The organism is Novosphingobium sp. TH158 (assembly GCF_002855555.1).
In the GTDB taxonomy this organism is placed as follows: domain Bacteria; phylum Pseudomonadota; class Alphaproteobacteria; order Sphingomonadales; family Sphingomonadaceae; genus Novosphingobium.
On record NZ_PKRT01000001.1, the window covers coordinates 1,556,694 to 1,612,979 of the forward strand.

56 protein-coding genes and 2 pseudogenes (1 of these 58 cut by a window edge) are annotated in these 56,286 nt (G+C 61.7%); 30 read left to right on the plus strand and 28 right to left on the minus strand.

What is annotated here, in order from left to right; genetic code table 11:
* Positions 1-76: 76 nt before the first annotated feature.
* The 6 genes from nirB to C0V78_RS07700 all read left to right on the plus strand — a co-directional run bounded on the left by nirB (position 77) and on the right by C0V78_RS07700 (position 10,114).
* Positions 77-2,575: a nitrite reductase large subunit NirB gene (nirB, locus tag C0V78_RS07675; protein WP_101798254.1), complete on the plus strand. Its 2,499-nt coding sequence runs from the start codon at positions 77-79 to the stop codon at positions 2,573-2,575.
* The gene (gene nirD / locus C0V78_RS07680; RefSeq protein WP_101797182.1) at positions 2,572-2,913 is read left to right on the plus strand and encodes a nitrite reductase small subunit NirD; all 342 of its coding nucleotides are present in this window, start codon (positions 2,572-2,574) and stop codon (positions 2,911-2,913) included. Before nirB ends, nirD begins: the two co-directional genes overlap by 4 nt.
* Entirely contained in the window at positions 2,910-5,501 is a 2,592-nt protein-coding gene (locus tag C0V78_RS07685) for a nitrate reductase (RefSeq protein ID WP_101797183.1), read from the plus strand. The genes nirD and C0V78_RS07685 overlap by 4 nt, the downstream gene beginning before the upstream one ends.
* Positions 5,485-6,273, plus strand: a complete 789-nt coding sequence (gene cobA / locus C0V78_RS07690; protein ID WP_101797184.1) for a uroporphyrinogen-III C-methyltransferase — start codon at positions 5,485-5,487, stop codon at positions 6,271-6,273. The genes C0V78_RS07685 and cobA overlap by 17 nt, the downstream gene beginning before the upstream one ends.
* Before the next feature lie 376 nt (positions 6,274-6,649).
* Positions 6,650-7,783 (plus strand): Rieske 2Fe-2S domain-containing protein, encoded by a 1,134-nt coding sequence (locus C0V78_RS07695; RefSeq protein WP_101797185.1) that lies wholly within the window; start codon positions 6,650-6,652, stop codon positions 7,781-7,783.
* 426 nt (positions 7,784-8,209) lie between these two features.
* Positions 8,210-10,114 (plus strand): potassium transporter Kup, encoded by a 1,905-nt coding sequence (locus C0V78_RS07700; RefSeq protein ID WP_173843362.1) that lies wholly within the window; start codon positions 8,210-8,212, stop codon positions 10,112-10,114.
* Positions 10,115-10,180: 66 nt separating this feature from the next.
* On the opposite strand, the pseudogene C0V78_RS07705 reads toward C0V78_RS07700, so the two are convergent.
* Positions 10,181-10,636: pseudogene (locus C0V78_RS07705) on the minus strand (IS5 family transposase); the annotation flags it as partial.
* A gap of 146 nt (positions 10,637-10,782) precedes the next feature.
* Here C0V78_RS07705 and C0V78_RS07710 point away from each other — a divergent pair.
* From C0V78_RS07710 to C0V78_RS07750, 8 genes are all read left to right on the plus strand, one after another.
* The gene (locus tag C0V78_RS07710) at positions 10,783-11,703 is read left to right on the plus strand and encodes a LysR family transcriptional regulator (RefSeq protein WP_101797187.1); all 921 of its coding nucleotides are present in this window, start codon (positions 10,783-10,785) and stop codon (positions 11,701-11,703) included.
* A gap of 215 nt (positions 11,704-11,918) precedes the next feature.
* Positions 11,919-12,224, plus strand: a complete 306-nt coding sequence (locus C0V78_RS07715; protein WP_101798255.1) for a DUF1330 domain-containing protein — start codon at positions 11,919-11,921, stop codon at positions 12,222-12,224.
* Positions 12,224-12,826, plus strand: a complete 603-nt coding sequence (locus C0V78_RS07720) for a carboxymuconolactone decarboxylase family protein (RefSeq protein ID WP_101797188.1) — start codon at positions 12,224-12,226, stop codon at positions 12,824-12,826. The genes C0V78_RS07715 and C0V78_RS07720 overlap by 1 nt, the downstream gene beginning before the upstream one ends.
* Positions 12,827-12,847: 21 nt before the next feature.
* A complete protein-coding gene (locus tag C0V78_RS07725) occupies positions 12,848-13,684 on the plus strand; it encodes a TauD/TfdA family dioxygenase (RefSeq protein WP_101797189.1) in 837 nt (278 codons plus the stop codon).
* Positions 13,685-13,715: 31 nt separating this feature from the next.
* Positions 13,716-14,573 carry a TIGR03620 family F420-dependent LLM class oxidoreductase gene (locus C0V78_RS07730; RefSeq protein WP_101797190.1) on the plus strand — a complete coding sequence of 286 codons (858 nt, stop codon included), beginning with the start codon at positions 13,716-13,718 and terminating at the stop codon, positions 14,571-14,573.
* A gap of 25 nt (positions 14,574-14,598) precedes the next feature.
* On the plus strand, positions 14,599-14,811 hold the full coding sequence (locus C0V78_RS07735; RefSeq protein ID WP_101797191.1) for a hypothetical protein: 213 nt from the start codon (positions 14,599-14,601) through the stop codon (positions 14,809-14,811).
* A 189-nt stretch (positions 14,812-15,000) separates the two neighbouring features.
* A complete protein-coding gene (locus C0V78_RS07740; RefSeq protein WP_101797192.1) occupies positions 15,001-15,618 on the plus strand; it encodes a carboxymuconolactone decarboxylase family protein in 618 nt (205 codons plus the stop codon).
* Positions 15,619-16,391: 773 nt separating this feature from the next.
* Positions 16,392-17,477, plus strand: coding sequence for an McrC family protein (locus C0V78_RS07750; RefSeq protein ID WP_254049855.1), 1,086 nt, complete (start codon positions 16,392-16,394; stop codon positions 17,475-17,477).
* A 222-nt stretch (positions 17,478-17,699) separates the two neighbouring features.
* Here the strand turns inward: C0V78_RS07750 and C0V78_RS07755 are convergent.
* The 7 genes and pseudogenes from C0V78_RS07755 to C0V78_RS07780 form a co-directional block, all read right to left on the minus strand.
* A pseudogene (locus C0V78_RS07755) lies at positions 17,700-17,852 on the minus strand (IS3 family transposase); the annotation flags it as partial.
* A gap of 580 nt (positions 17,853-18,432) precedes the next feature.
* Positions 18,433-21,582: an efflux RND transporter permease subunit gene (locus C0V78_RS07760; RefSeq protein WP_101797194.1), complete on the minus strand. Its 3,150-nt coding sequence runs from the start codon at positions 21,580-21,582 to the stop codon at positions 18,433-18,435.
* Between the two features lie 17 nt (positions 21,583-21,599).
* Positions 21,600-22,838 carry an efflux RND transporter periplasmic adaptor subunit gene (locus C0V78_RS07765; RefSeq protein ID WP_101797195.1) on the minus strand — a complete coding sequence of 413 codons (1,239 nt, stop codon included), beginning with the start codon at positions 22,836-22,838 and terminating at the stop codon, positions 21,600-21,602.
* Positions 22,835-24,070 carry a TolC family protein gene (locus tag C0V78_RS07770; RefSeq protein ID WP_101797196.1) on the minus strand — a complete coding sequence of 412 codons (1,236 nt, stop codon included), beginning with the start codon at positions 24,068-24,070 and terminating at the stop codon, positions 22,835-22,837. The genes C0V78_RS07765 and C0V78_RS07770 overlap by 4 nt, the downstream gene beginning before the upstream one ends.
* Before the next feature lie 64 nt (positions 24,071-24,134).
* Complete coding sequence (locus C0V78_RS14755; RefSeq protein ID WP_144039853.1) at positions 24,135-24,467, minus strand: hypothetical protein; 333 nt, start codon at positions 24,465-24,467, stop codon at positions 24,135-24,137.
* Positions 24,468-24,507: 40 nt separating this feature from the next.
* The gene (locus tag C0V78_RS07775; protein WP_101797197.1) at positions 24,508-24,858 is read right to left on the minus strand and encodes a DUF3703 domain-containing protein; all 351 of its coding nucleotides are present in this window, start codon (positions 24,856-24,858) and stop codon (positions 24,508-24,510) included.
* Positions 24,855-25,487, minus strand: a complete 633-nt coding sequence (locus C0V78_RS07780) for a cation transporter (protein WP_101797198.1) — start codon at positions 25,485-25,487, stop codon at positions 24,855-24,857. The genes C0V78_RS07775 and C0V78_RS07780 overlap by 4 nt, the downstream gene beginning before the upstream one ends.
* Positions 25,488-25,556: 69 nt before the next feature.
* Here C0V78_RS07780 and C0V78_RS07785 point away from each other — a divergent pair, with 69 nt between their 5' ends.
* On the plus strand, positions 25,557-25,967 hold the full coding sequence (locus C0V78_RS07785; RefSeq protein ID WP_101797199.1) for a helix-turn-helix domain-containing protein: 411 nt from the start codon (positions 25,557-25,559) through the stop codon (positions 25,965-25,967).
* Positions 25,968-26,117: 150 nt separating this feature from the next.
* On the opposite strand, the gene C0V78_RS07790 is transcribed toward C0V78_RS07785, so the two are convergent.
* From C0V78_RS07790 to copC, 3 genes are read right to left on the minus strand one after another with little or no spacing between them, the layout of a single operon-like run.
* On the minus strand, positions 26,118-26,813 hold the full coding sequence (locus tag C0V78_RS07790; protein ID WP_101797200.1) for a helix-turn-helix domain-containing protein: 696 nt from the start codon (positions 26,811-26,813) through the stop codon (positions 26,118-26,120).
* A gap of 29 nt (positions 26,814-26,842) precedes the next feature.
* Positions 26,843-27,784 (minus strand): copper homeostasis membrane protein CopD, encoded by a 942-nt coding sequence (gene copD / locus C0V78_RS07795; RefSeq protein ID WP_101797201.1) that lies wholly within the window; start codon positions 27,782-27,784, stop codon positions 26,843-26,845.
* A gap of 3 nt (positions 27,785-27,787) precedes the next feature.
* On the minus strand, positions 27,788-28,177 hold the full coding sequence (gene copC / locus C0V78_RS07800; RefSeq protein ID WP_101797202.1) for a copper homeostasis periplasmic binding protein CopC: 390 nt from the start codon (positions 28,175-28,177) through the stop codon (positions 27,788-27,790).
* A gap of 116 nt (positions 28,178-28,293) precedes the next feature.
* Between copC and C0V78_RS07805 the strand changes: the two genes are divergently transcribed.
* The 6 genes from C0V78_RS07805 (at position 28,294) to C0V78_RS07830 (ending at position 33,369) form a co-directional block, all read left to right on the plus strand.
* The gene (locus tag C0V78_RS07805) at positions 28,294-28,575 is read left to right on the plus strand and encodes a hypothetical protein (protein ID WP_123155234.1); all 282 of its coding nucleotides are present in this window, start codon (positions 28,294-28,296) and stop codon (positions 28,573-28,575) included.
* Positions 28,576-28,577: 2 nt separating this feature from the next.
* The gene (locus C0V78_RS07810; protein WP_101797204.1) at positions 28,578-29,015 is read left to right on the plus strand and encodes a periplasmic heavy metal sensor; all 438 of its coding nucleotides are present in this window, start codon (positions 28,578-28,580) and stop codon (positions 29,013-29,015) included.
* Positions 29,012-29,596, plus strand: a complete 585-nt coding sequence (locus tag C0V78_RS07815) for an RNA polymerase sigma factor (protein ID WP_101797205.1) — start codon at positions 29,012-29,014, stop codon at positions 29,594-29,596. The genes C0V78_RS07810 and C0V78_RS07815 overlap by 4 nt, the downstream gene beginning before the upstream one ends.
* Before the next feature lie 42 nt (positions 29,597-29,638).
* A complete protein-coding gene (locus C0V78_RS07820; protein WP_101797206.1) occupies positions 29,639-30,124 on the plus strand; it encodes a DUF305 domain-containing protein in 486 nt (161 codons plus the stop codon).
* Positions 30,125-30,256: 132 nt separating this feature from the next.
* Positions 30,257-32,095, plus strand: a complete 1,839-nt coding sequence (locus C0V78_RS07825) for a copper resistance system multicopper oxidase (protein WP_101797207.1) — start codon at positions 30,257-30,259, stop codon at positions 32,093-32,095.
* Positions 32,092-33,369: a copper resistance protein B gene (locus C0V78_RS07830; RefSeq protein WP_101797208.1), complete on the plus strand. Its 1,278-nt coding sequence runs from the start codon at positions 32,092-32,094 to the stop codon at positions 33,367-33,369. Before C0V78_RS07825 ends, C0V78_RS07830 begins: the two co-directional genes overlap by 4 nt.
* 254 nt (positions 33,370-33,623) lie before the next feature.
* Here C0V78_RS07830 and C0V78_RS07835 read toward each other — a convergent pair whose 3' ends face one another.
* From C0V78_RS07835 to C0V78_RS07860, 6 genes are read right to left on the minus strand one after another with little or no spacing between them, the layout of a single operon-like run.
* Positions 33,624-33,971, minus strand: a complete 348-nt coding sequence (locus C0V78_RS07835) for a carboxymuconolactone decarboxylase family protein (protein WP_101798256.1) — start codon at positions 33,969-33,971, stop codon at positions 33,624-33,626.
* 57 nt (positions 33,972-34,028) lie between these two features.
* Positions 34,029-34,424, minus strand: coding sequence for a cupin domain-containing protein (locus C0V78_RS07840; protein ID WP_101797209.1), 396 nt, complete (start codon positions 34,422-34,424; stop codon positions 34,029-34,031).
* A gap of 18 nt (positions 34,425-34,442) precedes the next feature.
* A complete protein-coding gene (locus C0V78_RS07845) occupies positions 34,443-35,018 on the minus strand; it encodes a DUF3365 domain-containing protein (protein WP_101797210.1) in 576 nt (191 codons plus the stop codon).
* On the minus strand, positions 35,018-35,128 hold the full coding sequence (gene cydX, locus C0V78_RS07850; RefSeq protein ID WP_101797211.1) for a cytochrome bd-I oxidase subunit CydX: 111 nt from the start codon (positions 35,126-35,128) through the stop codon (positions 35,018-35,020). Before cydX ends, C0V78_RS07845 begins: the two co-directional genes overlap by 1 nt.
* Before the next feature lie 12 nt (positions 35,129-35,140).
* Positions 35,141-36,289 carry a cytochrome d ubiquinol oxidase subunit II gene (gene cydB / locus C0V78_RS07855; RefSeq protein ID WP_101797212.1) on the minus strand — a complete coding sequence of 383 codons (1,149 nt, stop codon included), beginning with the start codon at positions 36,287-36,289 and terminating at the stop codon, positions 35,141-35,143.
* A gap of 14 nt (positions 36,290-36,303) precedes the next feature.
* Positions 36,304-37,872 carry a cytochrome ubiquinol oxidase subunit I gene (locus C0V78_RS07860; RefSeq protein ID WP_101797213.1) on the minus strand — a complete coding sequence of 523 codons (1,569 nt, stop codon included), beginning with the start codon at positions 37,870-37,872 and terminating at the stop codon, positions 36,304-36,306.
* Between the two features lie 120 nt (positions 37,873-37,992).
* Between C0V78_RS07860 and C0V78_RS15260 the strand changes: the two genes are divergently transcribed.
* Positions 37,993-39,618: an ABC transporter ATP-binding protein/permease gene (locus tag C0V78_RS15260; RefSeq protein ID WP_101797214.1), complete on the plus strand. Its 1,626-nt coding sequence runs from the start codon at positions 37,993-37,995 to the stop codon at positions 39,616-39,618.
* Positions 39,615-41,213, plus strand: coding sequence for an ATP-binding cassette domain-containing protein (locus C0V78_RS07870; RefSeq protein ID WP_101797215.1), 1,599 nt, complete (start codon positions 39,615-39,617; stop codon positions 41,211-41,213). Before C0V78_RS15260 ends, C0V78_RS07870 begins: the two co-directional genes overlap by 4 nt.
* Here the strand turns inward: C0V78_RS07870 and C0V78_RS07875 are convergent.
* On the minus strand, positions 41,203-41,595 hold the full coding sequence (locus tag C0V78_RS07875) for a helix-turn-helix transcriptional regulator (RefSeq protein ID WP_158241510.1): 393 nt from the start codon (positions 41,593-41,595) through the stop codon (positions 41,203-41,205). The two genes, C0V78_RS07870 and C0V78_RS07875, sit on opposite strands and share 11 nt — an antisense overlap.
* The gene (locus C0V78_RS07880; protein ID WP_101797217.1) at positions 41,592-42,242 is read right to left on the minus strand and encodes a peroxiredoxin; all 651 of its coding nucleotides are present in this window, start codon (positions 42,240-42,242) and stop codon (positions 41,592-41,594) included. The genes C0V78_RS07875 and C0V78_RS07880 overlap by 4 nt, the downstream gene beginning before the upstream one ends.
* 147 nt (positions 42,243-42,389) lie before the next feature.
* Here C0V78_RS07880 and C0V78_RS07885 point away from each other — a divergent pair, with 147 nt between their 5' ends.
* Positions 42,390-43,217, plus strand: a complete 828-nt coding sequence (locus tag C0V78_RS07885; RefSeq protein ID WP_101797218.1) for a TlpA disulfide reductase family protein — start codon at positions 42,390-42,392, stop codon at positions 43,215-43,217.
* 128 nt (positions 43,218-43,345) lie between these two features.
* Here the strand turns inward: C0V78_RS07885 and C0V78_RS07890 are convergent, their stop codons facing one another.
* From C0V78_RS07890 to C0V78_RS07930, 9 genes are read right to left on the minus strand one after another with little or no spacing between them, the layout of a single operon-like run.
* A complete protein-coding gene (locus tag C0V78_RS07890; protein WP_229822242.1) occupies positions 43,346-43,840 on the minus strand; it encodes a DUF2202 domain-containing protein in 495 nt (164 codons plus the stop codon).
* Between the two features lie 36 nt (positions 43,841-43,876).
* Positions 43,877-44,347 (minus strand): potassium channel family protein, encoded by a 471-nt coding sequence (locus C0V78_RS07895; protein WP_101797219.1) that lies wholly within the window; start codon positions 44,345-44,347, stop codon positions 43,877-43,879.
* 30 nt (positions 44,348-44,377) lie between these two features.
* Positions 44,378-45,139 (minus strand): hypothetical protein, encoded by a 762-nt coding sequence (locus C0V78_RS07900; protein WP_144039855.1) that lies wholly within the window; start codon positions 45,137-45,139, stop codon positions 44,378-44,380.
* Positions 45,132-45,998, minus strand: coding sequence for a class I SAM-dependent methyltransferase (locus C0V78_RS07905; protein ID WP_101797221.1), 867 nt, complete (start codon positions 45,996-45,998; stop codon positions 45,132-45,134). The genes C0V78_RS07900 and C0V78_RS07905 overlap by 8 nt, the downstream gene beginning before the upstream one ends.
* A gap of 40 nt (positions 45,999-46,038) precedes the next feature.
* The gene (gene trxC / locus C0V78_RS07910) at positions 46,039-46,485 is read right to left on the minus strand and encodes a thioredoxin TrxC (RefSeq protein ID WP_101797222.1); all 447 of its coding nucleotides are present in this window, start codon (positions 46,483-46,485) and stop codon (positions 46,039-46,041) included.
* A 14-nt stretch (positions 46,486-46,499) separates the two neighbouring features.
* Positions 46,500-46,811, minus strand: a complete 312-nt coding sequence (locus C0V78_RS07915) for a helix-turn-helix transcriptional regulator (protein ID WP_101797223.1) — start codon at positions 46,809-46,811, stop codon at positions 46,500-46,502.
* On the minus strand, positions 46,808-50,020 hold the full coding sequence (locus C0V78_RS07920) for an efflux RND transporter permease subunit (RefSeq protein WP_101797224.1): 3,213 nt from the start codon (positions 50,018-50,020) through the stop codon (positions 46,808-46,810). Before C0V78_RS07920 ends, C0V78_RS07915 begins: the two co-directional genes overlap by 4 nt.
* Before the next feature lie 4 nt (positions 50,021-50,024).
* A complete protein-coding gene (locus C0V78_RS07925) occupies positions 50,025-51,038 on the minus strand; it encodes an efflux RND transporter periplasmic adaptor subunit (protein ID WP_101797225.1) in 1,014 nt (337 codons plus the stop codon).
* A 26-nt stretch (positions 51,039-51,064) separates the two neighbouring features.
* A complete protein-coding gene (locus C0V78_RS07930) occupies positions 51,065-51,397 on the minus strand; it encodes a rhodanese-like domain-containing protein (protein WP_101797226.1) in 333 nt (110 codons plus the stop codon).
* 167 nt (positions 51,398-51,564) lie between these two features.
* On the opposite strand from C0V78_RS07930, the gene C0V78_RS07935 reads away from it, so the two are divergent.
* The 6 genes from C0V78_RS07935 to C0V78_RS07960 form a co-directional block, all read left to right on the plus strand.
* Positions 51,565-52,845 carry an NAD(P)/FAD-dependent oxidoreductase gene (locus tag C0V78_RS07935; RefSeq protein WP_101797227.1) on the plus strand — a complete coding sequence of 427 codons (1,281 nt, stop codon included), beginning with the start codon at positions 51,565-51,567 and terminating at the stop codon, positions 52,843-52,845.
* 12 nt (positions 52,846-52,857) lie between these two features.
* Positions 52,858-53,061: a DUF2892 domain-containing protein gene (locus tag C0V78_RS07940; RefSeq protein WP_101797228.1), complete on the plus strand. Its 204-nt coding sequence runs from the start codon at positions 52,858-52,860 to the stop codon at positions 53,059-53,061.
* A gap of 11 nt (positions 53,062-53,072) precedes the next feature.
* Positions 53,073-54,338 carry a TolC family protein gene (locus tag C0V78_RS07945; protein ID WP_101797229.1) on the plus strand — a complete coding sequence of 422 codons (1,266 nt, stop codon included), beginning with the start codon at positions 53,073-53,075 and terminating at the stop codon, positions 54,336-54,338.
* Positions 54,339-54,473: 135 nt separating this feature from the next.
* A complete protein-coding gene (locus tag C0V78_RS07950) occupies positions 54,474-55,124 on the plus strand; it encodes a peroxiredoxin (RefSeq protein WP_101797230.1) in 651 nt (216 codons plus the stop codon).
* A 62-nt stretch (positions 55,125-55,186) separates the two neighbouring features.
* Positions 55,187-56,104: an MBL fold metallo-hydrolase gene (locus C0V78_RS07955; protein WP_101797231.1), complete on the plus strand. Its 918-nt coding sequence runs from the start codon at positions 55,187-55,189 to the stop codon at positions 56,102-56,104.
* 4 nt (positions 56,105-56,108) lie between these two features.
* Positions 56,109-56,286: the 5' portion of a sulfite exporter TauE/SafE family protein gene (locus tag C0V78_RS07960; protein ID WP_101797232.1), read on the plus strand. It continues 605 nt past the right edge of the window; 178 of the gene's 783 nt are visible here — the first part of the coding sequence; it begins with the start codon at positions 56,109-56,111; its stop codon lies off the right edge, out of view.

Here is a 56,286-nt window from a genome sequence, read left to right on the forward strand (position 1 = left end):
GCCGCCTGTTTCCGTCCCTTCATCGGGCCGGTTGCAAGGCGGCTTTTTTCGTTGCGCGTATGCCAAGGAGACCAAGGTGAACGCGCCTTCGACTTTCGATCTGAACGGCAAGGGCGGGGAAACCGCCGAAAGGCTCGTCGTTATCGGCAACGGCATGGCAGGCTGTCGCGCCGTGGAGGAAATCCTTGCCCGCGATCCCGGTCGCTATGCCGTGACGATCTTCGGCGCGGAACCCCGCGTCAATTACAACCGCATCATGCTCTCCCCCGTGCTGGCGGGTGAGAAAGCCTTCGACGACATCGTCATCAATGGTGAGGATTGGTACGCCGACAACGGCATCACGCTGGTGTCCGGCGATCCGGTGGTGGCTATTGACCGCAAGGCGCAGGCCGTGGTGGCAAAATCTGGCCGGGTCGAACCCTACGACCGCCTGCTGATCGCCACGGGGTCCGATCCCTTCATTATCCCGGTGCCCGGCCACGACTTGCCCGGCGTCGTCACCTTCCGCGACCTTGACGATGTCGACCGCATGCTGGCGGCGGCGGAAAAGGGCGGCAGCGCGGTGGTGATCGGCGGGGGCCTTCTCGGCCTTGAAGCAGCCCATGGCCTTTCGCTGCGGGGCATGACCGTGACCGTCGTTCACCTTATGCCGACGCTGATGGAACGCCAGCTCGACGAGGCCGCAGGCTATCTGTTGCGGAGCGAACTCGAACGGCGCGGCCAGACCATCGTTACCGGTGGCGATACCGCCGCTATCCTCGAACAGGACGGCCACGTTACCGGCGTCCGCCTCAAGGACGGGCGCGAATTTCCCGCCGATATCGTTGTCATGGCCGTCGGCATCCGCCCCGCAACCGCGCTCGCCAAGGCGGCGGGGCTCGAGGTCGAGCGTGGAATCCTAGTCGATGACCACATGGTCACTTCCGACCCCGCGATCATGGCCGTGGGCGAATGCGTCCAGCACCGGGGCACCTGCTATGGCCTGGTCGCGCCGCTGTGGGATATGTGCCGCGCGCTGGCCGATCACGCCACCGGCACGCCGACCGGCTACGAAGGCTCGGTAACTTCGACGAAGCTCAAGGTCTCAGGCATCGACCTGTTTTCCGCCGGAGACTTTTCCGGCGGCGACGGCGCGGAAGACATCGTCATGCGCGATGCCTCGCGCGGCGTTTACAAACGTGTCATCGTCAAGGAAAACAGGCTGGTCGGTGCCGTGCTCTATGGCGATACCGCCGACGGCAACTGGTACTTCGACCTGCTCAAGAAAGGCGAAGACGTTTCCGACATCCGCGAGGCGCTGATCTTCGGGCAGGCCTTTGCTGCCGGAGGTGCCCTTGCGGACCCTAACGCCGCCGTTGCTGCCCTTTCCGACGATGCGGAGATCTGCGGCTGCAACGGCGTATCCAAGGGCAAGGTGGTCGGCTGCATCCTCGGCGGGGCGCACAGCCTCGACAAGGTGCGCTCGGCCTGCAAGGCTTCGGCAAGCTGCGGTTCGTGCACCGGCCTTGTCGAGAGCCTGCTCAGCCTGACGCTGGGTGGCGAGATCGAGAGCGGGCCGAAGACGCTGTGCAAGTGCACCAGCTTCACGCATGACGACGTGCGCCGCCTCATCCTCGAGAAGAACCTCCGCCTCATCCCGCAGGTGATGCAGGAACTGAGCTGGTCCACTCCCGATGGCTGCGCCAGTTGCCGCCCGGCGCTCAACTACTACTTGCTCTGCGCCTGGCCGGGCGAATACGTGGACGAGCAGCACAGCCGCTTCGTCAACGAACGGATGCACGCCAACATCCAGAAGGATGGCACTTATTCAGTGGTGCCGCGCATGTGGGGCGGCCTCACCAACCCCCGCGAGCTGCGCGCAATTGCCGATGTGGTGGAAAAATACAACGCGCCGATGGTGAAGGTCACCGGCGGCCAGCGGCTCGATATCTTCGGCATCAAAAAGGAAGACCTGCCCGCCGTCTGGGCCGATCTCAATGCCGCCGGGATGGTTTCGGGCCACGCCTATGGCAAGTCCTTGCGCACCGTGAAGACTTGCGTCGGCAGCGAATGGTGCCGCTTTGGCACGCAGGATTCGACCGGGCTGGGTGTCAAGATCGAGCACATGACCTGGGGATCGTGGATGCCCCACAAGTTCAAGATCGCCGTCTCCGGCTGCCCGCGCAATTGCGCTGAGGCGACGATCAAGGACTTTGGCGTGGTCTGTGTCGATAGCGGTTATGAACTGCACGTCGGCGGCAACGGCGGCATCAAGGTGCGCGCGACCGACCTGCTCTGCAAGGTCGAGACCGAGGCCGAGGCGATGGAAATGTGCGCCGCCTTCATCCAGCTTTACCGCGAACAGGCGCATTACCTCGAACGCACCGCGCCGTGGATCGAGCGGGTCGGGCTCGACCACGTGAAGGCCGCACTGTTCGATGATCCCGAGGCTGTCCCGGCACTCGCCGCCCGCTTCTACTACTCGCAGCAGTTCATGCAGGACGACCCCTGGGCCAAGCGCGCCGCGGGCGAGGATACCGAACTGCACCAGCACCTAGGCGAGGTGCGCCCCCTTGTTCTGGAGACAGCACGATGATCGGAGAATGGCTCGATATCGGCCCGGTAAGCCAGATCGCCCCCGGCAATGCCCGCACCCTGCCGGTACGCGGCGGAGAGGAGATTGCGGTCTTCCATACGCTCGACAACCAGTTCTATGCCCTCGTCAACAAGTGCCCGCACAAGCACGGACCACTCAGCCAGGGCATCGTCCACGGCAACGTCGTCACTTGCCCCCTGCACAGCTGGAATATCTCCCTCAAGACCGGCGAGGCCATGGGCGATGACAAGGGTTGTGTGCCGACGATCCCGCTCAAGGTCGATGCAGGCCGCTTGTACCTGCTGCGCGATGCGGTTGTCGGGAAAGCAGCGGCGTGAAGGCGGTCCGCACCACCTGCGCCTATTGCGGGGTCGGCTGCGGCATCCGGGCCGAAGTGACCGGCGCGCGCGCGCTCACCATCAAGGGCGATCCCGAGCATCCCGCCAACTTCGGACGGCTCTGTTCGAAGGGCACCCACCTGGGTGAGACTGTCGGGCTGGAAGGCCGCCTGCTGGCGCCGATGATCGGGAACCGGCAGGCAGGCTGGGACGAAGCGCTGGACCTTGCCGCGGCGAAAATGCGCGAATGCATCGCCGAACATGGGCCAGACAGCGTCGCCTTCTACGTCTCGGGCCAGCTGCTGACCGAGGATTACTACGTCGCCAACAAGCTGATGAAGGGCTTCATCGGCAGCGGCAACATCGACACGAACAGCCGCCTGTGCATGGCGAGCGCAGTTGCCGCGCATAACCGCGCCTTCGGCGAGGATATCGTCCCGTGCACCTATGACGACCTCGAGGAAGCGGACCTCATCCTGCTGGTCGGCTCCAACACCGCCTGGTGCCATCCGGTGATCTGGCAACGGATAGAGGCGGCGCGCGAGAAGCGCGGCAGCAAGCTGGTGGTCCTCGACCCGCGCCGCACCGAGACAGCAGAGCGGGCCGACCTGCATCTCGCCATTGCGCCCGATGGCGATATCGCCTTGTTCAACGCCCTGCTGGCGGAGATGCGCGACCGCGGTTTGGTCGACAGCGGTTATCTGGCCGCGAACTGCACGGTCCCCCAAGGCTTCTTGGAGAGCCTGGACAGCCGGAGCCCGGGCGTTGACTTCCCGTCCTTCGCTGCCCTGTGCGACCTTGTCGCTGCCCGCCCGCGCATGGTCACCCTGTTCAGCCAGGGCGCGAACCAGTCGCGAAGCGGGACTGACAAGGGCAATGCAATCATCAACCTGCACCTGGCGCTGGGGCGGATCAATTCTGCAGGCGCAGGACCGTTCTCGATCACGGGACAGCCCAATGCGATGGGCGGGCGTGAAGTTGGCGGGCTGGCCAATACGCTTGCCTGTCACCTCGGATTTTCCGCAGAGGAGCGCGCCGAGGTGGCGATGTTCTGGAATGCCCCGAACATCTGCGCGGGGCCGGGCCTGAAGGCGGTCGACCTGTTCCGCGCGGTCCATGATGGCCGGGTGAAGTTCCTCTGGGTCATGGCGACCAACCCCGCCGTGTCGATGCCCGACGCCGGATTCGTGCGCGAGGCGCTGGCGCGCTGCGAAACGCTGGTCGTGTCCGACATCATCGCCGATACCGACACCGCGCGCCTCGCGCATATCCGCCTGCCCGCGCTCGGCTGGGGGGAGAAGGACGGCACCGTTACCAATTCCGAGCGCCGCATCAGCCGCCAGCGCGCGCTGTTTGCCGCTCCCAGCCAGGCCCGCGCCGACTGGGCGATCCTGTGCGATTTCGCACAGCGCATGGGCTGGGGCCGGGCTTTCGATTTCACCTGCGCCGCCGACGTTTTCCGCGAATATGCAGCGATGACCGCGCTCGCGGCCCGGCATGGCAAGGTGCTCGATCTGTCGCACCTTTCCGCCATCGGTGATGCCGAATATGACGCGATGGAACCCTTCCTTTGGGGCGGCGCGCACCCGCTTGCAAAGCGCTTCATCCAGGCCGGCGGCAAGGCGCGGGTGGTTGCGGTGGCAGCGCCGGCACCGGTCATGGCGGACATCCACTTCCCCTTCCGCCTCAACACCGGGCGCTATCGCGACCAGTGGCACACCATGACCCGCACCGGGCTCTCCCCCACCCTCTCGCAGCACCGGCGCGAAGCGCTGCTCGAGGTTCACCCGGATGACGCTGCGGCGCAGGGTCTCGAAGACGGCGGCCTCGCCCGCGTCACCACTGCGGCGGGCACCGCACTGTTCCGCGTCGCCGTGACGAATGGTCAGCGCCGCGGTGATCTGTTCGTGCCGATGCACTGGACGGACGCGATGGCAGGCCAAGCGCGGGCCAACCGCCTGGCGCTGTCCGATACTGATCCCGTTTCCGGCCAGCCGGGCTTCAAGAACACCCCGGCGCAGGTCGAGCCGGTAACGCCTGACTGGCGCGCCTTCCTCGCCTCCCGGGAAGCCATTCAAGTCTCGGGCGTGCTATGGTGGAGCCGCTCCCGCATCGCCCAAGGCTGGCTGGTCGAACTGGCCGGCGTGGGCGACATCGATGTCGAGCCACTGCTCCCCTTTGGCGAGCGGATCGAAGCAGCAGATCTCGCACGCGGCATGCGGCGGATCATCGTGCGGGGGCCAAGTGACAGCGTAGAGGCAGCGCTTTATGTCACCCGCAGCGGTGAACTGCCCCCGCGCGACTGGGTTGCCGCGCAGGTGGGTGATGCCGGGGGCGGGCCACTGGAACTGCTCGCCGGCCGTCCCGCCACCCCGCAGCCTGATCGCGGCACCATCGTCTGCGTCTGTCACGGCATCGGTGCGAACCAGATCCGCGAGGCGGCCTGCACGGGCGCGGCAACGGTCGAAGCCATTGGCGAGGCGACCAGCGCCGGCAGCAATTGCGGATCATGTCGCCCGGCCATCGCCCGCATCCTTGAACTCTCCCTTCCCAATCCCAGGAGGCCGCCGAATGACCGATTTTCCTGACGGCATGGTCTGGCTCGTCGGGGCAGGACCGGGGGATCCGGAACTGCTGACGCGAAAGGCCGAACGCCTGATCGCCGCCGCGAGCGTGGTGTTTTACGATGCACTGGTCGGCCAGGGCGTACTCGACCTCATTCCGCGAGGGGTGCGAACCGTGTCGGTCGGCAAGCGTGCCGGCCGGCACTCGAAGGATCAGGCGACCATAGACGAACTGATCGTCCGGGCAGCACTGGCTGGTGAACGTGTGGTTCGCCTCAAAGGCGGGGATCCGTCCATATTCGGCCGTGCCGCCGAGGAGATCGATGCCTGCAGAGCAGCCGGGGTTCCGGTGGCGATCTGCCCGGGCATAACCGCCGCAATTGCCGCTGCTGCCAGCCTGTCACGTTCATTGACCCTGCGCGGACTGGCGCGGAAGCTGGTATTCGCGACGGCGCATTACCGCGCCGGCAAACCGATCGATCTTGATTGGCAGGCGCTCGCCGATCCGCAGACGACGCTCGCCATCTATATGGGCAAGGCTGCGGCCGCCGAGGTGTCGCTTGGGCTGCTTTCCCAGGGCCTGCCACCTGATACCCCAGTTGCCGTCATCGAGAACGTTAGCCTCGCAAATGAGGTTGTCATCTCTACCCGGCTCGACCTTCTTCCGCTGGCCGCGCAATCGTGTCCGGGAACGGGCCCGGCAGTCCTTCTCATCGGGACGGCAATCGCGAACCCTGTTGCGACAAATCTGCGGGAAGACGCGGCCTGGTGCAGGTTTACGGAACAGCCATCATGAGCCTGTTCAGCAAACTTCGCAAATGGCTGGACCCGGCGATCTGTCAGCTTTGCGGCACGGTGTGGTCGGGCCGTTCGGAGGATTGCGAATGGCCCTCATCCCGCCAGCGTGCCGGATGCCCCTGCTGCGGTTTTGCTTCACCTCGTCGGCTGCCCTTGCATGGGACACGCCAACGGTCTGCGAAGAAGCCAATCAGTGTCACGCGCCAGTAGTCCGGCGACGCGCATGAAGTAGGCAAGGCCACGGAGATTCGTGCAGAACATATAACAACCTGATATGTCTTCATGCCTGCTTTTATCTTGGCGGCATTACTGGCGACTCGATATCCTCTCATCTGCAAGCGGGATTTCATGTCCGCATCGGCTGATCAGGAGAGATGACCATGGCGACCTCGGCGGAATACAATCTGGGCGAATATGAATTTCCGCGGGGCTGGTTCGTGGTGGCGAACAGCAGCGATATCGTCCCCGGCAAGCCCTACAATGCCCGGTATTTCGGCCAGGATGTCGTCATCTTTCGAACCGCCGACGATGAGGTTGGCATGCTGGAAGCTTACTGTCCGCACATGGGCACGCACTTCGGCACCAGCACCACGGCCTACATCGCCAAGGCCGGGCTGAACGTGCAGGGCAACGGCATCCGCTGCCCGTTCCACGGCTGGCGCTTCGGCACCGACGGCAAGTGCAACCACATCCCCTATTATGACGGCAATATCCCGGAAGCCGCCCAGGTGAAGAGCTGGCAGACCGTTGAACGCTGGGGCGTTGTGTTCTGCTGGAACGATCCCGAAGGCGGCGCGCCCGATTTCGCTCTGCCGGAATTTCCCGAGTGGGACGATCCCGCTTATGTTCGCTGGGAGGGGCTGGATCATCTCGCCGACCTGCCGATCCACCCGATCGAGGTGTTCGACAACAATTCCGACTATGCCCACCTCAACTACCTGCACGGCGGCGATGTGCAGTATTACGAGAACGAGGTGGACGGCGTTTTTTACCGGCAGCGCCAGTCCGTACGCGGCTCCAGAACCGACACCGGACCGGAATGGGACCTCAACCCGGGCGTCACGTCATCGCTCACCGAGACGGACCACCACACTGTTTCGACAATCAACGCCTATCACGGCGTGGGCATCAATGCTGCGCGGTTCGCTGAAATCGGCGCGGCCGAATTGATCGGCGCAACGCCGATCGAGAACGGTACCTGCCGCGTCTGGCAAGGCGCGATGGTCAAGGCTCCGGGCGGCGTGGTCAACGACGAGGCCAAAGCCTTCGCGCGGCAGATCAACGACATGTTCAACGCGGGCCTGGGCGTCCATGATGGTGAAGTCTGGGCCACCAAGCGCCCGGCCACGCGGATCATGCAATTGCCCACCGATGGCCCCTTCGGTCAGGCACGCATCTGGTACAGCCAGTTCTTCAATCCCAGGAGCATGGCGGAAAAGATCGTGGCCCGCGTGGCGGGTGTCCACCGCGTCAAGGGTGTGCCCGGTGCACCAGAGGCCGTGGCCTAAGCTTCCCAGGGGCGCGGACGCACTCGGCGGCGCGCCCTCTAGCTTCCAAGTGTTGGTGCTCTTCGGACGACCGAGGGGCACCAATAGTGCTTCGTACGCGCGAGGCCAGCCCAAGCTTTCCCTTGAGTTCGCAGAGGTTCGTCGAGAGACGAGGAGATCGGGTATCTGGCGGGGGGCAGTCGACCGGCGTCGAACCTTCTCTGGGCCTTAAGTTATTGATTTAAATAATATGACAAATAAATTCGAATCCCATTAACAGAGCAATCGGCGCCTAACTTCAGTGAGGCACCTTCCTCCATTGTTCGGTTCGTCTGAAGCGCTTGATGATTAAGTTTTACGCAAATTTTATGCGTTAGCTCTGTATTCCCCATGGAGCTTTAACGACGCATTGGACCAGGACACGACCTCCAGATCTGGAGGATTGCTTTGCACGGCACACCCAATGAAGCTCGCCATTCGCTTGCAGCTCTGACCTTAGGCGCGATTGGCGTTGTATATGGTGATATCGGCACCAGCCCGCTTTATGCGTTTCGCGAGGCGCTAGCCCAATCAGCCGCCGATGGGATTAGCCGCGGCGAGATCATCGGTATCCTGTCGCTGGCGTTATGGGCGCTGATTATCGTGGTGACGCTGAAGTATGTCCTGTTCCTCAGCCGAATGGACAACAATGGCGAAGGCGGCGTGCTGTCGTTGATGGCTTTGGCCAAGCGCGCCACTGGTGGCCAATGGCTAATCGTCTTGTTGCTGGGCGCTGTCGGGGCGGCGCTGTTTTATGGCGATGCTATCATCACGCCCGCGCTATCGGTCCTTTCCGCGGTTGAGGGGCTGAAAACCATCCACGGCTTTGAGGGGATGGCTGAGCCGGTAATTCTTGGCGTCGCGATTGGCATTCTCGTGGTGCTGTTTGGCATCCAGTCCCGTGGGACGGCGGCGGTATCGGTGTTGTTTGGACCAGTTTGCGCCGTCTGGTTTTTGGTTCTGGCCGGGTTAGGCCTGTGGCATATTGCTGATGCTCCAGAAATTCTGACCGCTTTCAACCCGGGTAACGCCGTTGCCTTTATGACATCGCACGGCACGACCGGCTTGTTTGTGCTGGGCGCGGTGTTCCTGACCGTCACCGGAGCTGAAGCACTGATCGCGGACATGGGACATTTCGGGCGTCAGCCGATTCAGTTGGGCTGGGTGACTTTCGTGTGGCCAGCGCTGACCCTCAATTACCTTGGCCAGGGAGCTCTTGCGCTGAAGGGATTGGCCATTGCTCATGCAAGTGGACACACGCTTGCAAATGCCGATTGGTTTTTCCTTATGGCTCCAGATGCCCTGCGCGCACCGCTGGTCGTGCTGGCAACGCTGGCCACGATCATTGCCAGTCAGGCCGTTATCACCGGGGCCTATTCGCTAACCCATCAGGCTATCGCCTTGGGCCTGTTGCCTCGGCTAACGATCCGCCAGACGTCCGAACACCAAATCGGACAGATCTATATGCCTGGCGTGAACTGGCTCTTGCTGTTCGGTGTCCTGGTCCTCGTGCTAAACTTCCGCTCAAGTTCGGCAATGGCCGCCGCCTATGGCATTGCCGTTACAGGAACCATGGTGGTCACAACCTGCTTGTCGTTCATTATTGCGTGGCGGTTCTGGCGTTGGGAACCGATCTGGACCGGGCTATTGATCGCGCCATTCCTCTCGCTCGACTTGTTCTTTTTTGGGGCTAACATCCTGCGCGTGACCGAGGGCGGCTGGGTGCCTTTGCTGGTTGCCAGCCTGATGGGGTTGATCATCCTAACGTGGATCAAAGGGCGGCAAGCGGCGCTGGAACGGAGCAGCGAACAAGGAATTATGCTGTCCGACATGGTGCGGGCACTTGCCGCCCGCCCGCCGGTTTTAATCGAAGGGACCGCGATTTTTCTGACCCAGGACCTCGATGTTGCACCGTCTGCGCTGCTGCATAATCTAAAGCACAACAAAGCCCTGCATCGGCAAAATGTCATGCTAAAGGTCGAAACCCAGACGACCCCCTATGTTGCCTCGTGCGACCGGCTGGAAATCGACCCCGTCGCCGAGCATTTCATGCGGGCGCGTCTGCGTTATGGCTATATGGATACGATCGACGTGCCGAGCGATCTGGCACGCCAGGAAGGGCTGCTTTCGGCCCGGGGGGGCACGTCGTTTTTCGTTGGGCGCAGCGTTATCCGGCAATCCACCAAACCCATCCTGCCGCGCTGGATGACCTTTCTTTATGGCATATTGCACCGCAACGCAGCCGATCCGACCGCCTATTTTTCGATCCCCCCAAATCGCGTGATCGAACTTGGCAGCCAGATTGAGTTATAAGGCAGCCATGCGACCTGCGATCACGTCTTATATCATCACCATTGCGGGCGTCGCATGTGTGGCGTGGGCTGCCGCGCCAGCGTAATTGCTGATCTGGCTTGCCGTGATGAAGAAGCTCAAGGGGCGACCGTTGGCATCGGTGACGGCGTGAAGCTTGGTGTTCATGCCGCCCTTGGTCCATCCGATCAGGCGCCCGAGATCCCCCTTTTTACCCCAAGGCTGGAAGCCGTGCGGTCGGCCTTGAGATAGGTCGCATCGATCATGACGGTCTGGGGCTCGCCCCTCTGGGCCGAGAGGCCTTCCATCATTCTGGTGAACACGCCCATCGCGCCCCACCGTTTCCAGCGGTTGTAAAGCGTCTTGTGCGGTCCGTATTCCGTGGGCGCATCCCGCCAACGCAGGTCATTTCGATTGACGAATATGATCCCGCTCAGAACCCGCCCATCATCAACCCGTAGCTTTCCATGGCTCTTGCGACAGACGCGCCATCTGCTCGTCAGTCAGCCAGCACAGGTCACTCATGCTCAGTTTCCTCGCGGAGCCTGAATCACATCACTACCTGCCAATCAATGGACCCTTAGCCTAAGGACTAAATTCACCGGTTCCAAAAATACCAGCGCTATGATTAGGAGCCATAGAAGAAATGCAAGGCTTGGAAGGCTGACGCTGTGGACTTCAAACGTCTGGGTTACTTCGCGGTGGTTGCCGAACTCGGCTCGCTCTCAAAGACATCCGCGCAGGTAGGGATTGCCCAACCGTCGCTCAGCAGGCAGATGCGGATGCTGGAAGAAGAGCTCGGTGTTCCGCTTTTCATCCGCGGGCCGCGAGGGATGGCACTGACTCCTGCGGGTCAGTTGCTCTACACGCGTATCGTCGATCCTCTGCGAGAGATCGGACATGCAATCTACGAAGTCCGCTCCTTGCCGACACAGGGGAGAGGCGAGGTGGTCCTCGGGATGCCACCCTCTATGGTGCAGGCTATTGCCGGCGCCGTGGCCCGTCGTGTGACTACATTTGCCCCAAAGATAAGCCTTCGGCTCGTCGATGCTTATTCGGGTTATCTTCAGAAGTGGCTTCAGGAGGGCGATCTGGATGCCGCGATTCTTTATGGGCCGACGCCGACCGGTTTCAACGCGACGCTCCTCTTGGAGGATGAACTGGTCCTCGTGGGACCGGCGCACTCGCCATTTGGCAGCGAATTCATTGACGGAAAGCGCCTCGAGGACCTGCCATTTATCCTGTCGAGCCCGGCCCACGGTTTGCGCGGCATCATCGAGGAGGTGGCGGCGAAGGCCGGGATCGGCCTGAACATCACGACACAGGCGGATTCCTTTCAGTTGCTGAAGGAAATGGTGGATTCGGGCATCGGGTACACACTCCTCCCCTATTGCGGGATCGCCCGTGAGGTCTCCACCGGACGGTTTTCCGTAGCAAGGTTACGCAGACCCCAGTTCATGCGTCAGCTGTTCTTCGCGATGCGCGCCGATGCTGAAGCTCCCCGTGCCGTGTTGCAGGTGGAGGAGTACGTTCGTCAGGAGGTGGCAGCCTTGATGCAAACTCTGCGGCCATCTGGCGATGCTCGGAACTGACCCGACCAGAATGGGGTTGCCGGTCGGAGGGAAGGACTGATGCCCCAGTCTTGGCGCTAAGGCTACTCGAGTTCCATTGAGGACTTTGCGGTAGGTATAGGTATAGCTGATTGCTATACTGACGACGGCGATTGTCATGGTCATCCGATCCGTTGGCGCTAAGCTCGGGACCAACGCTGCTCCTGCTGGCAGCCTCGAACGTGCCGGAGGGATACTTGACTGCCTATCTGATTGTCTATCGCGAGACCCCTGTCACTGATCCCGAAGCCATTGCCGAATACTCCCGGCGCAATCAGGAAAACGCCCCGGCGTCCCAGGCGCAGTTCTCGGTCGTGCCGAGGGTCGTCTATGGGAAGGCCGAAGGTCTCGAAGGACCGACTCCGGACGGCGTCGTCATGCTAGAGTTCCCGACTGTCGAAGCTGCCCGCGGCTGGTACGAGAGCGAAGCCTACCAGCAGGCGATCCCATTCCGACTGAAGGCGGCAAAGTGGCGGGTGGTGCTGGTCGAAGGCCTAGGGTGATGGGAACGGGCGAACGCATACCCAATTTGCCGGCAGATGCATGGACGCCGGAAGTCCAGGCCCTCTTTCCGCTGATGCTGCCGCACGGTTCGACCGCGCGCGGGTCCGACTTCAATTCCATCCTCGTCCTGGTCCGGCATCCCGAGTTGGCGGAACCCTACCTGCGTTTCAACGCAGCACTCGCCAAGGGCGTCGACCTTTCCGCGCGTCTCAAGGAGATCGCCATCCTGCGTGTCGCTTGGCGGCGCGGCAGCGAATACGAATGGGTTCATCACGCGATCTCGGCCTTGCGCACCGGGCTTACGCCGGAACATCTTGCCGCGCTCATGCAGGCAGAGCCGGCTGCGATCTTCACGTCGGAAGAGCAGGCGGTGGTCGCCGCGACCGACGACATCTGCCTTTCGGGCGGCATAGGGGACGCAACATGGCCGGCCTTGAGCAATGCCCTAACCACGAAGCAGGCCATGGAAATGCTGTTCGTGGTTGGCTGCTACATCATGCTGGGCTCGATCCTGAAGACGGCCGGTGCGCCCGTCGAACCCCAGGTGGCGGCACATTTCGATGAACTGGGCTTGCAGCGGCTCCGGCCGGCGCTCAACTGAACCAAGCACTGGAGAGTGAACATGACGACGATGGAACAAAGCCGCCTGCGTTGCGAACTGGTCAAGTCGACGATCGGCGCGCGCGTCCTCAACACCAAGGAAGAACTTCTCAGTGGCGCCCTTGCAGAGGAGATCATGGACCTGCTCGAACAGTGCGGCGTCATCGTCTTCCCGCAGTTGAACCTCACCGACGATGAGCAGGTGGCGTTCACCAACACCCTCGGCAAGTTCGCGCACGAACTGCGCGGCGAGGCCGTCTACAAGATCAGCCTGGACCCCAGCGTGACCGCTACGGCCGATTACCTGAACGCGGCCTTCTTCTGGCACTTCGACGGTTTCATGTCGCCGATGCCGATCCGTGCCAGCGTGATGAGCGCAAAGGTCCTGTCTCCGGCTGGTACGGGCAACACCGAGTTCGCCAATACTTATGCTGCGTATGAGGCGCTGTCGGACGAGGACAAGGCGCACCTCGCTGACCTTCGCGCTGTCCATGCCCTGGCTGCCACCCAGCTGGATGTCTATCCCGAGCCGTCTTATAAACAGTGGCAGCAGTGGCGCGCCGTGGGCCGCAAGGAACTGCCCTTGGTCTGGACGCACCGGTCAGGCCGTAAATCGCTGGTCATCGGGAACTCGGCCCACAACATCCTCGACTACGACCCGCTGGATGGAGAAGAGCTGCTGGTCCGCCTGCGCGATTTCGCGACCAGCGATCAGTTCACCTACCTTCACGAATGGACCGTGGGTGACTGCGTCCTCTGGGACAACACCGGTACCTTGCACCGCGCGACCCGCTACGATCCCACCTGCGGACGCGTCCTGCACCGCACCAAGATCGAGGGCGACGAGCCGATCGTATAATTGAGACCCATAAGGACATACAGGAGAAGTCATGACGAAGCCACTGGGACGCATCGGCGTCTGGTCCCTGGAAATGCGCTTCGGCGACAAGGAGCAGGCTGCCGAGGCCGCGGCGGAACTCGATGAACTGGGGTTTGGCGCGCTCTGGGTACCCGGCGGCGTCGGCGGAGACGTCACAGGTGATCTTGATCACCTGCTTGGCGCGACAAGCCGGATGGTCATCGCGACGGGCATCCTCAACATCTGGAAACACGATCCCGCCGAGGTCGCACGGTGGTGGCTGGCTTTGCCGCAGGACCGGCAGGAGCGGGTCCTGCTCGGTCTTGGCGTGAGCCATCCGCACGCGATCGGCGATGCCTGGCAAAAGCCACTGGCAAAAATGGCTGATTACCTGTCGCAACTGGCCGATTCCGGCTTGCCAGGCGATGCCACCTGTCTCGCAGCGCTCGGGCCGAAAATGCTCCACCTCGCGCGGGAGCGTACCTCGGGCGTCCATCCTTACCTAGTGACTCCGGAGCATACGGCGCTTGCTCGTCAGGCTCTCGGTCCTGATCGCCTTGTCGCGCCGGAGCAAGGTGTCGTGCTTGAGACTGAACCGCAGCGGGCACGGGAACTGGCCCGCAAGGCGCTGTCTCAGTATCAGTCTTATCCGAACTACATCAACAGCTGGAAGCGGCTTGGCTTCTCGGACGAGGAAATCGCGACGGTCAGCGATCGCCTTGTGGACTCCCTGTTCGCATGGGGCCCCATGGAGCGCATCGAGGGCCGGATCGGCGAGCACTTCGCCGCGGGCGCCGATCACGTCTGCGTGCAGGTCATAACCGGTGCAGGGCTCGACATCGCAGCTGCGCGCGAAGGCTGGAGAGCGATCGCCAAAGCCTTGCTCTAGGAAAAACCGCCGCCGAAAGGCATCGATGGGGCTGCTCTCCCACTTCGATGACCCGCAGGTTTGGGAACTCGTCGCGCATGCCGCCAGCAGAATCCGGCCGTCCGGCAAATATCTTGCCTCGACCTTGCACCCTGGCAAGACCTGCCGCGAGATGTTCGATCAGGGTTATGGCCTTATCCTGGCCAGCAAGGATGTCGATTTCCTGCTGAACGGTGTGAAAGCAATGCGACTTAGCTGATCGGTTTTCCTTCGGTGTGTCCACCAAGGGACGAACCAACTCGGTCCTGGTCCTTGACCTGCACCCTGAATTCTGGACCGTTCTGAGCTGTAAAATTCTAGTTATGATTGGATGCCAGGATATGGAATGTGTGATGAAGAGATCGAAGTTTTCGGAGGCGCAGATACGCCCGCCGCAAGGTGAAGTGACATGACCGACGACGCAAATGCCTCCGGATCGGCCCTTCCTCAGGATCCCGCGCCAAGGCTCCCCCCGGTGCGGCCCGATGACTTCACAGATGAAATGCGCGCCTTCTTCGGCAAGTGGACGGGCGGCTTCTTCAGCAATGCGGACAAGAATCCGCCGCTAATGACCTTTGCGCATCATCCGCGTCTTGCCGATGTGTTCTCGCAGTTCAACATCCACCTTCTCACCACCAACACGCTGCCGGTGAAGCAGCGCCAGATCGCGATCATGCGCACCGCCTGGGTGACAAAAGCCACCTACATGTGGTCGAGCCACCTCAAAACCAGCAGGCTGGCCGGGCTTTCGGACGACATGTATGCACCGATCCAGAACGGAGCCGACGATCCTTACTTCACGCCCTTCGAGAGTGCGGTGATACGCGCGACGGACGAGCTGGTCTTGGATCACGAAGTCAGCGATGCAAGCTGGGAGGCACTCATGACCGAGTGGAACAAGCAGCAGATGCTCGATTTCCTGTTCACGGTGGGAGGCTATGTCCTGAGTGCCGGAGTGATGCGGTCGGCCCGCATTCAGCGCCAGCCCGACCTGCTCGCGCTGGCGGAACGCTATGGCGCCCCGTGACCGACCTCTCCACGCGCTTTGGCGACACCATTCTGATCCATCGCGGGCTGCGCTTGCGGCAAAGTACCTAGCGATAGCTGGGCAGCATCCCGACATCCGCTAGGCTATCGGCAAGAACGTCGAGCAATCACGCGTGATGCAGATCGCATTGATCGAGGAAGCACGCACGCGTGTTTCGGGAGAACGTGTTCCGTCCGCTGCTGCCATCTCGATGATGATAGCTGAGCGCGCGCGAGCCGTAACTATGGAACAGGCAGTGGGGGCGGTGTTGGGCCATGCTGAGATCATTACTGAGGTCGGTCGATTGCTGGAAGTACTCGAACCTAACGAGGGTGTCGGCGTCACACGAGCTCGCTGAGGTCATTGATCATTGGTTGAGGCGTACGAAAAGTTGTGGCGCAGAAAGCTCGAGTGCCTGCTCTTTTTGGAAGTCGCCGTTTTAAGCAACGACGAGTAACGACCGCTTCGTCCCAATGGCAGTCATTCACATTCGCCAGCAGCTGGTTGAACGAGGAGCAGCTTTCAAGTGAGGCAGTCGAAGGTCCAAACATCGGCTCTGTTTGCGGAAACTGCCATCACGCAATCCCACCAACAAACCCCACCGTTTCACCTTGATGCGGCATGGCAAGGCGCATCAAGCCTTGGCACCCCCGTTGGCGACAGCGCGCACGCAGCTCCACCTGCGCTAGCGTGAGGTGGCTGACACCCCGTCGGGCTAGGAGTTCGGTGCCGGTAAGGGCGCACGCGCCATCGACTTTGCAGGTCTCATCCGTTTGGCGCCCTCTGTCGAACTGGAAGTGGCCCCAAAATTCCTGGGACTTGAAGACGCCGATTCTGCCTGGAGAGAGGACTTTTTCTTTCTCTCCACACTCTCCAGGCATGGCCGGCTTTTGGCGACAGAGCGCTTGTTCGCTGCAAGTGGTGCACCTCGTGACCTTTCCACTTTGGTGGCCAGATCGATCACGAGCATGTACGATTCGCGGAAGCGAAGACCTCTCCGCAGTTACCGCAGGATCAAGGAGGCTGACTTCTTTATTGATGGGGATCCAGATCCATTGGACCTCATTTTTCCTTCGCCTGATGGTTTCGAACAGGAACTAACCCGCTTTGATCGGCGCAACGGATGGAACGCCGACATTGTGGCCGCCGCTAGGGAGCTATTGCCCGAGGTGAGCGACCCATCGGTTGTCAGCGCTTTGGTGCGACTGATTGAAGATTTGTCCCCGCAAAACACTCCAAGCAATCGCCGAAAGCCGATTCCAGCAAGGCACCGGGCATGGAAGCCGCTGCACGAGCTATCAGTCGATGTGCTTGGAGGCCTTGGAATTAGCTATAAGCAAGGCAACGCACATGCCCCTGGCTATCTCGTCAGCACTTGGCGTGTTTGGGAGGACCTGTTGACGCTGGCAACGCGAATGGGCTTTGGTCGTTCAGCTGTCATGCCGCAAAAGGGCTTCCAACTAGGCACTAAGACCAATTTCAGCACAGGCAAAGTGAGTAAACTGTCAGTTTATCCTGACTGTGTGCTTTTGGCTGATGGTTCTAGGCCTACCATGCTATTAGATGCCAAATATAAAGGTCACGTAGAAAAGAGTCAGCTTCGTATTAGCGAGGCTGATATCTACGAATCTCTGGCCTTCTCTCGAGCCACGGGCTGTAACCTTGTGGTGCTTGCTTATCCCGCTCAGCCAAACGAACCACCTCGCCCTGTGGGCACGTGCGTTGTTTTCGAACGGGCCCTAGTGGATGACGTGCACATTGTGGGCATAGAGATCGAAGGTAGATTTATTTCGAGAAAGGGAGCCCTACGGGACTTCTCTGCCAACTTAACGGCGGGGATTGCCGGATTATTTCAGTAGATCGGAGCATTGATCGACTTAGGGCATACCTTGCGTCGCGACGACGAACACGCCACCGCCGGAGGCGCCGTCATCCGATCCGCGCCTTGGCCGTTTTCCGAAACACCTCGCTGCCGATGCCGGTCAACGCCAGCACGACGGTCAGGACGTCGGCCTGGGTCAGCCCTTCGGGCAGAATATGTAATGGCCTGACCCCCAGCCTTCCCCCAGCTGGTATTTGGGTCTGGCGGTTGTTTTGCGCATCAGCGCAGTCGAAGCAGCGGGCTGCCAAGCGATGGCTGTAGGGCGCAGCAAAACAGGCCATTGCATACTCAGTTCAGCGGCGAACGCGGCCAGTGTCGCGTAACCAAGTGACGCCTGTGGTCTGGGGCGGCTGCATAGAGCGGAGTTGATGATGGGGCATGCTCGACAAATGAGTGCTTATCTCAAACTTTCAACCAGACTGTAAAATAAGTTCAGGATATTCAATGGGATATTATCATCCACTAAATCGGGTCTGGTCGAGAGCTTTGGAGAATATCGGGCCGAAGAGAGCATATTTGCTCCGGTGCCACAGATGTGCGGTGGAGAGCCCTTGGCCTATAACCCTTGAAATGCACGGGATTTTTCGCGCCGAACCCAAGGAATATAATGATTCCAATGGGTTAAATGGCGGTGGGGAGGCGACTCGCATCCAACCTTCTCTGCAACATAATTTATGGATTACAATCTCATCAAGGCGCGTCCGATACCGCAGCGGTCGAGCCAAATTCTTGCGACGTCTCAGCCGGGCTGAATATTACGAAGCGCGCCGAACCTGAAGGCTTCTGCATGGGGCTGCCGGGGGTGCTGTTGCGTCACTCTACTCGCCGCTTTCGCGAGCACTGCAGGGTAGCTGGACACCACATTATGATCAGCTGCTCCGGGACCACGATGCCCGCATCATCCAACCCGACACGCTGATCAGCGAGTGCTTTCATGCCCCTCGAGTGACGCCTTCGACGACTTTGATCTCCGTTCCATCCTCGCGCCCATGTATTAGCCGATAGAGCGCCGGCAGCACCAGCAATGTGAGTATCGTCGAGGAAATGATCCCGCCGATCACGACAGTCGCGAGCGGCCGCTGCACTTCGGAACCGGCACCGACGTTCAGCGCCATCGGTACGAAGCCGAGCGATGCCACCAGAGCCGTCATCATCACCGGGCGCAGGCGTGTCAGCGCGCCCTCGCGCACCGCCTCCAGTGCTCCCAAGCCGCGTTCGCGCAGGTCGCGTATGAAGGACAGCATGACGACACCGTTGAGCACCGCAACACCCGACAAGGCGATGAACCCGATCCCGGCGGAGATCGACATCGGGATCCCGCGCAATGCCAGGGCCGCCAGCCCGCCAGTCAATGCGAGCGGCACGCCCGAGAAGACGATAGCCGCATCCTTCGTCGATCCGAACAGCGTGAACAGCAGCCCGAAGATCAACAGCAGCACAAGCGGCACGACCACCTGCAGCCGGGTCTTGGCCGACTGGAGCTGTTCGAAGGTGCCGCCGTATTCAACGTAGTAGCCGGGCGGCAGTTCGACTTCGGCGCCGACCTTCTCCCGCAGTTCGGTGATGAAGGATCCCAGATCCCGGCCGCGCACGTTGGCGGTGATCACGGCGCGGCGCTTGCCGTTCTCACGGCTGATCTGATTGGGTCCGGCCGAGATTGAGATGTCAGCCAGTTGTGACAGCGGTACTGTCCCGCCGGCCGCAAGCCGAACGGGCAGATTGCCGAGTGCCGGCAAGTCCGTCCGCAGCGCTTCGGGCAGGCGCACGACGACGGCAAAGCGCCGGTCGCCCTCGAACACCTCGCCCGCCTTGCGGCCGCCAGTTGCCGTGGCCACGGCATCCTGAACCTCGGCCATGCTGATGCCATAGCGTGCGAGCATGTCACGGCGCGGTGTTACCGAGAGCATCGGCAGGCCCGTGACCTGCTCGAGCTTCACATCCTCAGCCCCGGGGATAGACGCCGCCACGTCGTTGATGGCATCGCCGCTCTTGAGCAGCTGCTCGAGGTCGTCGCCGAACAGCTTGATCGCCACATCGGCGCGCACGCCCGCGATCAACTCGTTCATGCGCATCTGCACCGGCTGGGTGAACTCGTAGTTGTTCCCGGGAATCTCAGACACCGCCTTGTTCAGTTCGGCCAGAAGCTGGTCACGCGGCTTGCGCGGGTCGGGCCATTCGCTCCTGTCCTTGAGCATGATGAAATTGTCCGCGACCGATGGTGGCATGGGGTCGGTCGCGACATCGGCCGTACCGATCTTCGCAAAGACGCGCTCCACCTCCGGGAACTGCCGGATGCGTTTCTCCAGTGACTCCTGCATCTGCACTGCCTGGCCCAGGCTGGTGCCCGGTATACGCAGCGCGTGCATCGCGATGTCGCCTTCATCGAGATTGGGAATGAACTCCGACCCAAGCCGTGTTGCTCCCGCAGCGCTGAGGGTGACAAGCAGGACGGCGAAGGCAACAGCGAGCTTCGGCCGAGCCAAGGCCTTGTCGAGGAGCGGCGCGTACCGCTCGCTCATCCAGCGCATGACACGATTTTCCTTTTCCTCCACCTTGCCGGTGACGAAGAGGGCAACGGCAGCGGGCACAAGCGTCAGCGAGAGGATCAGCGCCGCCGTCAGGGCCAGCACGACAGTGATCGCCATGGGATGGAAGGTTTTGCCTTCGATGCCTTCAAGCGCGAAGATCGGCAGATACACCGCGGTAATGATGACTATGCCGAAGATCGAGGGTCGGATGACTTCCGCGCTCGCCTTAGCCACGAGGCCGAACCGCTCGTCGCGATCGAGCAAGCGGCCCATCCGGTGCTGGGCTTCGCCCAATCGTCGCAGGCAGTTCTCGACGATGATGACCGCTCCGTCGACGATCAGTCCGAAGTCAAGCGCGCCTAGGCTCATCAGGTTCGCGGAGGTTCGGGTCGCCAGCATGCCGGTCAGCGTCATGAGCATGGCGATCGGGATCACCGCAGCCGTGATCAGAGCCGCCCGGAAATTGCCGAGCAGCAGGAACAGGACCACAATCACGAGCAATGCACCCTCGGCGAGGTTCTTCTCGACAGTGGCGATCGTGCGATCGACCAGTTCGGTACGGTCATAAAGCGGGTGCGCCACCACGCCCGCGGGAAGCGATGCCGTCGCCTGTTTGAGCTTCTCCGCAGCAGCCTGGGCAACAAGCCGGGGGTTTTCGCCAGTCCGCATGAAGATCGTTCCGAGGACGATCTCCTTGCCATTCTCGGTTGCCGCGCCGGTGCGCAGTTCGGACCCAATCACGACATCGGCCACATCGCCGACACGTATCGGCACGCCGCCGCGCGTCGCAACGAGGATCTGCGAGAGGTCCGCTTCGTTGGCTGCCTGTCCTGGAACGCGGATCAGGATCTGCTCGCCGCCGCGCTCGACATAACCGGCGCCCCGGTTGGCGTTGTTGCGTTCCAGTGCCTCGACAAGATCGTTCAGAGACAGATTGAGCGCGGCCAACTGCGCCGGGTTGGGCGTGACATGGTATTGCCGTTCGTAGCCGCCGATGGTGTTCACCTCGGCCACGCCGGGAATGGTGCGCATCTGCGGCCGCACCACCCAATCGGACAGGGTCCTGAGATCGGTTGCCGTCCAGGGACTGCCATCGGGTTTGGTTGCGCCGGGCTTTGGTTCGATCGCGAACATGAAGATTTCGCCGAGCCCGGTGGCGATCGGCCCCATTTCCGGCTCGATCCCGGCCGGCAGTTGCGACCTAACCGCTTGCAGGCGCTCGTTGACCTGCTGGCGGGCGAAATAGGTGTCGGTGCCGTCCTCGAACACCACCGTGACCTGGCTCAGCCCATAGCGCGAGATCGAGCGCGTGTAGGAAAGACCCGGAACGCCGGCGATCGCCGTCTCGATGGGAAATGTGATGCGCTGCTCGGATTCGAGCGGGGAATAGCCTTCGGCCTCCGTGTTGATCTGGACCTGGACGTTAGTGATGTCGGGTACGGCGTCGATGGGCAGCTTGGTCGCGCTCCACACGCCGATGGCAGATAAAAGGGCGACAACCGCGAGGACGAACCAGCGCTGGCGAATGGAAAAGCCGATGATGCGGGCAAGCATGGCGCTATCTCTCCCGCTCAATGATCATGGCTCGCGCCCGACTTCTCGATGTCGGCGCGGATGAGGAAGGAGCCCTTGGCGGCATAAGGCGTGCCCGGCTTGATGCCGCTCAGCACTTCGGTCCACTCGGGCGATGAGCGCCCCAGCTCGAGCATGCGAACTTCGTAGTCCTGACCGAAATTGGCAAAGACGACCTTGAAGTCGCGGAACGGCTGGATGGCTTCGGTTCGCACGGCCAGTGGCACGGTAACCGCATTCACAACTACCTTGCCGCGCAGCGCCATGCCAGCGCGCAGCCGCCCCGCCCGATTGGGGACAGAGGTCCGGACCAGCGCCGTTCCAGCCTCGGCATTGCCTTCGGGCAAGTAGCCCCCGAGCTGGCTTGCCGCGACGGGCGTGCCGTCCATGGCTTCGATTTCCACCCGCATGCCGGGCTGGATCACCGCCAGATCCTTGGGGAAGATGTTGAAGACGACCGAGGTCCGGGCCGGGTCGGTGATGACATAGAGCGCACGGTCGCCAGTTACATCTCCGGGGTTGGCGTTACGCTCGGCGACCACTCCGCTGACGGTCGCATAGACGGGATAGACTTGCAGGCTCTCACTCGACTCGATGCGCGCCAGCAATTGTCCCCGCTGGACAAAGTCGCCCACGGCTTTGGTCACGCTCACCACGCGGCCCGGAAACTGCCCACGGATTTCCGAACGGGCCGATGGGTCGAGTGCAACGGTGCCGAACAGCTCGCGTGTCTCGCCGATCGTCGCCGGCCCTGCGGTCATTATCTCGATGCCGCCCGCCTTGGCCGCCTCTGCCGTGATATGCGTGCGGCCTTCGGGACTGGCGTATTTCCAGACGTGCCGCTTGCCGTTTTCGACCGCGACCACCTCGACGTCGAAGCTGTGGGGTTCCTCGACCACGCCCTGCCCGGCAAGGAACTTGCCTTCGGGCTTGAAGGCAAAGGTGTTGACCTCGCCCCCCAGTCGCCGGAGCGTCATGGACAGTTGCACGGACCCCGGATCGACCGGTTCGCCGCCGCGCGTGGCATAGACCCTGAACTGCGGTTCCTGCCCGGTTTCAAACACCGTGACCTCAACGGCAAAATCGCCATCCTTCAGGAGGCGCCCGCCGTTGGGGCCTTTCTCGGCTTCGGCTCCCTCCTCGCCATGTTCTGTGGGTGCCGGATCGGAACCGCAGGCGGCAAGCGGGATGGCGAGTGCGAGTGCCGCGATGACGGCGGTAAAACGAATGTTTCTCATTGTACTTCCTCCCCGGCGACGACGTCGAAGCGTCCAGTCAGCCGGTCGATCTGGGACAGGATGTCGCGGTAGCGGGTCATTGCCTCGACCCACTGCGACTGAACCTCGATGATGGCGTCGGCACCGTCCTGCACATCGCTGAAACGGAAACCGCCGCGATTGTAGCCTTCGCGGACCTGCTGGAGTGTGCGGACCGCCTGGGGATAGACATCCTGCATGATCCCGTCGGCGCGCATCCGGGCGGCATCAGCCTCGGCCCTGAGCGAGGCCAACTGGCGCAGGCGGTCAAGGCGGGCCGCTTCGGCCAGCAGTTCGATTCGTTGCCGCTCGGCCTGCGCGCGCTCGATGTTGCCCCGATTGCGGTCGAAACGGCCCAGCGGGATCGAGATCCCGGCCACCAGTGCGACATCGCCCGTCTCGCGCAGATGCCGCACGCCGCCGCTCACCGTGTAATCCTGCACGCCGCGCGTCTGTTCGACCACGACCGCCGCCTGCGCCCGTTCCACCGTGGCAGATGCAAGCGCACTGTCGGCCGCGGCCAACTGGTGTAGGTGATCGTCCGGCTTCTCAATCCCGCGCGGCACCTCGACGTCTTCTGCCTTGCCGCCCCAGAACGAGGCCAGCCTCGCGCGAGCGGCATTGCGGCGGGACCGGGCCTCGTCGAGCGCAAGCCGTGCCTGGGCGACACGGGCTTCGGCGCGGGTTTCGACGAAGAGTGGATCCTTGTAGCCGCGTACCCGGCGCAGGGCTTCGGTCTGCATGGCGCGCTCGGTTTCGAGGCGTCGTTCGGCAAGCCAGACAACTTCCTCGGCGATCTGCAGGTCGATGAATGTGCGTTGCACCGCCTCGGCAAGGTCAAGCCGGACAAGGCGCGCCGAAGCCTCCGCGACACCGATGTCACGTTCGGCATAGGCGATCCGCGCATCGCGCTTGCCCCCGCGTTCGATGGTCTGGGTATAAGTGACGGTCGTCTCGGCCTGCCGATAGACGTCATAGGCGCCGGTGCCGGCGATGTTTTCGGCCTCGACCGACAGGACGGGATTGGAACGAACATCGGCCTGGCTGCGCCCCGCCCTTGCAGACCGGATGCCTGCCTCCTGGGCCTGGATCGCGGGCGATGCCGCAATGGCGCGGCGGACGGCCTCGTCCAGACTTACGGGTTCCGCGCTTGCCGCTACGGGCGAGGCCAGCGCCAATCCGGCCAACAGGCCGGCGCGCAATGTCAATGACATGGGATAACTCCTGAAACGCTTGCAAATTGCGGGCGAAGAAAGACGCCCGCCAAAGTGGCAGGTTTCAGGCTAGCGGGGGTTCGATCGGTGGTGCCGAGGCTCGCGACAGGAGAGCTGTGACCTCGCCCGGACGGAGCATGTCGCGGCTCGCATAGGGTCTGTCTACATTCTGTCCGCATTCGACCATCATCGCTGCCGGGCAATGGTGATGATGATAGATTTCCTGCGACGGATCCGATGAAGAATCGTCGGATAAATCTTCGTGGGCGTCAGCATGGTGCGCATCAGCCACAAGAACTGTGGCCTGACCGTGGTCGTCATGGGCTGCCGCAGGCGCATGAAAACCGGCGCAAAGCACCGAGAACAGAATCAGGAACTGGAGAACAATACCCCTCATTGTCCCCACCTAGCAGAGCAATAGAGCCACAGCAAACGCATCACTTGCACTGTTCCTGGCCCAGAACATGACGAAGCTCGTCAGGGATCGGCATGGGCACGAAGGCGCTGACCGATGTTCGACCAGTGTTCCCCAGAGGAATGCGGCCCAGCAGCGCGCCGACGGGTGCAAGCATCAGACGCAGAACTTGTCCGCGCGCTTCGCGCCATTCGCGCCGGGAAATGGCAAAGATCAGCATGACGGCATGGGCATGGAGGTGGAGCCGCAGGATCTGCTGAGAAAGGATATGCGCGCGTTCCAGATAGTGCCAGGCATCGGCCGCGTCCTGGCCAGCCCTCGCTTGCCGGAAAGCACCGATCTCCGCCCAATATGCGGTTTCGAGCTGCTTCATACCGGAACCCCTCTTGCCGCAAGTTCATATCGAGCCTGCCGAACCACCTGCCATCCACCTTGAAGCCCGAGAAGCGCCATGATGAGCGCGACGACGAGGTCGGGGAGGCCGCTGCCCGTCCACAGCACCACGAAGCCCGCGCCAATCACCAGCAGGTTGTTGATCGCATCGTTGCGCGAGCAGACCCAGACCGATCGCATGTTGGCGTCACCCGACCGGAAACGATAGAGCATCAGCGCCACCGAGACGTTCGTCACCAGCGCGAGAGCGCCGACGCCTGTCATCGCCCAGGGATCGGGCTGGGATCCAGCAACAAGGCCCCAGACCGCTGAGACCATCACCCCGAGTGCAAAAGCGAGAATGGTCAGACCTTTGACCAGCGCGGTTCGTGCCCGCCAGACAAGCGCCATTCCGGCGACGCCAAGGCTGATCGCATAGTTCGCGGCATCACCCAGAAAATCGAGCGCGTCAGCCTGGAGCGAGCGGGATCCCGATGCGGCACCCGCGATGATCTCGACGAAAAACATCACGCTGTTGACGACGAGCGCGATCCACAACGCCCTGCGCCACGCAGGATCATTGCGCGCGGTGTCGTCACTGCAGGAACTGGCGCAGCAACTGTCCGCCATGGCCGAAACTCCTTGGTTCGTTCGAGTCGGCCCTCTATATGCACCCTGTAGCAACTACAGGGTCAAGCGATGAAAATTGGAGAACTTGCGAACGCGACGGCGACCAAAGTCGAGACTGTCCGCTTCTATGAACGTATAGGCCTGCTCGCGCCGCCTGCCCGGACATCGGCAAATTATCGCAGCTACGGCAGTTCGCACCTGGCGAGACTGTCGTTCATCAGGCGCGCCCGGGGCTTGGGCTTCGCGTTAGATGCTGTCCGCGAGTTGCTGCGGTTGGCCGACGAGCCGGACCGGCCCTGCGCCGATATCGACGCTATCGCCTCTGCGAAGATTGAGGAGATCGACACCAAGATTGCCGATCTGAAGCGCTTGCGAGAGGAACTCTCTCGGGTGGTTTCGGCCTGCGAAACCGGGACGGTTCGCTCGTGCAGCGTCGTTGAAGCGCTTGCGCCAAGCGGCTGGAATCACCAGGCAGATTGACAATCGCAACGGCCGCGCCCGCGACAAAGAACAGAAAATAGGTGGGGGCATAAAGGACGCGGAAAAGGGTCATGGAAGCACTCCAAAAACATCTTGGCCGCTTTATGACTTACAAGAAGGGGTCGGTCTTGAACGTTTCGCTGATGCACGTCAGCGGATCACCAAAATTTCGAGCTGCGCCAGCCCAAGCGAGGGTGTGACCCCGAACCACTCGACAAGCCGACGCGTAAAATGGGCCTGATCCGAAAATCCCCCGGCAGCCGCTGCGTCCGCCAGATTGCGGGTTTGTCGAAGCGCATCAATCGCGTGTTGCAACTGGAGCCACTGGAGCAATTTGGCTGTTGGGACGCCGAAATCGCGAATGGCAAGTTCGCGCAGCCGGGTCGTCGAGAGCCCGAGCGCTTGTGCCAGCTTGGAGGGGCTGGTCCCGGGTACAATCTCGCTCAACGCGGCATGAAGCCTGCCATCGATCGGGCTGGACGAGGAGCTCTTGTTTACGAAAGCGCCTATCCACTGCTTGGCCATTTCACCGCTAGTGATCGCTTCGAGGGCCGCGGCTTCCTTCGGGTTCAGTTGTTTTGGCACAGGCGTTTGGATCAGGTCGCGCAAGCCATCGAAAAGAGGGTCGACATAGATGGTTCGGACAGGCGCGCCCGCCGGGGTCAGGCAGTGCTGTATACCTGCCGGGATGATTGCGGCTTCGCCACGGGCCAGTCGTAACGGGTGTGGTCCCCCGATCGCGCAGTCAACCTCGAGCGCGAGGCTGACCTGATGCGCCACATGGCTGTGCAGCCGGTTCTCGCCAGTATGCGCATCAAGGATCGCCCAGCCCAAGCCGAGCGTCATACGTCCCAACCAAGGGGTTCCTTTTCGGCTCAATGCATCGTCATGCCGGCAGGCGGTTCGAGCTGGCCCAGCCAAGCCACAAGGCCAAGGATCAGCAATGCCGCCGCACCTTCCATGGCCATTGATTTGCGCAAAGCGGTTACCGCGTCGACAGTGTCGCCCATTTCAAGGCCAATTCCGAGCTGCGGCGTCAGGCGCCAGCGGTTCTGCGCCGCAAGCGCAAGCATGAGCCCGACAAGCCCGACTTTTCCGAGCAAAAGCTGGCCGTAGGTTGTCGTGAAAAGCAAGGCGAGCCGCTCGGGGCCGACCAGGATGAAGCTGTTGATCAGCCCGGTGACGATAATCAGCGCGACGGAGACGGTGCCAACCCTGGCAAAATGATCGAGCGATCGGTGTGCTGTTTTCAGTCTGTCACCCCACAGACCATCGGCAGGTGCACGAAGCATCACCGCGAAAGCGGCAATGCCGCCCAGCCACAACGCGGCCGCGATCATATGGACAATATCGCTCACGCGGTGGAGCGCCCCGACGGTCCCCTCGGTGGCACCCGCATGCCCCGTCCAGACGAGCGATGCCAGCGCGATGCAGGCAAGCAGGCCAATGCTCGCGGAGAGCGCAGTCAGTGTCAATTTGTCAGTAAGGCATAACAACAGAGCTATGATGAGCGCGCCAACGCGCACGAGTCCTGCGGCGCCGATCTCGGTTTCCGTCACCAGCATCCAGATCATCTCGGCGCGGACCGACACTATGCTCACGCCATCCATCGCGGCAGCGACCATGAGCATTCCGATGACAGACGCAATGGTGCCGAGCAATGTGATGACCCGGAATAGGATGCGTGCATCGAATGCGACATCGCGCTCACGCTCTATCCGGTTGAGCGCGTACAGGTTGAATGCAGCGAGGCCGACGGTCGCCATCAGGATCGCAAATAGTGCGAGCCTGATGGCGACAAGAAGCGGATCAGCCACAGATTATTTGACCGTGAAGGAAAATTCGCTCCCCATACGGTGCGTGTCTGCACCCGCTGCCGACCATGTGACCTTGTATGTTCCGGGAACTAGTGCCGTTTTCGGCATTAGCATCATCGATTTTCCATCCTTGCCCATCATCGAGCTGAAGGCGATCTTCATTGGCGCATGGTCTTTCATCCCGGGCATGCCTGTCATCAGCAGTTCAGTCTTCATGGTCGATGCTATGATTTTTTCGTTGAAGATCAGGTTGATCGACTTGACGTTGGCCTTCGAAACTGTGGCGTTTGCAGCCGGCGTCGAGGACACAAGTTTCGCATGAGCGAACGCCATGCCTGGGATGGAAGCCAGTGCAAGGCCGGCAAGAGTGAAAGCAAGGGCAGGTCTACGCATGTTAAGTCTCCAATAAATTGCGTTCGGTGATACATACGCATGTGATCGCCTTGCCCCTCACGGCGAAACGGAATGAGGGATGTTTTGCGCCGGCGCGTATAGCAGGAGGAACGGATTTGAATGAGGACATGATGGAAGACTTGCTGAAACAATTGAGGCGCGCACCTCCGTCGGGCTTGCTCGAGGGCTTTGATGATCGCGTGATGGCGACACTCGCAGTGCGCAAGCGCGAGGTCAGCGGCGCGCAGCGCTTAATGGCGCTTGCTGCTATGGTGTCGCTCGGTGGAGGGGCCTTTGCCGGCATGGCTATGGGCGAACCCGTCCAAGCGGCTCGCCCCTTGTCGCCCTTTGCGCCTATGACCGCTTTGGCACCATCGGCCCTGCTGGATCCGCGCTGATCATGGGGTCTCGGCGGATATTGCTCATTGCGCTCATTGCATTTGCCTCCGCGATCGCTGGCGTGTTTGTCGGGCGTCTCATTTCTGAGCAGCCCAGGGCAAATGAAACCGAGCTTCACGCTGTGTTGCACAAGACGCTTAAGTTGACCCCGCAGCAACATGGCAAGATCGACGCGATCGAAGCGCGCTACGCGGTTCGGCGAAAGGCGCTCGAGTTCGAGATGCGGGCCGCAAATGCACGATTGGCGGAAGCGATTGAGGAGGAACATGGCTACGGTCCCAAGGTCACCGCCGCAATCGACCACAGTCATACGGTCATGGGAGCACTGCAAAAGGAGACCCTGGAACATCTTTTCGCCATGCGAGAGGTCCTGAATCCCGAACAGGCGAAAATGTTCGACAGCACCGTGGTCAAAGCCCTGACCGCCGATGCGCGGTGACGCTCGACCTTTCGCAATGTGACGATCAGGAACTGGCGAGCCTTGCCGTCGCTGGTCAGGGCCAGGCGTTTCGCGAATTGATGCGCCGCTATAGAGACCCGCTCTACCGGCTGATCCGGAACAATGTCGGCGATCCGGAAGAGGCGACCGATTTGCTGCAGGAAAGCTTTGTTTCGGCGTTTGCGGCCATTCATCGTTATGACGCCGAGCGCCCTTTCCGATTCTGGCTGTCGCGCATAGCCTTGAACAAATGCCGTGACTGGGCGCGCAGGCGCGCGGTTCGCTCGTTCTTCTCTTTCGCGCGCCCGATCGAAGCCGACGAGGATTTTCAAAGCGAGGCTCCGGGGCCGGGCCGCGAAGCCGAAAGCCGCGCAGAACTTGCTCGCGTCGAGAAGGCCATTGCCGCCTTGCCGCACCCGTTACGTGAAGTGCTGACGCTGCGCACGATCGAAGAACACAGCCAGGCAGAGGCTGCCGCGATCTTGGGGGTCAGCGAGAAAACTGTCGAAACAAGACTTTACCGCGCGCGCGCGCAACTGAAGGCGCAGCTGGCGGGAACTTTAGAGAATGCCGAGTCTTAGCCGTGAGCACATTCCCATGAATCTGGCTTATTGGAGCAAATAATGGCAACGCGTCATCATCAACCATCGCCCGAGCATGCCGACCACGAGGATACGCCAGCGGAACGCAAGAGCGGCAACAGCTATTTGACGCTCAGCTTCGAACTCGCTGCCGACTTTCTCGTGATGTTCTTCGTGATGTACGCGATGATCGCCACGCTCGATCATTTCTACTTCAACATCGGCAATGTCTACATGACGATGATGATGGTCGCGCCGATGGCGCTTCTGATGCTTGTTTTCATGCGCCATATGTTCCGCTCGAAGCGGGGAAATCTCCTCGTCACGGTCATCGCGATTGCCATTTTCGCCGCAGGGTGGATCGGCATGCGGACCCAGGCCGGAGTAGGCGACGCGCAATTTGTTCGCTCGATGATTCCTCACCATTCGGGCGCGATATTGATGTGCCGCGAGGCGAAGCTATCCGACCCTGAGCTGGTGCAGCTATGCCGCGACATCATTGCGGCGCAGGACCGCGAAATCGGTTAGATGAAACGCATTCTTGAGCGACTTTAGCGTGAGGACCTGGACCCGTCGCAGAAAGATGGTTTTGATATGAGGGGAAGATGACCGCGCTGCGTATACTCAGGTGATAAGCCTTATTTTCAAACCGGACGAATTATGAACATCGACAGACGAAAATTCATCGGCACGGCTGCCGTTGGCGGAACTGCGGCAGCCTTTGCGAGCTGGGTTCCGGCTTGGGCGCAACCGGTTTCCGGAGGGATCACTGCCCCGCTTCCGACAGTTTCGGGGACCGATATCAGTCTGCGGATCGCCCGCCAGACCATGCGCGTCGATGGCAAGGTAAGCCGCGCCATCGGCATCAACGGCACGGTCCCGGCACCACTGATCCGGTTGCGCGAAGGGCAAAATGTTCGCTTGTCGGTCACGAATGATCTCGATGAGGATAGCTCGATTCATTGGCATGGCCTCATCTTGCCGTTTCAGATGGATGGAGTGCCGGGTGTCAGCTTTCCCGGGATCAAGCCGCGTTCGACCTTCGTCTATGAGTTCCCGGTGATTCAGTCGGGGACCTACTGGTATCACAGCCATTCGGGCTTGCAGGAACAGCTCGGCCATTATGGGCCGATTGTCATCGATCCCAAAGGTACGGACCCGATTGCCTACGATCGTGAGCATGTCGTTGTGCTTTCCGATCATAGCCAGCTCTCGCCCGAAGCGATCTTTCGCAAGCTGAAGGTCAATCCCGGGCACTTCAACATGCAAAAGCAGACGCTTGGCGGTCTGCTGGCAGGCAAGGATCAACCGCTCAAAGAGCGGATCGATTGGGGCAAGATGCGAATGGATCCGACCGACATCGCCGATGTCAACGGATCGACCTATACTTTCCTTGTCAACGGCTATGGCCCCAAGGACAATTGGACAGCATTGTTTACGCCCGGCGAGCGGGTGCGGCTGCGGATCATCAACGCCGCCGCCATGTCGATATTCAATGTGCGCATCCCTGGGCTGCGGCTCACGATCGTGCAGGCCGACGGTCTCAATGTGCGTCCGGTCGAGGTCGACGAATTCCAGATCGGGGTTGCCGAAACCTATGACGTGATCGTGACGCCGACCGACGATCGCGCCTATACGCTGGTGGCCGAAGCGAATGATCGTTCGGGCATGGGCCGCGCCACATTGGCGCCGCGCGCCGGCATGTCCGCACAAGTGCCACCATTGCGCGAACGACCGCTGGCGACGATGAAAGACATGGGCATGGGCGACATGGACATGTCCGGCGGTGCCACAGCGGGAGCGGACCATTCGGGCATGGCGATGGGTGCGATCGCGGCCGATTGCTCGCCCGAGCATGCCAAAATGGGCCATTGTACACCGTCTGATGCGGCAGCGCCTGCAGTCGACCATAGCGCGATGGGCCATGGTGCGGGCGGCATGAGCCATAGCATGCGCGATTTCAGCGTGGCACCGCAGGTCAAAAGGGACCCGAGCGTTCAGACCATCTCGCCGATGCCTGTCGACCGCATGGGCGAGCCGGGGCAGGGCCTCGAGAATGTTGGCCACAAGGTGATGACCTATCATGATCTGGTAGCGCTCGACCGAAATCCCGATGTGCGCGCACCCGAACGCTCGCTCGACATTCACCTGACCGGCAACATGGAGCGCTTCATGTGGTCGTTCGACGGGATCAAGATGTCGGACTATCACGAACCCATCCCCTTCATTGAGGGCGAGCGTGTCCGGATCAATCTCATCAACGATTCGATGATGAGCCACCCGATCCATTTGCATGGCCATTTCTTCGAACTGGTGACGGGGAAAGGCGATTATGCACCAAGAAAGCATACGGTGCTCGTCCAGCCCGGCGGCAAGGCGAGTTTCGATTTCACAGCCGACGCGCTAGGCGACTGGGCGTTCCACTGCCATTTGCTGTATCACATGCACGCCGGGATGATGCGCGTTGTCAGCGTCCGGCCACGGGGAGAAGCGCAATGAGCGTTTCTCGCCTGCTGCTCGCCAGCGCTGCCGTGCTCGCATTCAACGCGCCCGCCTTCGCGCAGTCGGTGCAGGGCATGGACCATTCTTCGATGCCCGGTATGCAGAAGCCAAAAAAACCCGCGAGTAAGCCTGCAAAGCCGGTCGTCAAGGCGCCGCCTGCCCCATCGCGCCCGTCGCCCCAGCCTGTCGGTGATCCGGACGCTATGCAAAACATGGATCATAGCTCAATGCCGGGAATGACCGACCGGTCTGGAGAGCAAGGCGCGCAATCCGACTGCCCGCCCGAGCACGCGAAGATGGGGCATTGCACACCTGCAAACGACCCGAATGCAGAGGAGAAATCGCCGCCGGAACCGGCGAGAGGACATGATGCTATGCCGGGCATGACCATGGGGGGGAGTTCGCCAGCCTCAACTGTCGCCGACCCTGACTGCCCTCCGGAACATGCGAAAATGGGCCATTGCACGCCCAAAGCAGCGGTCTCGCCTGAAATGAATAAGGACGGGGCCGCGACAGGCACCAATCTCGAGCCGGGCAACGCCCCAGCGCCCGCGCCGCCGTCGGACTGGTATGCTGACCGCATTTTCCCGCAGGAAGAGATGGCGCGGGCGCGCGATGCTATGATGAAGGAGAGCGGCGGTACGACGTTCCGCTACCTCTCTTTCGATCTGGCGGAATATGTCGTCCACAAGGGCAAGGACAGTTACCGCTGGGAGGGCGAAGCCTGGTTTGGGGGCGACATAAATCGTTTTGTGTTCAAATATGAAGGAGAGGGCGAGTTTGGAGGCCCGCTCGACGACTTGGAACTGTCCGGGCTGTATTCGCGCGCTGTCTCCCCTTATTGGAACCTTCAGGCAGGCATTCGCTATGACCTGAAGCCAGACCCTTCGCGCACCTATGCCGTGGTCGGTGTCGAGGGACTTGCACCCTATTGGTTCAAGGTTTCTGCAGCCGCCTTTCTTTCGAACAAAGGTGAATTGCGCGGGCGTCTCGAAGGATATTATGACCAACGCATCACGCAAAAACTGATATTGCAGCCGCGGTTGGAGGCAAATCTGTCGGCGCAAACGATCCGCGAGCTCGGCGTGGGGGCCGGCCTGTCAAATCTGGAGCTTGGCGCGCGCCTGCGCTATGAAATCAAGAAGGAATTCGCGCCCTATATCGGATTTGAGTGGGTCCGGCAGTTTGACGAGTCAGCTCGTTTCACCCGTGCCAACGGCGGGCAGGTATCTGATCCGCACTTTGTGATGGGTGTGCGTGTCTGGTTCTGAGGCGTCAGTGAAAGGAACGGGGTAGTATATGCCTATGGCGCGTCGCCTCCACCGGTACTATTTGGAACATCTCGCAGGCTACAACCGCATCAGCGGGTCCAATGTGCCGTTGGGCATGCGGCTGCCTGGTTCTGGTCGGTCGGCATTTGTGAAACTGCGCTGGGCAGTTCGTTGAAATTCGAAGAACTGGCGCCGCATTTTGTGGCGCCAGTTTTTGGCTGTATCAATTTGGCATGAATAACTTCGGGACCGCGCTAGTCCTTGCAAGAAAATTGATCAAATGCCTCAACTGCTTGCGCAGCATACATAAGGCTTGGACCGGCACCCATATAGAGCGCCATGCCCATGACCTCCATCACTTCCTCCCGAGTTGCTCCGTGCTTCACTGCCGCCTGCGAATGAAATGCAACGCAACCATCGCAACGGATAGCAACAGATATTGCAAGTGCGATTAGCTCTTTCGTTTTGGTATTGAGCACACCATCTTCCGTGGCGGCCTTAGCCATAGCCGAGAAAGCTTTCGTTACCTCAGGTGAGCCAAGTCGCACCTCTTTTATGGCGGAAGAGAGCTCACTTGCCATTGCGTTCCAGTCTTTGTGCATCGCTTTTCCCCTGATCAGGACTTCCATCATCGAATAAAGCTATAAATACGAGAGGCCTTACTCGGTCGTGCGCCCATCAAAGTGTTTGTGATCGACAGCAGCGGCGGCACAGGTTTTGTGGACCGTGCCATCAATGTGCTCTGGCGGACCATAGATAGTGTAGAGCCGCAACGGCTCCTTTCCCGTGCTGATCACGTTGTGGCGCGCGCCCTGTGGGACAACTACGCCGTCATCAGCGCTGACTTTGTTGCAGACGCCGTCGATCCAGATTTCGCCTTCGCCGCCTTCTATGCGAAAAAACTGGTCACGATCGTCGTGGACTTCCTCGCCGATCTCTTCACCGGGCTGGATGGCCATGAGGACCAGCTGGAGATTGTGGCCGGTGTAAAGCACACGCCGAAAATCGTCGTTCTCTTCCGTAAGCTTCTCGATGTTGTCGACAAAGCCCTTCATGCCATCTGCTCCTATCCGTTATTGTGCATCTTCTGCGATTGGCCAGCTTATCGCGATTGCTCCGCGCAAGTCGCCCGGCTTGAACCCGGTCGCCCGATCAAACGGGTAGAGTTCCGCTAACCTTTCACTCACATCGGGCGCGATATTAGTGCCGTGGCAGGCGGCGCAGGGCTGCTCCTTCATCGGAATCGCGCGCATATAATGCGCTTTGGCACCAGAACCCGAACCGCTGGTCCACTGCAGCGTTGACGGTTTCCCATCTGCGGTCAAAGGTGCGGCTGCCAGCTGCTCCAACCGCTTGCGCATTTCACCATCCGGCGCTGCGGCAGGGTTGCGCTCCTTCAGCGCGATCCGACGCACCTCGGCCCCGCTTTCCTTAGACAGGCTGGCGGCGATGGCCGGTGCTGCCTGCTGGCATACACCGATAGCGCCCACCGGGCCGCCGGCTTTCATCGCCTCCTGCAACTGTCCCTGAAGATCAGCCTGAAAGCGGTCGACCAGCGCTGCCGACTTGGCTGAAACATCCACCGGTTGCGGCGCAGGTGCCGCACATCCGGCGAGCCCCAGGGCCGCGCCGGCGAACATCAGGCGCATCACAAGTTAGGGTCCTCATCCAGTGGCGACTGGAATTCATGCCACATCCCGTTGATGATACCAAAGGCGAGCGCCAGGCCGAGCCCCAAGATCCATGCGAAATACCACATCGTTTTGGCTCCTTAATAGAAGTCGGGGTTAGTGCGCACGTCGCGCAGGGTCACCCGGCCGAACAGGACCTTCATCACCCAGGCGGTGTAGGTCAGAACCAGCGGCAGGAAGATCACCGTCACGATCAGCATGATCCACAGCGTCAGGTGGCTGGACGAGGCGTTCCACGCTGTCAGGCTCGATTGCGGATCGATCGAACTGGGCAGGATGAAGGGGAACATCGACAGGCCGACCGTGGCGATGATGCCGACAGTGGCCAGCGACGATCCGGCCAAGTGCAGCACATGGCTGTGGTGGCGGATACCCAGCAGCGCAACAAGCGGTCCGACCAGGCCCAGAATGGGCGCAATCACCATCCAGGGATAGCGACCGTAATTGTCAATCCACGCACCCGGAGCGGCCACGGTCTTGATGAACAGGGGGTTGGAGGGACCATTCGGATCGACCACGCCTTCCAGCCGGAAGCCCATCGCGCCATTGGCAACCCACAGGCCGCCGGCCGCAAACAGGATGACGCTGGCGATGGCTGCCACGCTGCCGATCCGCCGGGCACGGTCCAGCACGGCCCCCCGCTCGATCTTGACCGAGAGGAAGCCGGCGCCATGCATCACCACCATCGCGACCGAAAGCAGCCCGGTCATCAGCGCAAAGGGCGAGAACAGGCCCAGCAGCGAGCCCTCGTAGAAACTACGCAAGTCGCTATCGAGCCGGAACGGCGCGCCCTGCAGCACGTTGCCCACTGCCACGCCGAACACCAGCGCGGGCACGAAGCCTCCGATGAACAGCGCCCAGTCCCAGCGACTGCGCCAGGCGGCGTCCGGGCGCTTGGACCGGTACTTGAACGCCACGGGGCGCAGGATCAGGGCCGACAGCACCAGGAACATGGCGAGGTAAAAGCCGGAAAAGCTGACCGCATAGACGAACGGCCAGGCCGCAAAGATCGCCCCGCCGCCCAGGATGAACCAAACCTGGTGGCCTTCCCAGTGCGGCGCGATGGCGTTGATCGCCATGCGGCGTTCCTCGTCCGTCTTGCCGATGAAGGGCATCAGTGAGGCCACGCCGAGGTCATATCCATCAGTCAGTGCAAAGCCAATCAGCAAGGTGCCCATCAGACCCCACCAGATTACCCGGAGGGTTTCGTAGTCGAGAGGGATTTCCATTTCGTGTTCCTCCCTTATTCCGCCGGCAGCGGAGCATAGCCCGCCTGGCCGCGCGACATTTCGGGTTCATGGTGCTCTACCGGACCCTTCCGGATGGTGGCGATCATCAGGCGCACCTCGATGACAGCCAAAGTACCGTAGAGTAACGTAAAGCCGATGATCGTGGTCCAGATCTGGCTGATGGAGAGCGAGGATGCGGCAAGGAACGTCGGCAATACGCCTTCCACGGCCCAGGGTTGCCGTCCGATCTCCGCCAACATCCAACCGAACTCAATCGCGATCCACGGCAGCGGGATAATGGCGACCGCGATCTTCAAGAACCAAGGCTTGCTGAACTGACACGCCGAGGCGCAGTAGAAGGCCAACGCGAAGAACCCGATGAAGAAGAAGCCGAGCCCCGCCATGATACGGAACAGCCAGAACATCACCGGCACGTTGGGAATGGTATCCTTCGCGGCCAGCAAGATCTGCTGATCACTGGCAGCGCGCGGATCGGCCACGTGACGCTTGAGCAGCATGGCATAGCCAAGATCGGCCTTGTGCCGTTCAAACTGCTCGCGCGCGGCCATATCCGTGCGGTTGACCTTCAGCTTCTCGACCGCGTCATAAGCAACGATGCCGCTACGAATACGTTCGTCCGCCTTCAGCACCAGTTCGTTGATGCCCATGACCTCGCCGGTCAGGCTGCGGGTGGAAATCAGGCCCAGCACATAGGGGACCTTCACTTCAAAGTGCGTCTCCTGGGCTTCCATGTCCGGAATGCCGAAGATCGAGAGGCCGGCAGGGGCCTCCTCGGTGTGCCACATGGCCTCGATCGCGGCGAGCTTCATGCGCTGGTTGTCAGTCAGTGCGTAGCCGGATTCGTCACCCAGCACGACGACAGAGAGCGAGGAAGCCAGACCAAAGGCGGAGGCGACCATCATAGATCGGCGGGCCACATTGGTCCACTTGCCCTTGAGCAGATAGTAGGCGGACACGCCCATGACGAAGACCGATGCCGCGACATAGCCCGCGCTGACGGTGTGTACGAACTTGGCCTGCGCGACCGGGTTGAACAGGACCGAATAGAAATCGATCACTTCCATGCGCATGGTTTCAGGATTGAAGCGCGCACCGACCGGGTTCTGCATCCAGCCATTGGCGATGAGGATCCACAGCGCCGAAAGGTTGGAGCCGAGCGCGACGAGGAATGTGACTACCAGGTGCGCAACCTTCGACAGCTTGTCCCAGCCAAAGAACATGAGGCCCACAAACGTCGCTTCAAGGAAGAAGGCCATCAGCCCTTCGATCGCCAGCGGCGCCCCGAAAATGTCGCCAACGTAGTGCGAGTAATAAGCCCAGTTGGTCCCGAACTCGAACTCCATGGTGATGCCGGTAGCAACGCCGAGCACGAAGTTGATGCCGAACAGCTTGCCCCAGAAGCGCGTGATGGTCCGCCAGATTTCCCGGCCGGTCATCACATAGATGCTTTCCATAATGACCAGCAAGAACGACAAGCCAAGTGTCAGGGGAACAAAAAGAAAGTGATACATCGCGGTTAGCGCGAACTGGAGCCGACTAAGCTCGACAACAGCCATATCCATATGCACGCTCCTTCACCGGCCCTATTGCCGGACGGGACTCGACTCAGCGCATCCACTCAATTATTGAATTTGCGAATATGCTAACATGACACTGTCGTCAATTGTGATCTGAAAGTATCCATGCCCCTGCACCAGCCTCGATCCTCTCTCATAAGGTCGTCAAGCCTGACCGGCCAGATCGCAACACTATGGTGGCTGGGTGACACAGTAGGCGCCGTGCTGTTCGCCGGGTGTCTGGCCGCGTTTATCGCATCGTGGACAGCTGGTGGGCTTGCAAATCAGGCTTGGGGGCTGCTGGCCGGGGTAGGGTTAAGCGGATTGCTTCGCGCCGGCGCTCAGGCCTTAGCGGGGCTGAAAGGCCAACAGGCAGCCACTCATGCGAAGTCTGCATTGCGAGCCAGTGTGATGACCGCATTGCTGCCAAGCGGGCAAATGGGCGGCCGCCTGATTGGCGAGGATCTGCGCGTAGCGATCGACGACGTGGAAGCGCATGAAGGACTAATCGCCCGCTTTCAGCCGCTGCGGATGGCGGCCATGCTATCCCCGCTGATCATCGCAGCAGCGGTCGCTCTGGCCAGCTGGTTTTCGGCCCTGATCCTGCTGGCAACGCTGATCCCCTTCGGGGCGGGCATGGCGCTGGCGGGACTCGCCGGCAAAGCGGAGGCGGACCGGCAGTTCCTGGCCCTTTCACGATTGTCCGGCCTGTTCGTCGATCGCGTAGCCGCGCTTCCGGCGATCCTGGCTTTCGGGGCGGAGGATCGCGTTACGCGCCAGATCGGCGGAGCCGCCCGCGATGTTGCGGCCCGGACCATGCAGATCCTGAAAATCGCCTTCGTATCCAGCGCCATGATGGAGTTCTTCGCGGCCCTATCTGTCGCACTAGTGGCGGTCTATTGCGGCTTCTCGCTACTGGGGCTGCTACCGTTCCCGGCCCCGGAAGACCTGAGCCTTGGCGAGGCCTTCTTCGCCCTCGCGCTCGCCCCGGAATTCTATCTGGGCATGCGGCGGCTAGCGGCGGCCTACCATGACAAGCAGCAGGGTCAAGCGGCAGAACGCAGCGTGGCCGCAGCGCTAGAACAAGCTCATCGTACCACGCCGCCCGCTACAGCCCCTCTGCCCGATCGCATCGGCGAGCTCAGCACCCAAGGCCTTATGATCCGTTACGATGACGGCAATTCTATTGGCCCGATCACCGCGTCTTGGCGGGGGCCCGGCCTCCATGTCGTCACTGGCCCAACAGGGGTCGGTAAATCCTCGCTGCTCCATGCTCTGATCGGACTGGCGCCTGTATCGGGGGGGCAGATTATCCATGATGGTACGCCGGTGGCCGCGGAAGAGTTGCTGGCTCTTACCGGTTGGGCCGGGCAACGCCCTCTGCTGCTGCCAGGCACGCTGGCTGACAACCTTCAACTGGGGAACAAGAGCCTGGCACCGCAGGAACTGGCCCGGTTAACCGAGGCAAGCGGATTGTCCGCCCTGATCGCCGCGCGAGGTGAAGACCTGACGATCGATCCGCGCGGCTCCGGCCTGTCCGGCGGCGAACGGCGCCGGATCGGGCTGGTGCGCGCTATTGGCAGCGAGCGGCCAGTGCTGCTGCTCGATGAGCCGACCGCTGATCTCGACCCCGAAACCGCTGCCAAGGTCATTGCCTTACTGCAAGACACTGCCCGCAGCCGCCTGGTGATCGCGGCGACGCACGATCCGGCGCTGATTGCCTGTGCGACAAGCCGCATGGTGATGGCATGATCGAACGTCTCCTGCGCGATGCAACACGCAGGCAGCGCCGAAGCACGGTCATTGCCATCAGCCTGGCCATGGTTGCGGCGGTGGCCGGAGTAGCGCTTCTGGCCTTGTCCGGCTGGTTCCTGACCGGCGCTGCCATTGCCGGGGCGAGCGGCATCGCCAGCGTGCGCGCCTTCAACTACCTACTGCCCAGTGCCGGGATCCGGGGGCTGGCAATCGCCCGCACGCTCAGCCGCTATAGTGAGCGCTTGTACAGCCACCGGGCCGCGCTCTTTGCCCTGGCGGACTTGCGGCCTACGCTGTTTGCAAAGCTTGCAGGAACCGACCCATCCCGCGCTCTGGCCCGGTCCAGCGGTGATATGGCAGCGCGGCTTGGCTCCGATGTCGATGCGCTAGAGGACAGCGTGGTACGCAAGGTCACGGTTCCGGGTGCGCTGGCCGGAGCAGGTGCGGGCCTGATCGCGTCAAGCCTTGCAGGCTTGCCGGCGGCGCTTGCCTTGCTGGCGGGCCTTGCGGCGATGCGGCTATCCTCGCGGGTGCTGGCGCCCCGGCTGCTGACAAAGCCCCGTCAGGACCATGCTGCAGCTCTCAATCGTCTCAAGGCTGACTATACGAGTTATGCCGCCTGTTCCGGCGAAATCGCGGTCTATAACCTTGGCACGCAGGTCATCGCCGCGCTGGAGCCGCACGCCCGCGCGCTGGACGCGGCGCGCAGTGCGGTGGTCCGGGGCGAAGCGGTGATACAGGGCGCGCAATTGGTGTTGGCCGGCTTGACCGTGGCGAGCGTGCTGGCGCTTGCCGATGGCGGCGCAGCGCTGGTTGCCCTGGCAGCGCTTGCGGCGGCAGCCGCGGCGGAAAATTGGTCGGTGCTGGCCCGGACGGACATGGAGCGCCTGCGCGTGCAGGATGCCATCATCCGCCTGGAAAGCATCGCCACGCTGCCTGCCCGCGAGATCGATGCGGCTTTGTCCACTAACGGCGGGAGCATTGCCCTCACCATCGAGGGTCAATCCTATGTCGTGCCGCCGGGCGGGCGCCTGCTGATTGGCGGGCCTTCGGGGTCAGGCAAGTCGCGCCTGCTGGGCACGCTCATCGGCTTGCGCAGCGATGCGCCGGAGGGCCTGGCCGTGGACGGGCAGGGCGTTCGCACCCTGGGGCTAGCAGGCCTGCGCCCGCTCTTTGCCTACGCTGCGCAGGATGCCGGACTGATTGCCGGCACCGTCGCGGACAATCTGCGCCTGGCCCGCCAGGGCATTAGCGAGCCGGAAATGTGGGCTGCGCTGGAAACCGCTTGCCTTGCTGAAACGGTCCGCAACCTTCCCGAAGGGCTTACTCAGTGGCTCGGCGACAATGGCGCGCGCTTGTCGGGCGGCCAGCGCAAGCGTTTGGTGCTGGCCCGTGCGCTGCTAGCGGGCAAACCCTGGCTCGTGCTCGATGAGCCGAGTGAGGGCCTGGATCCCGAAACGGAGCACGCGCTGTATCAGCGCTTGTCCGCCTGGCTGGACCGCACCGAAACTGGATTGGTGTTGGTCAGCCACCGCAGCGGACTGCACGCGCTCGCTCGTCAGGTGGTCACGCTCGTCCCTGTCAGCGCGTAACGCGGCTGACACGGGCAAACATGGCCGCGCCGAGCCGGGCGTTACCGAAGCCAATATTCTCCTTCGGAACATTCACCTCGCCTGCGGGAACCAAGTCATCAAGAACGGCTCGGGCCACTTTCATCTGATCGGCATCAATCGTGTAGAACACCTGCTTGGCTTCACGCCGCGAAGAGACCAGCGCCGCCTTGCGCAGTATCGCCAGTTGCTGACTGAGCACAGAGAGACCAAGCCCCGTGCGCTCCGCGATGTCGCCCACCGAGCGCTCGCCCCCGGTCAACTCCTTGAGAACCGCAAGGCGCATCGGGTGGCCGAGCACGCGCAGCAGTTCAGCCTGCTCCTCGGTGCTGGTCGCAGTCTGGGAAGTGTCAGGCGCCATCATGACTGCTGGTCCGTAACTGGACGATAGAACCATTCCGTCGCCTTGTCGGCGGCCAGGGCGTCGTCCTTGCTGAACCCCGGCGGCGCCAGCAACCGATCGCCCGGCTGCCAGCCTTCAGGCGCCAGACATTGCCCATCTTCCGTACGCTGGAGTGCAGTAACGATCCTCAAGATCTCATCAACCGAACGCCCAACGGCCATCGGATACCAGTTCATCGCGCGGACAATGCCTGCCGGATCGATGAAATAGGCTGCACGCACTGATGCTGCATTATGTGCTTCGGCTGAAACCATGCCAAAGGCGCGCGCGATCTCGAGGTTGGGATCCTCGACGATGGGAAACGGCACAGTGACGCCCAAGTCGTCATGCAAGGCGCGGATCCAGGCGAGATGGGAAAACAAGCTGTCGACCGAATGGCCAAGCAGACTGCAACCCAAAGCCTCGAAGCGGTCAAAGGTACGGGCGAAAGCCACGAATTCACTGGTGCAGACCGGGGTGAAGTCGCCAGGGTGCGAGAAGAACACCAGCCAGCGGCCGCGATAGTCGGACAGGCGAACCATTCCTTCGGTCGAACGAGCAACGAAATCCGGCGCGGCTTCGCCAATGCGTACCGGGGCGTAACAAGCCTTACCGTCACTATCGTCCATATTCCCCTCCTGATCCGCCCCTGTTTGATCGTTTTAGATAAATGTTGCATTCATGGCAATGTTCCCGCTCTGGACAATCGGGGAAGCGTTCCTGCTAGACGTGGCAGTTACAACGTCATTGATATTCGTCATGATCGGCAAAGCACCTTGAACCCGGACACCATCATCCAGATTGGCCCGCTAGCACTGGCGCTGGACCGCCTCTTGGCAGTGGGCCTGATGCTCGCTTTCCTGACGGCACTGGACTGGATCGCGCGCCGCTATCGCGTGGCTGCCTGGCAACCGGCAGGCCTGGCCCTGCTGGCGGGCATCATCGCCGCACGGGCTGGCCACGTCTGGCAGTATCGCGAAAGCTATGCGCTGGAGCCGGTCGCGGCTCTGCAGGCATGGCTGGGCGGTTGGGACTGGCGTGCCGGCGTGGCAGCCGCCGGACTGGTGGTAATCGTGACCTTGCGCCAAAGCAGACCGGTACTAGCCGGGCTGGGTGTGCTGGCCGGCCTGGCTCTAGCTTGGGCCGGCTTCCTAGCTGCCGGAGAGAGCAAATCGTCGCTCCGCCTGCCGCAGGCCCTGACCCTGGAGCGGGTTACAGCGGAGCCCGGCGTTTCGCCGCACTGGCAGATTGGAGACCTGCGGGGGCGGCCCATCGTGCTGAACCTATGGGCCACCTGGTGCCCACCCTGCCGCCGCGAAATGCCGATGCTGACGCGGGCGGCCGCAACGGAGCGCCGGGCCGAAATCCTGCTGGTGAACCAGGGCGAAACGTCCGCCCAGATCAGGGTTTTCCTGCGCGCTCAAGGGCTTGATCCTGCCCATGTCGCCAGCGATCCGTCAGGGCTGCTGAGCGAGATGACTGGCGCCAGAGCGCTGCCGACGACCCTGTTCATTGCCAGCGATGGCACGGTCCGCCAGGTCCACACGGGCGAGATTACCCGCGTTCAGCTCGACATTGCGATCCGGGCGCTGGAACGGCCGTAACCTTAGCTCCTTTACGCAAGAGCCGGGACATTGCGGTCTGGCGACTAGCATCGCATCAAAGCCTGCCCGATCGGCCTACTGCAGAGGCCGCATCTTGCTCCAGCTGGGGAGGCGATGCTGCCGCGTGATCAGGTCGAGCATCCGCCGCGAGGGCCCCGACCCCGACCATGTCGACCCTGACTTCCCTGTCCATCTCTGGCGCCGCCACTTCCGCCCCCGCCGTTCTCACGTTCAAGGCAGCGGCGAAACGCCGGTAAGTGATTATCTCGCGATGCATCCTGCAGGTTCTGCAGGACATGCCGGACGGAAGCGTCGGCGATGGCGGGTAGCAGCCGATCATAAAGGGCGATGTTCTCGACCTCGGCCTCGATGGCCATACGGCAAGCCTCTGCCAGCGTAGCAGGGGCCATGCCCTTGCCTTGCCATTGATTGGCCGGGATCGCGAAACCTAGGCGTGTCATCTGCCGCTCAATCGCTGCGGAATGGCGCCGTTCGGCCTCGATGATGTTGATGAAGGGCCTGACCTCGCCAAATTTCTCAATGACGGCACCATAAGTCGCCTCAGCCTTGCGCTCGTCGTCTAGCGCTTCCAGCAAGACAGCTTCCAGATTGATGTTAGGCATGCTGGCACTCCTTGGAGACCTGAGTGAGCCGCGCGTTCATCGCCCATCACGGCCAATTTTGCGCTTGGGCCTGGGCCCATGCTGGGTCCAGAATTCCTGCATGACAAGATAGGTGAAAGACACTGACCAGCCGATCAGCCCGAAGCCCGTCAGGGATTCAAAACCGACCACGATGCGATAGGCACCATGCGGGAACAGGTCGCCAATGCCCAGCGTCGTGAAGCTGGTGATCGAGAAGTAGAAATAATCGACCGCGCTTCGGGAAAAGTGGCCCGCGATCTCGCCCAGCTGAGGAAAAGGCTGCATCAACCGGTACGTAACCGCAAAGATAACGATCTCGGCCAGGTGAGCGAGAAAAACTGCCGCGATCACCACCAGGACCTTGGGTCGCGGCGGAATGGTCAGCCGGGGAATGAACAGCGAGGTGAGGCGCAGCGCCTCATAGTGGACGATGACGCACAATCCCACGGTCGCAAAGGCAATCAGCAGGGCCCAGAACAGGATCATGGCAGCAAAGGCCTTTCCTTGCGGTGGAGATCAGGGAACCTGGACTTCGATCCGTCCCAACCCCGAACTTCCGGTAACCCTGTTGCGCGCGAACAGGACGAGGGTGTAGCGCCCGCTCGCCTGCAGCGGGAGCGTCCGGGCGAAGCCACCCGGCGATGACACGAATGCAAGTTCCGCCCTGCGAAGCTGCTGACCACCCTGCCAGAGGCTTGCCTCAACCTCGTAATCGGCAGAGTCCCATAGGCCGCCAGGGGTCAGCGGACAACCGCACATCGGCTCGACCTTCGCCGTAATCCGCAAGCCCTCTGGCTCAATGCTGGCCGTGGGAGTCACAGCAAGGCCGGGCAATTCGATGCTCCACCCATCGCCGGTGGTCATCGGCACTCCGGGCATCATCCAGCGCTGCGCAGTAACCTTGACGGCTGAACCTGGGCGGCCAAGCGCGCCCTTGACCTCCAGTTCGACCAAAGTTGGCCTGACGAGATCCAGCGTTGCGTAAAAGGCGGCTGCATCGTCCGTCGCGCGCAGCGGACTGCGGCCGGTCGACTGCATGATCCGATCCGTATCGCCGGTGCCGCCTGCCGTTATGCCCTCGGCGAGAATGCGCCCGCTCTCCGCATCGCGCAGGATCACCTGCGCCCCGCCGGTACTATCGCCAACGAACTTGGCGTCTTGGCTGATGACCCGCACCGTAACCGGTGTGGGTTCAGACAATGCCGGTGCGGCAAAAAGCAGGACTGCTGGCAGGCACGCGCCCCATAGACGTATGGCAAAGCCGCGATTGTCAGGCATTGGCGCTGACTAGCCAGATGGCATAACCCATCATCACCCCTTCGCCTGGGCGATAGTATTTGGTGTAAAGTGATGTCAGCTCCGCGGCAGCCGCCTCCTGGACCACCGGTGGGTAATCGAGCAGCGCCTGTCCAAAGGCGAGCGCGTGGCGCACGAAGGCTTGCGCCTGTTCCGGCGTGGCGCCTGGACCGCCGACGGGCAGCTCACCCTTGGCCGCAACGATGTTCACATTGCTGAAGCCTGCCGCAATCAGCGTTTCTTCCATGTAATCGTGCTCTTCAAAGGCAAACGGCCCTGGCGCGCGCGGCACGGGCGCGGGCATTTCGACATGACGGCGGGCGACGGCCATGCCTTCGAGCATCCATGGATTCTGCTGCGGCGGCCCCCAGACGGCAAGATCGAGCCGTCCACCCGGCTTCAGCAAACCGCGCAGGTTTGCGAAGGCCGAGACCGGCTCGGAAAAGAACATCGAGCCAAAGCGCGAACACAGCCGGTCGAACGGCGCCTCGGGTACGGCAACGGTCGCCGCATCGGCGCAGATGAAGCGCGCATTGGCAATTCCGGCAGCCGCCGCACGGCGCGTCGTGGCAGCGGCAAGGTCAGGAGAAATATCGATGCCAACGACTTCCCCTTCCGGGGTGACGGCCTTGGCAATGGCAAGGCTGGTCGCCCCGCCGCCAAAACCGATGTCCACCACGCGTTCTCCCGGCTGATAGGCGGCATGGGCCAGCAGCGCCGCGCCGGCCGGAGCAATCGTGCTTTCAAAGCCCGTGAGGTTGGCGAGCCAGCGCGCCCCCATTTCGCCGGCCCAGTCTTCATACTTGAGGGCATCGCCATGGTGTTCGGAGGAAGTGGTCATCGCAGAAATCCCTGAATTAAAGTCCAATAGGCCGAGTGCTTCACAACGCTCCAATAATGCGCTGCGCCCACGTTACGATAGCTGCGTGCGACATGGCTCCCGACTGACGGGCTATCTCGCGTCCTTTGTGAATCATGATGAGCGTAGGGATCGAGCGGATCCCGAAGCGTCCGGCAATAGCTTGCTCAGCCTCGGTATCCAGTTTACCAAGCCGGACTTGTGGTTCCAGCTGTGCTGCAGCTGCTTCAAACGCGGGCGCCATCTGGCAGCAAGGCCCGCACCAGGAAGCCCAGAAATCAACCAGTAGTGGGATATCGCTGCGGGTTGCATGAGCATCAAAATTTGTCGCCCCAAGGGTGACCGGATGGCCGTTGAACAGAGGGCCCGAGCATCGACCGCACTTGCCGTTCGCGGCGATTTTGTCGCGTGGCACGCGGTTGGCTGTCGTACAGTTCGGGCAGATGATCAGGAGCGGTTCGATTGCCATTTTTCCTGACACCCTTACCGAACCGTTTCCCCGCAAAGATCACAGAGCGCATGAATAATGGCCCGGACGGTCGGATCGTTAAGACTATAAAACCGCGTCTGGGCCTCGCCGCGGATAGTGACGACATTCTCATCTCGCAGCATGGCAAGATGCTGCGACACCGATGACTGTGACAGGCCTGATAGCTCAACCAGCTCACCAACAGACACTTCGCCCTCATCCATCCGGCACAACATCAGAAGTCGCTCTGGATGGCTCATTAGTTTCATGCGCGAGGCCATTGCGGCAGCGTTGGCTTTGAGTTCGGAAAGGTCAGCGGGCTTCATTGGGTTTCTTCCGTGTAGGCAATTCCGTCGTCGCGCAGCAGCACGTAAATGGCGGGGATCACTAGGACCGTCAGCAGCGTCGAACTGGCAAGACCGAACAGCAGCGAGATCGCCAAACCCTGGAAAATCGGGTCGGTCAGGATGACCGCCGCCCCGATCATCGCCGCTGCGGCAGTTAGCACGATCGGTTTGAACCGGATCATCCCGGCCTCAAGCAGGGTTTCGCGCAGTGACTTGTCCGCCGAGCGGGTGTGGCGAATGAAATCGACCAGCAGGATCGAATTGCGCACGATGATCCCGGCTAGGGCGATGAATCCGATCATGCTGGTGGCGGTAAAGGGCGCCTGGAACAGCATGTGGCCAAGGACGATGCCGACAAGGGTCAGCGGAACCGGGGTCAGGATTACCAGCGGCAGGGTGAAGCTGCGGAACTGGCCGACGACGAGGACATAGATGCCTAGCAGTGCGACCATGAAGGCCGCGCCCATGTCGCGGAACGTCACCCAGGTGATTTCCCATTCGCCATCCCACAGCAGCTTGGGCTTGCTTTCGTCAGCGGGCTGGCCGTTGAGCAGGACCTCGGGCTTGAACAGCCCAGCCGCCTTCCAGTCAAAGCCGTCCACCGCGTCGTTGACCGCCAGCATGCCATAGATGGGCGCTTCGTAGCGACCGGCCAGCTCTGCCGTGACCATGGCCGCACCGCGCCCGTCGCGGCGGAAAATCGCCGGGCTACCCGGCTCGATGCTAGCCGTGACGAGATCGCCCAGGGCAATCAGCTGTCCTGTGGGCGTTGCCGCCACCGGAGTTGCTGCGAGCGTGGCGGACCACTGGCGCTGCGCCTGATCCAGGGCAATCTCGATCGGCAGCGGTTCACGTTCATTGCCGCCCCGCGGAGCATAGCCGATGACCTGGGTGCCCATCAGCGCGCCGATGGAATCGAACAGGTGCCGCTCGGACAGGCCATACTGGTCAAGCTTGGCCCTATCAGGCACGAGGCGCAGCACGGGCCGGGGCTGGCCAAAGCTGTTGTCCACGTCGACCACGAAGGGCACCGAGCGGAACAGCTTTTCCACCTGGGCCGCTGTCTTTTGACGGGTTGCCTCGTCCGGGCCGTAGATCTCGGCAAGAAGTGTAGCGAGCACCGGCGGGCCCGGCGGGGTTTCCACCACCTTCAGCGACGCTCCTGCCGGCAGGGACAGACCTTTCAGCCGTTCGCGCAGATCAACGGCGATGTCATGGCTCGCCCGCGAGCGATCGCCCTTGGGCAGCAGAGTGACCATCAGGTCGCCCATTTCCGGCTGGTTGCGCAGGAAATAGTGCCGCACCAGCCCGTTGAAATTGAACGGAGCCGAAGCGCCGGCATAAGCTTCCATCGAGACGACTTCGGGCAGTTGCCGAGCAATAGCTGCGGCCTGCTCCAGCACGCGCGAGGTGGCCTCAAGGCTGGTGCCTTCGGGCAGGTCGGCAACGATCTGCACTTCGCTCTTGTTGTCGAACGGCAGCAGCTTCACCGTGACTGCCTTGAAGTAGAACATCGAACAGGCAACCAGCGTCGCCACGCCGACCCCGATCAGGAACCGCTTGGCCCCTTCTCGCGTAGCAATCACTTTCAACGCATAGTGCTTGTACAGCGCGCCCAACTTGCCGCCGTGGGCATCATGGCCATGGGTCAGCGCTTTGCGCGCAAAGCGGATCATCAGCCATGGGGCAATGATCACTGCGACGAAGAACGAGAAGATCATCGCTGCGGAAGCATTGATCGGGATTGGCGCCATATAGGGGCCCATCAGACCGGAGACGAACAGCATCGGCAGCAGTGCCGCGACCACGGTCAGGGTGGCAATGATCGTCGGGTTGCCCACTTCGGCCACTGCCTCGACTGCGACGTCGATCCGGCTGCGGTCATCGTCCATGGCCCAGTGGCGGGCGATGTTCTCGATCATGACGATGGCATCGTCGACCAGAATGCCAATCGAGAAGATCAGGGCGAACAGGCTGACGCGGTTGATGGTAAAGCCCATCACGTTCGAAGCGAACATGGTCAGCATGATCGTTGTCGGGATGACGATTGCCGTCACCCCGGCTTCGCGCCAGCCGATGGCAAAACCGATCAGGGCAACAATCGAGACCGTGGCCAAGGCAAGGTGGAAGATCAGCTCATTGGCTTTTTCATTTGCGGTTTCGCCATAGTTGCGGGTCACCGCAACTTCGACTCCGGCGGGGATGAGGCTGCCCTTCAGGCTCTCCACGCGTTCGACCACCTGCTGCGAAACGGTCACGGCATTGGCCCCGGCGCGCTTGGCAATCGCCAGGCTGACGGCGGGCGCCATGTTCCACTGGCCCTTGTTGTCCTTGGCCCAGCGCCATGACCGGGCCTGGTCCTGCGTTGGGGCCTGCTCGACCCGGGCAATATCGGACAGCAGCACCGGCGCGCCGCGGGCGCTACGGACCTGAATGTTCGCCAGTTCCTGCGCGTCACCCAGGCTATGTCCGGCAACGACCAAGGTTGCCTGACCTGCCTCGCGCACGTTGCCGACCGGGAAGGCGCGGTTGGCCTGGGTCACGGCTTCGATCAGATTGCCCAGCGGCACGCCATAGGTCGCCAGCTTGCCCGGATCAGGCACCACGCGCAGGGCCATGCGCTGGCCCCCGGTCAGGAAGGTGAGGCCGACATCATCAACCTTGGCCATTTCGGTGCGCAGCTTACCGGCCAGTTCGGCCAGAGCCTGATCGTTCCATTGCCCTGCCGCCCCCGGCTTCGGGGTCAATGTCAGGACGACAATCGGCACATCGTTGATCCCCCGCACGGTGACTTGCGGGAATGGTATCCCGGCCGGAATGCGGTGCTTGTTCGCCTCGATCTTTTCATTGATGCGGATCGCGGCATCTTCCGGGTTGGAACCGACCAGAAAGCGGGCGGTGACCATCACGCCGTGATCCTGCGCCTGGGTATAGACGTGCTCCACGCCGTCCACACTGCGCACGATGGTCTCAAGCGGCTTGGCCACCAGTTCTACCGCATCGGCTGCGGCCAGACCGGGTGCCTGGACCATGATGTCGACCATCGGCACCTTGATCTGCGGCTCTTCCTCGCGAGGGATCGAGATGGTCGCGATCAGGCCGACGATGATCGCGGCAAGCAGAAACAACGGCGTCAGCGGCGACTGGATCGTCGCCCGGGTCAGCTTGCCCGAAATGCCCAGGTCCATTGGTTCAGCCCCCCTTGGCCGGCGCGATCAGCGTATCGCCCGCAGCAACGCCCGAAAGCAGTTCTACCTTACCGGTTTCCGCCGAGGGGGCGGTCTGGACCGGAACCTGCGCCGCGCTGCCGTCCTTGGCGAGAACCGTAACGTAATCGATGCCATAGCGGCTGGTGACATAGCTGGCCGGAACCAGCAGGGCCTTGCGGCTGCCGGTTTCGACCTTGGCCGCCACGCGGCGCCCGATCGTGCTGTTGTCGATGCCGGGCATGTCGACATCGGCGATGACCTGACCCGCAGTGATCGCTGGATAGACTTTCACCACGCGGCCAGACCTTCCGTCAGCCATGACCTGCGCACCGGGGCGGACCTTATCGGCCAGCGATTCCGGCATGGTCAGGCGCACGATGGTGGGGCCAGCAGTGATTACGGCGATGGGCATGCCCGGAGCAACCGGAGAACCCGCGGGGACATCGGCGCGCAGCACCCGGCCATCGGTCGGCGCGACAACCTCGCCTTGTCCGGCAACAGCGCCTACGGCGGCTTGCTGGGCGCGTGCCGCGCGGACCTGGGCCTGCGCAGCCGAAGCTGCGGCCTGCGCCTGTTCCAGCCGCGCCTTGGCATAGACGCCGTTCTGGTGAAGGAAGCGCACGCGCTCCAACTCGGCTGCCGCCTGGGCGGCCTGCGCCTGTGCCGCAGCGGCTTGGGCGCCATAGGCTCCGGACTGATAGCCAAGCTGGCTGTCGACGATCCGTCCGATCACCTGCCCCTTGCGCACCATATCCCCCTCACGCACGGAGAGGGAGGTGAGGATGCCGGGTATCCGGGCAAGGACCTGCGCCTGATCGACCGTGGCAATCTCTGCCGCCACGTCTTGCCACGCAGCCGCATCGGTGGAGGCCAGAACCAGTCGCGGACCGGCGGGGGCTTTTTGAACCGCGGCGGTTTCTTCGCCAGAGCTGCAGCCTGCCAGAGGCAAGGCCAGCAGCAGACCGATTGCCGCAATCCCGTTCAGTTTGATTCGCATGTTGCAAGCCCCGCCCAAATTCTTGTTTATCGTTCGACCGGAAGGCCAGCCGAGGTCCAAGCCCCGAAGCCACCGGCGAGGTGAGTATCAACTGCCTCTTGCGCGACACTACATTTATCCAAGGCCATACCGGACCTTCTACCTCCAAGGCAGGTAAGGACGATGGCCTTGCCGCCACTCGGCGGAAGCTTGCTCGGCTGAAAAGTGGAAAGTGGCATATTTACGGAGCCAGGAATGTGGCCATCAGCAAACTCACTAGCCTCACGAACATCTACCACTAAAGCTTCGCCTTTGCCTAGCATTTCGGCGAGCTGTTTAGCGTTGATTTCCTTGTGCTTTGACTTTCCAAAACCAAACATGTTGCGACACTCCTGTCGATGGTGATCCGAGCCCAAGGGCCAAGACGCTCACTTTATGACTTGTACATATCGTACGACTCTTATATAAGTCAATGCCGATATCATACTCGCGCCAGTCTAGTCCCGCAGGGTCATTACAAACTGGGGGGGTCGATGGGAGAAAACTGATGGCGTTGCCGAAGATTGTTATTTTGGGAGCAGGGCTGGGTGGCACGATTGCTGCCTATGAGATTCGCGACGCCGTAAAAGGCAAGGCCGAGGTCATGGTGGTCAACGACCAGGATGATTACTGGTTTGTGCCGTCCAACCCGTGGGTAGCAGTACGCTGGCGGGAACCTGATGCGATCAAGGTCCACCTTCCGCCGATCATGGAAAAGAAGGGCATCGGCTTTACCTCAATCGGAGCAAAGCGCGTTCACCCTTCCGAGAACCGGATCGAGCTGAACGATGGAACCTCGCTCGACTATGACTACCTCGTAATCGCCACGGGCCCGGAACTGGCCTTTGACGAGGTCGAAGGATTGGGACCGGATGGCTTTACACAGTCAGTTTGTCGCACGGATCACGCGGCACATGCGGCCGACGCCTTTGACCGGTTCTGCGAGGCCCCGAAGCCAATCATTATTGGCGCCGCGCAAGGGGCATCGTGCTATGGCCCGGCTTACGAATTTGCACTGATCCTCGACACCGAATTGCGCCGGCGCAAGATCCGTGACCGGGTGCCGATGACATATGTCAGTCCAGAGCCCTATGTTGGCCACCTCGGACTCGACGGGGTGGGCGATACCAAGTCCCTGCTCGAAAGTGAGTTGCGCCATCGGCACATCAAGTGGATCACCAATGCTCGCATCGCCAAGGTTGAAGAGGGCACTATGCACGTCGAAGAGGTGTCAGAAGACGGCTCCCTCAAGGCTGAACATGCGCTGCCGTTTGGCTATTCGATGATCCTGCCCGCATTTCGCGGAATCGCGGCGGTCCACGGGATCGAAGGCCTGACCAACCCGCGCGGCTTCATCCTGGCTGACAAGCATCAGCGCAACCCGACCTTCAAGAACGTCTATTCACTGGGCGTTTGCGTGGCGATCCCACCGGTTGGTCCCACACCGGTTCCGGTCGGCGTACCCAAGACCGGCTTCATGATCGAATCGATGGTCACCGCCATCGCGGCCAACCTTGCGCTCGAACTGGCTGGCAAGGAACCGGCCGAAGAAGCGACCTGGAACGCCGTCTGCCTCGCCGACTTTGGTGATGGCGGCGTTGCCTTTGTCGCTCAGCCGCAGATCCCCCCGCGCAATGTGAACTGGGCATCTAGCGGCAAGTGGGTCCACCTGGCCAAGATCGGATTCGAGAAATACTTCCTCCACAAGGTCCGCCGCGGCACCAGTGAACCATTCTACGAAAAACTTGCGATGCACGCTCTGGGTATCCGCAAGCTCCGCTTCAAATAAGGAGATAGGGACATGACCCTTGATACCGCTGTCCTGCGTTTTGCCGGCTTCGTCGTTCTGCTTAGTGTTGTGCTTTCGATCTATGTCCACCCGTGGTGGATCGGGCTGACGATTTTTGCCGGGCTGAATATGCTGCAAGCCAGCTTCACCGGTTTTTGCCCGGCAGCGATGATCTTCAAGAAGCTGGGCGTTCGCCCCGGTAAAGCCTTCAACTGATCGAGGCATTGATGCGCCGCCATATCGCTTCCTTTATCGCTTTGTCCTGCGTTCTGTGCAGCCCCTCCGCACAGGCGCAGGACCTCGCCGCTGCTATCTCCGGTGCTTTGTCAAACGCCCCCACGCTTGCCGAAGCACAAGCCGGAGAGGCAGCGGCGAGAGCGCGACTGGATCGCGCCAAGGCGGAGGGAAATCCGTTACTGCGGGTCGAAGGCTCCTATGGCGCAGGCCGCATCGACAATGGCGGTTTCTTCGGCATTACCGCCGACAATGTCTCGCCGCTGGCCGCGCAGGCGACGGCAGAAATGCCGATCTATGCGGGCGGGCGGATTTCCTCTGCGGTCGCTCAAGCGCGGAGCGGCGCGGACATCGCGCGCTTCGGTGCAGAGCAAGCCCGGCTCCAGACGATCGTGAGTGCGGTCAGCGTCTATACCGAGCTATTGACCGCCCGGAAACTGGAGGAGCGGTATAACAAACTGGCTGTCGCATTAGCTGAAACCGAACGGCAGGCCGGACTGCGCTATCGGACCGGCGAGATTGCCAGCTCTGAACTTGCTCAGGCGCGGGCGCGCCGGGCCGAAGCCGATGCGGGGCTTGCGCAGGCGCAGGGTCGCCGCATTTCAGCCGAAGCTGCATACCAGCGTCTGGTCGGTTCGCCTGCAGGTGAACTAACCCCCTTGCCAGGCCTGCCGATTGTTCCCCCGTCGCTCGATCATGCGCTGGACATGGCGCGTGCTTCCAATCCCGCAATGCAGCAGGCACGAGCCGGGGTTGATGCGGCGCGCGCCGGGGTTCGGGCTGCGAAGGCGGAAGGCCTACCCTCGGTTGGCGCCTTCGCCGAGGCGGCCCATGTCCGCGACCAGTTCTTCCCAGGTTACAGGGCGGATTCCGTCGCGGTCGGCGTTCGTGGGCGCTGGACGCTCTGGGCCGGTGGCCGCGTGGCGGCGCAGACTCGGGCAGCTGACGCGGATCTTGATGCCAGCGAGGCGAGGCTGCGCCAGGCCGGTCAGGCACTGGAAGGCATGGTGATCGATGCCTGGCAAGGCCTTGCCACCGCGCGCCGGATGACCGAGGCTTCGCGCCTGCGGCGTGATGCGGCGGAAGAAGCGCTGCGCGGCACCAGGCTGGAGGCGCGGGTCGGAGCCCGGCCAACGCTGGCTGTTCTTGATGCTGAGCGTGAGGCAATCGAAGCTGAAGCTGCGCTGCTACAAGCTGAGGGTATGCAGACTGTTGCGGCTTGGCAGCTCAATGCACTCAGCGGGAATTTGCAGCCTTAGGAGCGAGGATACGGTTGATTGTGGCAGTATCAGCCGAACTTGGATTGAGAAACTCGATCACAGTAAATAAAATATCATGTTTTGCTAATTTACTGAACTGAGATACCTAACGCTCATCAAGCCAAGGAGGTATCCATGACCGAAGAAAAGATTGCTATCGCTGCCATGCCGCGGATCAACGAGCCAGCCCCTGATTTCAGTGCCAAGACCACCCATGGCCAACGTTCGCTGACGGATTACCGGGGCAAGTGGCTCGTTCTGTTCTCTCACCCGGCCGACTTCACCCCGGTCTGCACCACTGAGTTCATGGGCTTTGCTCGCCATGCCGATGAATTCAAGGCAATGAACACCGAACTGCTCGGCCTGTCGATCGACTCCAACTATGCCCACATTGCCTGGGTCCGTTCGATCAAGGAGAAGTTCGGCGTCGAGATCCCCTTCCCGATCATCGAGGACATCTCGATGAAGGTGGCAACCGCTTATGGCATGGTCCACCCGGGGGCGTCCGACACCCAGGCCGTTCGCGCCACCTTCTTCATTGACCCCGAAGGCACGATGCGCGCCATGGTCTATTACCCCATGTCGAATGGTCGCTCGATTGCCGAATTTGTCCGCCTTATGCAGGCCCTGCAGACGGCCGACGCCAACAAGGTTGCGACGCCCGAAGGCTGGCAGCCCGGTGACAAGGTGATCGTGCCGCCGCCGCAGACCGCGCCGGCAGCCGAAGCTCGCGCCGGCGAGGGCTACGACTATGTCGACTGGTATTTCAGCACCAAGACCCTTTAAACCGGGTTAGGCAATCGGCGGCACCTCGGTGCCGCCGACAACCGTCCACGAGAGGAATGAGTATGTCAGACCCCGTCATTGCCGCCGCAGCAGAGATCGTGCAGCAGGCCGATCCGGCGGCGGTCCAGGTTCGGAGCTTCTTCGATGAAGCGACCTTTACTGTAACCCATGTGCTGTCCGATCCTGCAAGCGGCAAGGCCGCAATCATCGATAGCGTACTTGATTTCGACCCGGCGTCAGGACGCACTTCTACGAGTTCGGCCGATGCCTTGATCGCTTACATCCGCGAGCAGGACTTGGAAGTTGAATGGCTGCTGGAAACGCATGCCCATGCCGACCATCTGTCAGCCGCGCCCTACCTGCAGGAACAGCTTGGCGGCAAATTGGCGATTGGACGCCACATTCTTACCGTGCAGGAGACCTTTGGCAAGATCTTCAATGAGGGCACCCGTTTCGCACGCGATGGTTCACAGTTCGACCACCTTTTCGACGAGGGTGACCGTTTCTCGGTCGGCTCCATTCCAGCCATTGCGCTGCATGTTCCCGGGCACACTCCTGCGGACATGGCCTACGTCATCGGCGATACCGTGTTCATCGGGGATACCCTGTTCATGCCGGACTATGGCTCTGCCCGCGCCGACTTTCCCGGCGGGGATGCCCACGTCCTCTACCGGTCTGTGCGGCGGTTGCTGAGCCTGCCCGAAAGCACCCGACTTTTCCTGTGTCATGACTACAAGGCGCCAGGCCGCAATACCTATGCCTGGGAAACCACTGTCGCGGAGCAACGCAGCGGCAACGTGCATCTCCACGACGGCATCAGCGAAGACGATTTTGTGGCCATGCGCAAGGCACGCGACGCCACGCTCGACATGCCGCGCCTGATCCTGCCATCGATACAGGTCAACATGCGCGGTGGGCATTTCCCGGAACCCGAAGAAAATGGGGTCAGCTACCTCAAGCTGCCGCTGAATAGGCTCTGACGCGATGGCGCTCGACACCATCCAGTATGTGCTGGGCGCAGGGTCCGGTGGACTGGTCGGTTTTACCCTTGGCCTGGTCGGAGGGGGCGGTTCGATCCTCGCCGTCCCGCTCATGGTCTATCTGGTAGGCGTGCCTCAGCCGCACATCGCGATCGGCACAAGCGCCCTTGCAGTCGCGGCCA

What these genes read in the sequence shown, in the direction of transcription:
- C0V78_RS07835 (WP_101798256.1), bottom strand. Translation starts at nt 33,971, where the DNA reads ATGCACAAAGACTGGAACGCAATGGCAAGTGAGCTCTCTTCCGCCATA.
- copC (WP_101797202.1), bottom strand. Translation starts at nt 28,177, where the DNA reads ATGCGTAGACCTGCCCTTGCTTTCACTCTTGCCGGCCTTGCACTGGCT.
- C0V78_RS07840 (WP_101797209.1), bottom strand. Translation starts at nt 34,424, where the DNA reads ATGAAGGGCTTTGTCGACAACATCGAGAAGCTTACGGAAGAGAACGAC.
- C0V78_RS07820 (WP_101797206.1), top strand. Translation starts at nt 29,639, where the DNA reads ATGGCAACGCGTCATCATCAACCATCGCCCGAGCATGCCGACCACGAG.
- C0V78_RS07930 (WP_101797226.1), bottom strand. Translation starts at nt 51,397, where the DNA reads ATGTTTGGTTTTGGAAAGTCAAAGCACAAGGAAATCAACGCTAAACAG.
- C0V78_RS07775 (WP_101797197.1), bottom strand. Translation starts at nt 24,858, where the DNA reads ATGAAGCAGCTCGAAACCGCATATTGGGCGGAGATCGGTGCTTTCCGG.
- C0V78_RS07870 (WP_101797215.1), top strand. Translation starts at nt 39,615, where the DNA reads ATGATCGAACGTCTCCTGCGCGATGCAACACGCAGGCAGCGCCGAAGC.
- C0V78_RS07735 (WP_101797191.1), top strand. Translation starts at nt 14,599, where the DNA reads ATGGGGCTGCTCTCCCACTTCGATGACCCGCAGGTTTGGGAACTCGTC.
- C0V78_RS07725 (WP_101797189.1), top strand. Translation starts at nt 12,848, where the DNA reads ATGACGACGATGGAACAAAGCCGCCTGCGTTGCGAACTGGTCAAGTCG.
- C0V78_RS07875 (WP_158241510.1), bottom strand. Translation starts at nt 41,595, where the DNA reads ATGATGGCGCCTGACACTTCCCAGACTGCGACCAGCACCGAGGAGCAG.
- C0V78_RS07920 (WP_101797224.1), bottom strand. Translation starts at nt 50,020, where the DNA reads ATGGACCTGGGCATTTCGGGCAAGCTGACCCGGGCGACGATCCAGTCG.
- C0V78_RS07905 (WP_101797221.1), bottom strand. Translation starts at nt 45,998, where the DNA reads ATGACCACTTCCTCCGAACACCATGGCGATGCCCTCAAGTATGAAGAC.
- C0V78_RS07915 (WP_101797223.1), bottom strand. Translation starts at nt 46,811, where the DNA reads ATGAAGCCCGCTGACCTTTCCGAACTCAAAGCCAACGCTGCCGCAATG.
- C0V78_RS07880 (WP_101797217.1), bottom strand. Translation starts at nt 42,242, where the DNA reads ATGGACGATAGTGACGGTAAGGCTTGTTACGCCCCGGTACGCATTGGC.
- cydB (WP_101797212.1), bottom strand. Translation starts at nt 36,289, where the DNA reads ATGGAAATCCCTCTCGACTACGAAACCCTCCGGGTAATCTGGTGGGGT.
- C0V78_RS07950 (WP_101797230.1), top strand. Translation starts at nt 54,474, where the DNA reads ATGACCGAAGAAAAGATTGCTATCGCTGCCATGCCGCGGATCAACGAG.
- C0V78_RS07845 (WP_101797210.1), bottom strand. Translation starts at nt 35,018, where the DNA reads ATGCGCCTGATGTTCGCCGGCGCGGCCCTGGGGCTCGCCGGATGTGCG.
- C0V78_RS07895 (WP_101797219.1), bottom strand. Translation starts at nt 44,347, where the DNA reads ATGATCCTGTTCTGGGCCCTGCTGATTGCCTTTGCGACCGTGGGATTG.
- cydX (WP_101797211.1), bottom strand. Translation starts at nt 35,128, where the DNA reads ATGTGGTATTTCGCATGGATCTTGGGGCTCGGCCTGGCGCTCGCCTTT.
- C0V78_RS07785 (WP_101797199.1), top strand. Translation starts at nt 25,557, where the DNA reads ATGAAAATTGGAGAACTTGCGAACGCGACGGCGACCAAAGTCGAGACT.
- nirD (WP_101797182.1), top strand. Translation starts at nt 2,572, where the DNA reads ATGATCGGAGAATGGCTCGATATCGGCCCGGTAAGCCAGATCGCCCCC.
- C0V78_RS07730 (WP_101797190.1), top strand. Translation starts at nt 13,716, where the DNA reads ATGACGAAGCCACTGGGACGCATCGGCGTCTGGTCCCTGGAAATGCGC.
- C0V78_RS07720 (WP_101797188.1), top strand. Translation starts at nt 12,224, where the DNA reads ATGGGAACGGGCGAACGCATACCCAATTTGCCGGCAGATGCATGGACG.
- C0V78_RS07940 (WP_101797228.1), top strand. Translation starts at nt 52,858, where the DNA reads ATGACCCTTGATACCGCTGTCCTGCGTTTTGCCGGCTTCGTCGTTCTG.
- C0V78_RS07955 (WP_101797231.1), top strand. Translation starts at nt 55,187, where the DNA reads ATGTCAGACCCCGTCATTGCCGCCGCAGCAGAGATCGTGCAGCAGGCC.
- C0V78_RS07935 (WP_101797227.1), top strand. Translation starts at nt 51,565, where the DNA reads ATGGCGTTGCCGAAGATTGTTATTTTGGGAGCAGGGCTGGGTGGCACG.
- C0V78_RS14755 (WP_144039853.1), bottom strand. Translation starts at nt 24,467, where the DNA reads ATGAGGGGTATTGTTCTCCAGTTCCTGATTCTGTTCTCGGTGCTTTGC.
- C0V78_RS15260 (WP_101797214.1), top strand. Translation starts at nt 37,993, where the DNA reads ATGCCCCTGCACCAGCCTCGATCCTCTCTCATAAGGTCGTCAAGCCTG.
- trxC (WP_101797222.1), bottom strand. Translation starts at nt 46,485, where the DNA reads ATGGCAATCGAACCGCTCCTGATCATCTGCCCGAACTGTACGACAGCC.
- C0V78_RS07890 (WP_229822242.1), bottom strand. Translation starts at nt 43,840, where the DNA reads ATGCCTAACATCAATCTGGAAGCTGTCTTGCTGGAAGCGCTAGACGAC.
- C0V78_RS07860 (WP_101797213.1), bottom strand. Translation starts at nt 37,872, where the DNA reads ATGGATATGGCTGTTGTCGAGCTTAGTCGGCTCCAGTTCGCGCTAACC.
- C0V78_RS07695 (WP_101797185.1), top strand. Translation starts at nt 6,650, where the DNA reads ATGACCATGGCGACCTCGGCGGAATACAATCTGGGCGAATATGAATTT.
- cobA (WP_101797184.1), top strand. Translation starts at nt 5,485, where the DNA reads ATGACCGATTTTCCTGACGGCATGGTCTGGCTCGTCGGGGCAGGACCG.
- C0V78_RS07810 (WP_101797204.1), top strand. Translation starts at nt 28,578, where the DNA reads ATGGGGTCTCGGCGGATATTGCTCATTGCGCTCATTGCATTTGCCTCC.
- C0V78_RS07790 (WP_101797200.1), bottom strand. Translation starts at nt 26,813, where the DNA reads ATGACGCTCGGCTTGGGCTGGGCGATCCTTGATGCGCATACTGGCGAG.
- C0V78_RS07740 (WP_101797192.1), top strand. Translation starts at nt 15,001, where the DNA reads ATGACCGACGACGCAAATGCCTCCGGATCGGCCCTTCCTCAGGATCCC.
- C0V78_RS07945 (WP_101797229.1), top strand. Translation starts at nt 53,073, where the DNA reads ATGCGCCGCCATATCGCTTCCTTTATCGCTTTGTCCTGCGTTCTGTGC.
- C0V78_RS07780 (WP_101797198.1), bottom strand. Translation starts at nt 25,487, where the DNA reads ATGGCGGACAGTTGCTGCGCCAGTTCCTGCAGTGACGACACCGCGCGC.
- C0V78_RS07765 (WP_101797195.1), bottom strand. Translation starts at nt 22,838, where the DNA reads ATGAGAAACATTCGTTTTACCGCCGTCATCGCGGCACTCGCACTCGCC.
- C0V78_RS07770 (WP_101797196.1), bottom strand. Translation starts at nt 24,070, where the DNA reads ATGTCATTGACATTGCGCGCCGGCCTGTTGGCCGGATTGGCGCTGGCC.
- C0V78_RS07900 (WP_144039855.1), bottom strand. Translation starts at nt 45,139, where the DNA reads ATGCCTGACAATCGCGGCTTTGCCATACGTCTATGGGGCGCGTGCCTG.
- C0V78_RS07760 (WP_101797194.1), bottom strand. Translation starts at nt 21,582, where the DNA reads ATGCTTGCCCGCATCATCGGCTTTTCCATTCGCCAGCGCTGGTTCGTC.
- C0V78_RS07925 (WP_101797225.1), bottom strand. Translation starts at nt 51,038, where the DNA reads ATGCGAATCAAACTGAACGGGATTGCGGCAATCGGTCTGCTGCTGGCC.
- C0V78_RS07830 (WP_101797208.1), top strand. Translation starts at nt 32,092, where the DNA reads ATGAGCGTTTCTCGCCTGCTGCTCGCCAGCGCTGCCGTGCTCGCATTC.
- C0V78_RS07825 (WP_101797207.1), top strand. Translation starts at nt 30,257, where the DNA reads ATGAACATCGACAGACGAAAATTCATCGGCACGGCTGCCGTTGGCGGA.